The organism is Peribacillus sp. FSL E2-0218 (assembly GCF_037992945.1).
In the GTDB taxonomy this organism is placed as follows: Bacteria; Bacillota; Bacilli; order Bacillales; family DSM-1321; genus Peribacillus; species Peribacillus simplex_B.
The window spans coordinates 2,627,784-2,685,454 of record NZ_CP150304.1 but is presented as its reverse complement, the minus strand read 5'-3'; the positions used below and the strand labels follow the sequence as shown (position 1 = coordinate 2,685,454).

At 41.9% G+C, this 57,671-nt stretch carries 51 protein-coding genes and 3 pseudogenes (1 of these 54 only partly in view); 41 read left to right on the top strand and 13 right to left on the bottom strand.

What is annotated here, in order from left to right; all coding sequences use genetic code 11:
• Window positions 1–518 precede the first annotated feature (518 nt).
• Both MHI53_RS12915 and MHI53_RS12910 read right to left on the bottom strand, forming a co-directional pair.
• Window positions 519–1,118 carry an exonuclease domain-containing protein gene (locus MHI53_RS12915; RefSeq protein ID WP_340371457.1) on the bottom strand — a complete coding sequence of 200 codons (600 nt, stop codon included), beginning with the start codon at window positions 1,116–1,118 and terminating at the stop codon, window positions 519–521.
• 394 nt (window positions 1,119–1,512) lie between these two features.
• The gene (locus MHI53_RS12910) at window positions 1,513–2,139 is read right to left on the bottom strand and encodes a CAP domain-containing protein (RefSeq protein WP_340371456.1); all 627 of its coding nucleotides are present in this window, start codon (window positions 2,137–2,139) and stop codon (window positions 1,513–1,515) included.
• A 331-nt stretch (window positions 2,140–2,470) separates the two neighbouring features.
• Between MHI53_RS12910 and MHI53_RS12905 the strand changes: the two genes are divergently transcribed.
• The 11 genes and pseudogenes from MHI53_RS12905 (at window position 2,471) to MHI53_RS12855 (ending at window position 13,705) form a co-directional block, all read left to right on the top strand.
• Window positions 2,471–3,703, top strand: a complete 1,233-nt coding sequence (locus tag MHI53_RS12905) for an FAD-dependent oxidoreductase (protein ID WP_340371455.1) — start codon at window positions 2,471–2,473, stop codon at window positions 3,701–3,703.
• Between the two features lie 64 nt (window positions 3,704–3,767).
• Window positions 3,768–4,328 (top strand): GNAT family N-acetyltransferase, encoded by a 561-nt coding sequence (locus tag MHI53_RS12900; RefSeq protein ID WP_340371454.1) that lies wholly within the window; start codon window positions 3,768–3,770, stop codon window positions 4,326–4,328.
• Between the two features lie 860 nt (window positions 4,329–5,188).
• A pseudogene (locus MHI53_RS12895) lies at window positions 5,189–5,413 on the top strand (DMT family transporter).
• 701 nt (window positions 5,414–6,114) lie between these two features.
• Window positions 6,115–7,749 carry a peptide ABC transporter substrate-binding protein gene (locus MHI53_RS12890; RefSeq protein WP_260320063.1) on the top strand — a complete coding sequence of 545 codons (1,635 nt, stop codon included), beginning with the start codon at window positions 6,115–6,117 and terminating at the stop codon, window positions 7,747–7,749.
• Between the two features lie 132 nt (window positions 7,750–7,881).
• A complete protein-coding gene (locus MHI53_RS12885; RefSeq protein ID WP_061140252.1) occupies window positions 7,882–8,811 on the top strand; it encodes an ABC transporter permease in 930 nt (309 codons plus the stop codon).
• Window positions 8,811–9,740 carry an ABC transporter permease gene (locus MHI53_RS12880; protein ID WP_061140251.1) on the top strand — a complete coding sequence of 310 codons (930 nt, stop codon included), beginning with the start codon at window positions 8,811–8,813 and terminating at the stop codon, window positions 9,738–9,740. Before MHI53_RS12885 ends, MHI53_RS12880 begins: the two co-directional genes overlap by 1 nt.
• Before the next feature lie 49 nt (window positions 9,741–9,789).
• Complete coding sequence (locus tag MHI53_RS12875; protein WP_061140250.1) at window positions 9,790–10,797, top strand: ABC transporter ATP-binding protein; 1,008 nt, start codon at window positions 9,790–9,792, stop codon at window positions 10,795–10,797.
• A gap of 13 nt (window positions 10,798–10,810) precedes the next feature.
• On the top strand, window positions 10,811–11,803 hold the full coding sequence (locus MHI53_RS12870; protein ID WP_061140249.1) for a dipeptide ABC transporter ATP-binding protein: 993 nt from the start codon (window positions 10,811–10,813) through the stop codon (window positions 11,801–11,803).
• A gap of 174 nt (window positions 11,804–11,977) precedes the next feature.
• Window positions 11,978–12,199 carry a DUF695 domain-containing protein gene (locus MHI53_RS12865; RefSeq protein ID WP_340373683.1) on the top strand — a complete coding sequence of 74 codons (222 nt, stop codon included), beginning with the start codon at window positions 11,978–11,980 and terminating at the stop codon, window positions 12,197–12,199.
• 60 nt (window positions 12,200–12,259) lie between these two features.
• Window positions 12,260–12,640, top strand: a complete 381-nt coding sequence (locus tag MHI53_RS12860; RefSeq protein ID WP_340371453.1) for a ribonuclease E inhibitor RraB — start codon at window positions 12,260–12,262, stop codon at window positions 12,638–12,640.
• Window positions 12,641–12,844: 204 nt separating this feature from the next.
• On the top strand, window positions 12,845–13,705 hold the full coding sequence (locus MHI53_RS12855; RefSeq protein WP_340371452.1) for a crotonase/enoyl-CoA hydratase family protein: 861 nt from the start codon (window positions 12,845–12,847) through the stop codon (window positions 13,703–13,705).
• 203 nt (window positions 13,706–13,908) lie between these two features.
• On the opposite strand, the gene MHI53_RS12850 is transcribed toward MHI53_RS12855, so the two are convergent.
• Both MHI53_RS12850 and MHI53_RS12845 read right to left on the bottom strand, forming a co-directional pair.
• On the bottom strand, window positions 13,909–14,109 hold the full coding sequence (locus MHI53_RS12850) for a cold-shock protein (RefSeq protein ID WP_029714163.1): 201 nt from the start codon (window positions 14,107–14,109) through the stop codon (window positions 13,909–13,911).
• Between the two features lie 185 nt (window positions 14,110–14,294).
• Entirely contained in the window at window positions 14,295–15,251 is a 957-nt protein-coding gene (locus tag MHI53_RS12845; RefSeq protein WP_340371451.1) for a D-2-hydroxyacid dehydrogenase, read from the bottom strand.
• A 113-nt stretch (window positions 15,252–15,364) separates the two neighbouring features.
• On the opposite strand from MHI53_RS12845, the gene MHI53_RS12840 reads away from it, so the two are divergent.
• From MHI53_RS12840 to MHI53_RS12820, 5 genes are all read left to right on the top strand, one after another.
• Complete coding sequence (locus tag MHI53_RS12840) at window positions 15,365–15,913, top strand: GNAT family protein (protein WP_061140246.1); 549 nt, start codon at window positions 15,365–15,367, stop codon at window positions 15,911–15,913.
• 174 nt (window positions 15,914–16,087) lie between these two features.
• A complete protein-coding gene (locus MHI53_RS12835; RefSeq protein WP_061140245.1) occupies window positions 16,088–17,545 on the top strand; it encodes a CoA-acylating methylmalonate-semialdehyde dehydrogenase in 1,458 nt (485 codons plus the stop codon).
• Window positions 17,546–17,615: 70 nt separating this feature from the next.
• Entirely contained in the window at window positions 17,616–18,956 is a 1,341-nt protein-coding gene (locus MHI53_RS12830) for an aspartate aminotransferase family protein (RefSeq protein ID WP_340371450.1), read from the top strand.
• A gap of 284 nt (window positions 18,957–19,240) precedes the next feature.
• Window positions 19,241–19,855 (top strand): CoA pyrophosphatase, encoded by a 615-nt coding sequence (locus MHI53_RS12825; RefSeq protein WP_340371449.1) that lies wholly within the window; start codon window positions 19,241–19,243, stop codon window positions 19,853–19,855.
• Between the two features lie 93 nt (window positions 19,856–19,948).
• A complete protein-coding gene (locus MHI53_RS12820) occupies window positions 19,949–20,740 on the top strand; it encodes an endonuclease (protein WP_061140242.1) in 792 nt (263 codons plus the stop codon).
• 63 nt (window positions 20,741–20,803) lie between these two features.
• Here MHI53_RS12820 and MHI53_RS12815 read toward each other — a convergent pair whose 3' ends face one another.
• A complete protein-coding gene (locus MHI53_RS12815; protein WP_340371448.1) occupies window positions 20,804–21,859 on the bottom strand; it encodes a lactonase family protein in 1,056 nt (351 codons plus the stop codon).
• A gap of 429 nt (window positions 21,860–22,288) precedes the next feature.
• Window positions 22,289–22,756: a nucleoside deaminase gene (locus MHI53_RS12810; protein ID WP_061140240.1), complete on the bottom strand. Its 468-nt coding sequence runs from the start codon at window positions 22,754–22,756 to the stop codon at window positions 22,289–22,291.
• A 242-nt stretch (window positions 22,757–22,998) separates the two neighbouring features.
• On the opposite strand from MHI53_RS12810, the gene MHI53_RS12805 reads away from it, so the two are divergent.
• Entirely contained in the window at window positions 22,999–23,901 is a 903-nt protein-coding gene (locus MHI53_RS12805; RefSeq protein WP_061140239.1) for an AEC family transporter, read from the top strand.
• A 190-nt stretch (window positions 23,902–24,091) separates the two neighbouring features.
• Window positions 24,092–24,502 (top strand): hypothetical protein, encoded by a 411-nt coding sequence (locus tag MHI53_RS12800; protein ID WP_061140238.1) that lies wholly within the window; start codon window positions 24,092–24,094, stop codon window positions 24,500–24,502.
• A 133-nt stretch (window positions 24,503–24,635) separates the two neighbouring features.
• On the opposite strand, the pseudogene MHI53_RS12795 reads toward MHI53_RS12800, so the two are convergent.
• Window positions 24,636–25,949: pseudogene (locus MHI53_RS12795) on the bottom strand (IS1182 family transposase).
• A 679-nt stretch (window positions 25,950–26,628) separates the two neighbouring features.
• On the opposite strand from MHI53_RS12795, the gene MHI53_RS12790 reads away from it, so the two are divergent.
• The 9 genes from MHI53_RS12790 (at window position 26,629) to MHI53_RS12750 (ending at window position 33,588) form a co-directional block, all read left to right on the top strand.
• Complete coding sequence (locus MHI53_RS12790; protein WP_061140237.1) at window positions 26,629–27,357, top strand: amino acid ABC transporter ATP-binding protein; 729 nt, start codon at window positions 26,629–26,631, stop codon at window positions 27,355–27,357.
• A gap of 23 nt (window positions 27,358–27,380) precedes the next feature.
• The gene (locus tag MHI53_RS12785; RefSeq protein ID WP_061140236.1) at window positions 27,381–28,202 is read left to right on the top strand and encodes a transporter substrate-binding domain-containing protein; all 822 of its coding nucleotides are present in this window, start codon (window positions 27,381–27,383) and stop codon (window positions 28,200–28,202) included.
• A 110-nt stretch (window positions 28,203–28,312) separates the two neighbouring features.
• Window positions 28,313–28,951 (top strand): amino acid ABC transporter permease, encoded by a 639-nt coding sequence (locus MHI53_RS12780; protein ID WP_061140235.1) that lies wholly within the window; start codon window positions 28,313–28,315, stop codon window positions 28,949–28,951.
• 14 nt (window positions 28,952–28,965) lie between these two features.
• Complete coding sequence (locus tag MHI53_RS12775; protein ID WP_100531769.1) at window positions 28,966–29,616, top strand: amino acid ABC transporter permease; 651 nt, start codon at window positions 28,966–28,968, stop codon at window positions 29,614–29,616.
• Between the two features lie 304 nt (window positions 29,617–29,920).
• Window positions 29,921–31,279, top strand: a complete 1,359-nt coding sequence (locus MHI53_RS12770; RefSeq protein WP_340371447.1) for an IS1182 family transposase — start codon at window positions 29,921–29,923, stop codon at window positions 31,277–31,279.
• Window positions 31,280–31,888: 609 nt separating this feature from the next.
• On the top strand, window positions 31,889–32,170 hold the full coding sequence (locus tag MHI53_RS12765; protein ID WP_061142948.1) for a DUF4190 domain-containing protein: 282 nt from the start codon (window positions 31,889–31,891) through the stop codon (window positions 32,168–32,170).
• A 110-nt stretch (window positions 32,171–32,280) separates the two neighbouring features.
• Window positions 32,281–32,601, top strand: coding sequence for a hypothetical protein (locus MHI53_RS12760; RefSeq protein ID WP_061142947.1), 321 nt, complete (start codon window positions 32,281–32,283; stop codon window positions 32,599–32,601).
• A 320-nt stretch (window positions 32,602–32,921) separates the two neighbouring features.
• The gene (locus MHI53_RS12755) at window positions 32,922–33,347 is read left to right on the top strand and encodes a nucleoside 2-deoxyribosyltransferase (protein ID WP_061142946.1); all 426 of its coding nucleotides are present in this window, start codon (window positions 32,922–32,924) and stop codon (window positions 33,345–33,347) included.
• Between the two features lie 112 nt (window positions 33,348–33,459).
• Window positions 33,460–33,588 carry a hypothetical protein gene (locus MHI53_RS12750; RefSeq protein WP_260320224.1) on the top strand — a complete coding sequence of 43 codons (129 nt, stop codon included), beginning with the start codon at window positions 33,460–33,462 and terminating at the stop codon, window positions 33,586–33,588.
• A 364-nt stretch (window positions 33,589–33,952) separates the two neighbouring features.
• On the opposite strand, the gene MHI53_RS12745 is transcribed toward MHI53_RS12750, so the two are convergent.
• Window positions 33,953–34,696, bottom strand: a complete 744-nt coding sequence (locus tag MHI53_RS12745) for a L,D-transpeptidase family protein (protein WP_340371446.1) — start codon at window positions 34,694–34,696, stop codon at window positions 33,953–33,955.
• 226 nt (window positions 34,697–34,922) lie between these two features.
• Between MHI53_RS12745 and MHI53_RS12740 the strand changes: the two genes are divergently transcribed.
• Complete coding sequence (locus MHI53_RS12740) at window positions 34,923–35,378, top strand: YueI family protein (protein WP_061142945.1); 456 nt, start codon at window positions 34,923–34,925, stop codon at window positions 35,376–35,378.
• Window positions 35,379–35,460: 82 nt separating this feature from the next.
• Here the strand turns inward: MHI53_RS12740 and MHI53_RS12735 are convergent, their stop codons facing one another.
• Entirely contained in the window at window positions 35,461–36,528 is a 1,068-nt protein-coding gene (locus tag MHI53_RS12735) for an AI-2E family transporter (RefSeq protein ID WP_340371445.1), read from the bottom strand.
• A 795-nt stretch (window positions 36,529–37,323) separates the two neighbouring features.
• Between MHI53_RS12735 and MHI53_RS12730 the strand changes: the two genes are divergently transcribed.
• Both MHI53_RS12730 and MHI53_RS12725 read left to right on the top strand, forming a co-directional pair.
• Window positions 37,324–38,412: a branched-chain amino acid aminotransferase gene (locus MHI53_RS12730; protein WP_061142942.1), complete on the top strand. Its 1,089-nt coding sequence runs from the start codon at window positions 37,324–37,326 to the stop codon at window positions 38,410–38,412.
• Window positions 38,413–38,533: 121 nt separating this feature from the next.
• Complete coding sequence (locus MHI53_RS12725) at window positions 38,534–39,325, top strand: phosphotransferase (protein WP_061142941.1); 792 nt, start codon at window positions 38,534–38,536, stop codon at window positions 39,323–39,325.
• Window positions 39,326–39,459: 134 nt separating this feature from the next.
• Here MHI53_RS12725 and MHI53_RS12720 read toward each other — a convergent pair whose 3' ends face one another.
• Window positions 39,460–40,146 carry a LuxR C-terminal-related transcriptional regulator gene (locus MHI53_RS12720; protein WP_340371444.1) on the bottom strand — a complete coding sequence of 229 codons (687 nt, stop codon included), beginning with the start codon at window positions 40,144–40,146 and terminating at the stop codon, window positions 39,460–39,462.
• 113 nt (window positions 40,147–40,259) lie between these two features.
• On the opposite strand from MHI53_RS12720, the gene MHI53_RS12715 reads away from it, so the two are divergent.
• Together MHI53_RS12715 and MHI53_RS12710 are read left to right on the top strand one after the other, a co-directional pair.
• A complete protein-coding gene (locus MHI53_RS12715; protein ID WP_340371443.1) occupies window positions 40,260–41,147 on the top strand; it encodes a R2-like ligand-binding oxidase in 888 nt (295 codons plus the stop codon).
• Window positions 41,148–41,219: 72 nt separating this feature from the next.
• On the top strand, window positions 41,220–42,431 hold the full coding sequence (locus MHI53_RS12710) for an iron-containing alcohol dehydrogenase (RefSeq protein ID WP_061142938.1): 1,212 nt from the start codon (window positions 41,220–41,222) through the stop codon (window positions 42,429–42,431).
• A 124-nt stretch (window positions 42,432–42,555) separates the two neighbouring features.
• Here the strand turns inward: MHI53_RS12710 and MHI53_RS12705 are convergent, their stop codons facing one another.
• Entirely contained in the window at window positions 42,556–42,807 is a 252-nt protein-coding gene (locus tag MHI53_RS12705) for a small, acid-soluble spore protein, alpha/beta type (protein WP_061142937.1), read from the bottom strand.
• Window positions 42,808–43,025: 218 nt separating this feature from the next.
• On the opposite strand from MHI53_RS12705, the gene MHI53_RS12700 reads away from it, so the two are divergent.
• From MHI53_RS12700 to MHI53_RS12665, 8 genes are all read left to right on the top strand, one after another.
• Window positions 43,026–43,763, top strand: coding sequence for a YqcI/YcgG family protein (locus tag MHI53_RS12700; RefSeq protein ID WP_061143015.1), 738 nt, complete (start codon window positions 43,026–43,028; stop codon window positions 43,761–43,763).
• A 170-nt stretch (window positions 43,764–43,933) separates the two neighbouring features.
• Complete coding sequence (locus MHI53_RS12695; protein WP_081092463.1) at window positions 43,934–44,560, top strand: FMN-dependent NADH-azoreductase; 627 nt, start codon at window positions 43,934–43,936, stop codon at window positions 44,558–44,560.
• Between the two features lie 114 nt (window positions 44,561–44,674).
• Window positions 44,675–46,471 carry an oligoendopeptidase F gene (gene pepF, locus MHI53_RS12690; RefSeq protein ID WP_061142935.1) on the top strand — a complete coding sequence of 599 codons (1,797 nt, stop codon included), beginning with the start codon at window positions 44,675–44,677 and terminating at the stop codon, window positions 46,469–46,471.
• 231 nt (window positions 46,472–46,702) lie between these two features.
• Window positions 46,703–48,949, top strand: coding sequence for an AAA domain-containing protein (locus MHI53_RS12685; protein ID WP_340371442.1), 2,247 nt, complete (start codon window positions 46,703–46,705; stop codon window positions 48,947–48,949).
• Between the two features lie 327 nt (window positions 48,950–49,276).
• Complete coding sequence (locus tag MHI53_RS12680; RefSeq protein ID WP_340371441.1) at window positions 49,277–50,266, top strand: LLM class flavin-dependent oxidoreductase; 990 nt, start codon at window positions 49,277–49,279, stop codon at window positions 50,264–50,266.
• A gap of 91 nt (window positions 50,267–50,357) precedes the next feature.
• On the top strand, window positions 50,358–51,380 hold the full coding sequence (locus MHI53_RS12675) for an LLM class flavin-dependent oxidoreductase (RefSeq protein ID WP_061142933.1): 1,023 nt from the start codon (window positions 50,358–50,360) through the stop codon (window positions 51,378–51,380).
• 96 nt (window positions 51,381–51,476) lie between these two features.
• Complete coding sequence (pabB, locus tag MHI53_RS12670; protein ID WP_340371440.1) at window positions 51,477–53,222, top strand: aminodeoxychorismate synthase component I; 1,746 nt, start codon at window positions 51,477–51,479, stop codon at window positions 53,220–53,222.
• 43 nt (window positions 53,223–53,265) lie between these two features.
• Entirely contained in the window at window positions 53,266–54,603 is a 1,338-nt protein-coding gene (locus MHI53_RS12665) for a D-serine ammonia-lyase (RefSeq protein ID WP_340371439.1), read from the top strand.
• 1 nt (window position 54,604) lies between these two features.
• Here the strand turns inward: MHI53_RS12665 and MHI53_RS12660 are convergent.
• Window positions 54,605–55,180, bottom strand: a pseudogene (locus MHI53_RS12660) (transposase); the annotation flags it as partial.
• Window positions 55,181–55,487: 307 nt separating this feature from the next.
• The gene (locus MHI53_RS12655) at window positions 55,488–56,885 is read right to left on the bottom strand and encodes a PLP-dependent aminotransferase family protein (protein ID WP_340371438.1); all 1,398 of its coding nucleotides are present in this window, start codon (window positions 56,883–56,885) and stop codon (window positions 55,488–55,490) included.
• Between the two features lie 131 nt (window positions 56,886–57,016).
• Here MHI53_RS12655 and pdxS point away from each other — a divergent pair, with 131 nt between their 5' ends.
• A protein-coding gene (gene pdxS, locus MHI53_RS12650) for a pyridoxal 5'-phosphate synthase lyase subunit PdxS (RefSeq protein WP_061142929.1) crosses the window boundary here: on the top strand, window positions 57,017–57,671 show its 5' portion. It continues 233 nt past the right edge of the window; the window shows 655 of its 888 coding nt (coding positions 1–655); its start codon is at window positions 57,017–57,019; its stop codon lies off the right edge, out of view.

Below are 57,671 nucleotides of genomic sequence, written 5' to 3'. Positions count from 1 at the left end.
TTTTTTTGTTTTAAAACTTGTACTTGAACTGTTTCATTGCACTGCAGGCGCTCGCTTTCCGCGGGCGGTCGGGGAGCCGCCTCGGCGCTTGCGCCAGCGGTGTCTCTCCTAGACCGCATTTCCCGCAGGAGTCTCGCCGCCTTCCGTTCCATTCCACTCTGGGTGAAAACGAAAGATTCGTTTAGATTGCCCACCGTGTTGGAGGATTTGTACATGAACTGTTTCATTGAGCCTGCGGAGTCTTCCCCTGGACCGTATTTCCCAGTATCGACCCTTACTTCCCATCCACATGCCCTTGGGAATATTGGAGATTGAAACACGAGAAATAAAATCATGCTTGTGAATACAGGGGGAAAAAGGCTGTTCCTCTGATCCTGTGTAAAGCTGAACGAACAATGGAAAATGCGGCGTCCGGGATGGGACGCCGCATTTTGTCAGTACCAATCTGCCCAGATGTCTGTGAACCTTTGTATGTAAGTTCTTGCTGACTTCATCAAGTGTGTGTAACGGATTAAACACTATACCCGTGATTTTAGGGAAGCAGGTGTGTATTTCTTCATCGGATTTTTAGCAATCACGTCTTTCAAATAGGGTTGACCGGCAGGGCCATGTTTTCTCAAAAGCTCCATTAGGTAGATAATGTCATCCAAAGCTCGATGGGTTTGAAAATTGGTAATTCTATGTGCCTGGAGTAAGGTTAGCAGTTTACTATTATCGAAGCCGTATTGCTTCCAAGGCACATTTCGCATTGTGCAAAACCATTTTTGATCATTGACTTCAGGGTACAGTTGGTAAAGGAAACTTCTATCGAATGAAGCATTATGTGCGAAAATATCATCGGCACGAGCGATGAAGGACTTAATTTTTTCATCGTGAAAGCTTTTTCCTTCAACTGAGCTGAAAGGGATGCCATGGATCCGGAATGCTTGATCATAATTCATTCGGGCTTGAAGGCCAATTGGTTCCCTTAAAAAGGATTCTTGATCAATGTGGTTAATGATTTCCCCGGTTTCGCTATTATAGGTAAACAATATAAGGGCAAGCTCAATCATTTCATCGGAAGAGGGACGCAAGCCAGTTGTTTCAACGTCGAGCACTAAACCTAATCTATTAGACAATTTCTTTTCCTCCAATTGCATTTCTTGAATCTATTATATCGGACATGTATTAACTTTTGAAAGTATGGGGCATTAAAAATAATGGGGGCTGCCTGAACCGGACATTACGTATCCATTTATAATTACCCATTGTTTAATGGTTTCTACATAATTATGAATAGGTCCATTTCTGGTCGTGAAGAAATATGGCAGGTCGTCTTTAAGTCTATCTGCAAAAAGTGCCAGATCATCAAACTTCGGAGAAGCTTAATCTAACTTTACATAATTTTCATTTGACCAGTAACATTTATTCGGAAAGATAAGAAGGTATTTATGCAGCATTTAAATGAACGTGGGCAGGGAGCAGTTATTCAAGCAATCAAAAGAAGCGGCCATTTGCCGCTTCTTTGGGAGGTTATTTACCTATGAATTGTTGTGTCCAGTAGTGGCTGTATTTTCCTCCTGTCACATGCCCGATTCCGATATGGGTATAGTTTTTATTTAGAATATTGGCCTTATGTCCGGGACTGTTCATCCAAGATTTCATTACTGATTCGGCACTTGGCTGACCGGCTGCAATATTTTCACCTGCGTACTTGTAGTCTATGCCGAACGATTTCATCATTTCGAAAGGCGAGCCGTATGTAGGGCTTGTATGATTGAAATAATCATGATCCCGCATATCTTCGGATTTCAAGGTTGCGGTATGGGAAAGGGAGGTATCCATTTCAACGTTCGAAAGTCCGGCTTTGGAACGTTCTTCATTCACTAAACGAAGAATCTGCTGTTCTACCGTTTGTTCTTTTTCTTGCTTTGCAGTTTGCTGGACACTGGGAAGAGAGATCGTTTGACCCACTAGAATGCGATTCGAATCGGAAATGGCTGGGTTCGATTTAAGAAGATCGGTAAGGCTCACTTCATATTCAGCGGCGATTTTTGATAAAGTATCTCCCTGTACGACTTCATGAGTATTGGCGCCTAAAGCTGCCGTCGGAGAAAGTAGGGAGAGGGAGAGTGCCGTCAAAAGAATCGTTTTCTTCATTTTGTTTCCTCCTAGGATAATATCTGGATTGAAAATCTAGTATCCTACAAAACTTCTTCTCTGTAAAATGGGGCCATTCTTTTTCTATTGAGGAATGGGAGAAAGGTAACATGTAAAATAGGGCCCATATAACCCGAAAGGAACATGATGAATGTTGTTCATGGGGCTTTTTTTTTAGAAAAGGAGATTAATTCCATGTAGAAAAAGAATCATTTTTATGTTTGCCAGCCACATCATTCAGGGTAAATAAGAAGCATATGAAAAACGGGAAGTAGCTATATGGAACTAAGACGATCATAATTGAAATAACTGTTGCAAAGGTGGAAATCATATGGATTTGAAGGCAGGAAAAGTATTTTGGAAGGATACATTTAAAGGAAGGGAATATCCAGTCTTGGAAGAAGATATCTCATGTGATGTATGTATCGTGGGAAGCGGTTCATCGGGGGCGCACTGTGCCCATTTTTTAGCGGAGACGGGTCTGAATGTGGTCTTGATCGATAAGCGTGATATAAGTGAAGGAAGTACGATTGCAAATACCGGACTTCTACAGTATTCAAATGATAAAACATTGACCTCGCTCATCCATAGCTTTGGTGAAGAAGCTGGTACGCGTCATGTTCAGCTTTGTTTGGATGCGATCCGAACGCTTGAGAAAAAGGTTGTACCTACTCTAGAAGAAAATCCGGATTTTAAAATCAGGAAAAGCCTGTATTACGCATCAAGCCCGGACGATGTTTCACTGCTGAAAGAAGAATACGAAAATCTGAAATCACGTAATTTCCCTGTGGAATATTATACGGAAAAAGAGATTGGGGAGAAGTTTTCGTTTTCAAAATCTGCTGCGCTCGTTACGGGTAATGATGCGGAAATCAACCCTTATAAACATGCCCACTTTTTGATTGAAAATGCTTTTAACAAAGGCGTGCGTGTCTTTTCCCATACAAAAATCAACGGAAAGGTTTTAAAGGAAGATCAAACCATGTTATTTACCGAAAGAGGACATACGATCCGTGCACAAAAGGTCATCTTCGCTACAGGGTATGAAGCCCAAGAAGAGGTAAGGGATAAAAATGCAGTGATTCTAAGTTCGTATGCCATCGCCACCAATCCAATTGCCGACCATGCAAAATGGCATGATGATATGATGATTTGGGAAACGGCAAGACCTTATTTATATGCGAGAAAAACGGCTGACAATCGAATCATCATCGGTGGACTGGACGAGTCAACTGGATTTATCGAGAAACGCAATTCCATGATCATAAACAAAAGAGATGAATTATTGAAAGAACTCGTCAACTTATTTCCTGAATTACGTAATGAAATCAAGGCTGATTATGCTTGGGGTGCTTTTTTTGGTGAGACCCATGATGGCTTGCCGACAATCGGGCTGTATCCAGATCACCCGAATTGCTATTTCTTATTGGGGTACGGCGGAAATGGGACGGTATACAGTGTCATCCTTTCGCAAATCATCAGGGATTTGATTACGAAAGGAGCACATCCAGACTCGGATTTATACCTTAAGGAAAGGAATGCACCGAAAAGGATCTCCCATTAAAACAGGAATTTCCCCCGCATGAGTAGAATTAAGTAGACAGCTGAAATTACGGAGGGATCCTTCGATGTGGTTTAGGGAATTGGAAACGAAAAGGCTGAGATTAATCGAAATTGGTCACCAACATAAGGAAAGCCTGTTTGACATCCTCTCAAGAGATGAGGTGACCAGGAATGGCGGGATAGAAAACTTGACTCACGTTGAAGATGCCCGCCGCCTGATCGATGCATTCAAAAGTGCCTTCATCAACAAACGGGGAATTCGCTGGGGAGTGGTCTTGAAGGATTCGGGCACATTCATCGGCACCGTCGGAATCAATCAATTGAGCCTGACCAATAAGCGCGCCGAAATAGGATATGAAATCCATCCTGATTACTGGAGGAACCTTTATACGTCCGAAGCTGTCAATGAAGTATTGCGCTACTCATTCGAAGAACTGAAACTGGTCCGGATCGCCGCTTTAACCTTCAAAGATAATCATGCTTCGGCAAACCTCTTGAAGAAGTTTGGTTTTAAAGAGGAAGGCAGCCTGCGAAGCTATGTATTTCTTCATCGCCAATCACACGATGCGGTGGTATTTTCCCTGTTATGCAGTGAATATCGGCACTTATATCAACAAATGGTTTAAGAATTTTATCATAAATATGAAGGATCGGCTGGCCACTAGGGCCAGTTTTTTATGTTGAGTCATTATCGCAACCCGGTAGAGCTACATCTCCTTCTTGGAAAGCTGCAAACGAAATAAAAAAATTAGCAGCAGGAGAAGCTTTGCAAAGAATGAGACGGAGAGATCGGACCGGAATTTACAACCAACCATTATCTACGCCCATCATTCCAAGGGTGAATTGGCTAATGGGGGCTCATTAATGGGATATCAACTGTTTGAAACGAAGATAGTGACTGGAATTCCCATCAGGTTGAATGGAAGTTTAAACTGGATTTAAAAACCGAAAAAGCTGAAGTGTTGTGATTTTTTTCACGAAGATGTTTCATGTTTTGGCGGGTCTTTGCTGAAGTTTTTACGGTGTTAAAGGATTACAGCAAAAAACTTGATGCCATATTTACCTTATATCAATCATGCTTTCGAAATATCCTCAAGAACTATGCATTGTGCAATCAACTTATTAATGGATTATTGAGTCTGGTGTTTTCGCCGCAGTTAAGAAAGATGAAAGCATGTAATGGGAGTTTACCATGTTACTTGAAACAGAAGAATCAGAAGGAATATAGCTCCCGTTCACAGACTTCGAAATACGCCTTTTCGACTTTTCGTATATCGAGAAAGGGGCAGGGAGATGAAAAATATTCCTATGGAATCGTATAAGAAGAAATTCGTAATCAGTGGAAGTGAAAGGGAGTAACCTGCATTTCCTTTTTTAAAAATTCCTTATTAGACAGCAATAACGGTGCCATTGATAGAGTTGATGCTTCATCAGTCAGGTGGGACGGTAATAAGGGTAAGATGCATGTTGAAAATTTTCATTTCCGCTGCTAGCGGTACTGGGGGGCATTACGATTGCCATCCAAGCACAGTGCAATGGTGGTTTAGGCAAAAAAGTCGGGATCATTGAAGCGTGATTCATTTCGTTTGGAATCGCGGCAATCATTGATCATTTCGGAATATTGGGAGGTGTTCGCATTCCAATGGATGTAAAAAAGCTGGCGGGTGCAGGGGGGTATTTCCTATCGCTATATGGAATGAATCCAAAATAGGAGAGTGATTTACGGAGGAACAAAACCTATAGGGGATAAAAGCCCTATTCTTCCAAGTTGTTATTCCTTATTGAGCGATGCAAATTTCAGAAAATGGAGATTTTTATTGATTAACACGTTATTGTACTAAAATATATCAACTGAAAGTAAATAATTTTGCAAGAGATGTTTGCTGCTTATCATTCGATGTTTAATTATCGGAATATTTAGAATGATCTAACTCAAAATGAGTGGGGTGAGCATACACGAATGCTGCTATTTCAATGTTTTAAAAAGCTTATGACGGGAATTATCTTCCTGTTTCAACATCCTGAACCATGTGGTTTTTTCTGAAATAGATCGAATTGTTCAGCAAAAAATTATTATCTTATGAAAAAGTACTCATTGGTTTATTGATTTTTTAATTTATTCGTAATATACTTAAAATTCAACATCTTTAATTCGAAGTATAGTACTTTTAGCGAGGTTAGAAAGTGGGTGGTTTTTTAACTGGTAAACTACCGTTTTGGAATTTTTCCTGCAAGAAACGTAGTTTTATGCAAACGATTCGCTAGTTGCTTTAAGTGGATTTCTGCTTAATGGTTTTAAATGCCTTCGCTGACATTTAGCTGGTACTGTACCAACAATTAATAGGTGGTAGTCGGATAATCTCTTAATATGGGAATATCCAAAGATAGAGTAAAGATGAGGGGGAATATTTTTTGAAAAAGTCTAAATTTTCAGTGCTTGCTCTACTAATGGCCATCATGCTTATACTAGCGGCATGCAATGGCGGTTCGAAGGAAACTTCGAAAGAAAATGAGGGCGGGTCGGGTGACTCATCCAAAGCAAAAGTGCTAAACGTGAACAACTCGAGTGAACCTGGTTCGCTACATCCGGCAAACGCACAAGGAACTCATGAATCATGGATCCTTGAACACACGTTTGAAGGTCTGACAAAGAAAACAGAAGAAGGTAAAATCGTTCCAGGAAATGCAGAATCATGGAAAATCAGTGAAGATGGATTAAAATGGACGTTCAAATTAAAAGAAGGCTTGAAATGGTCGAATGGCGATCCGCTTACAGCGCATGATTTCGAATATGCTTGGAAGTATGCTTTGAAACCGGAAACAGCTGCTGACTATGCATACCAGCTTTACTACCTTAAAGGCGGGGAAGCTTACAACAGCAAAAAAGGCAAGGAAGAGGATGTAGGCGTTAAAGCGACAGACGACTTGACTCTTGAGGTTACTTTGGAAAAACCGACACCTTATTTCCTTGATTTGACTTCCTTCTATACTTTCTATCCAATCGATAAAAAGGTACAGGAAGAAAACCCTAAATGGGCATTGGATGCAAAAACACACGTATCGAATGGTCCATTCAAGTTAACGGAGTGGAAACATAAAGAAAGTCTGAAAATTGAAAAGAATGAAAACTACTACGATAAAGACAAAATCAAATTGGATGCGGTCAACTTTGCTCTAATTGAAGATGAAAATACGGCATGGCAAATGTATCAGAGCGGCGAATTGGACCTCGCTTATCCACTTCCTGTAGATATTCAAGGTCAAATGGTCAATTCTGATGACAAAGAATTCAAAATGGGCAAAGAACTTGCTGTATACTACTACAATTTCAATACAAAAGTGAAACCTTTCAATAATGCTAAAGTAAGGAAAGCATTATCGATGGCAATCGAGCGTCAAAAAATCACGGATAATGTTGCTCAAGGCGGACAAAAGCCTGCATTCGGCGTAGTCCCTCCGGGTATTCCTGATGCATCTGGAGATTTCCAGGAGAATACAGGTGACTTGTTCAAGGAAGATGTTGCCGAAGCTAAGAAATTGTTAAAAGAAGGACTAGCTGAAGAAGGCATGAAAAAATTACCTGACTTCTCAATCTTGTACAATACTTTAGATTCACACAAGAAAATTGCTGAAGCGGTTCAAGGAATGTGGCGTGATAACCTGGGTGTCGAAGTTACCCTTGAAAATGCAGAATTCCAAGTTAAGCTTGACCGTGAAAAAGCTGGTGACTTTGAAATTTCCCGTGCAGGATGGGTTGGTGACTATGTTGACCCAATGACATTCATGCTTTGGGAAACGGACGGCGCCTATAATGATGCAGGTTGGTCAAACAAAGAATATGATAAGTTATTAAATGAGGCAAAATCTACAATGGAACCAAAAGAACGCATGGATGCTTTGCATAAAGCAGAGAAAGTTATGATTGATGAAATGCCGATCCTTCCGGTTTACTTCTACACAAAACCATATATGGTTAAATCTAATGTTACTGGTGTTTATGCACCGATTAACGCTTATCCGAACTTTGTTTACGCGGATAAAAAATAAGAGAAGGATTAAAGTGAGATGGGAGGTATGTCCGATTAAGGACATACCCCATTTTCAATTACGAATTTGAATATTTCATGAATTCATTTCCGTTTTCAACTCCTTAGAAAATCGATGATTGGGGTGATTACCATGTTGAGATATACATTAAATCGTTTTAAATGGGCGATTATTACTTTGTGGGCGGTTATTACATTAACGTTCATCATAATGCATACGATTCCGGGAAATCCATTTGCCAAAGAAGGAGCAATGCCTCCGGCCGTTTATGAAAATCTTCAAACACACTATGGATTGGACAAGCCTTTGTTAACCCAATATGGGAATTATTTATTGGAAGTCGTTCAGTTTGATTTTGGTCCTTCACTTAAATCCTCATCCATTTCAGTGAATGATTACATCTTGAAGGGATTTCCAGTGTCCTTGCATTTAGGCGCACAAGCATTGGTGATTGCCATTTTCTTTGGGCTCATCCTTGGTGTAGTGGCCTCCCTGAAACGAAATAAATGGCCGGACTATCTTTCAATGGTCATTGCCATCGTAGGGATCTCAGTACCGAACTTTATTTTAGCAACCATTTTGATCAATTATTTCGCGATCAAGTGGCACATATTCCCTGTTGCTACATGGGCAACATGGCAGCATACTATTTTGCCGTCCATAGCGCTGTCCATGATGCCGCTTGCTTTCATTGCCAGATTGATGCGGACAAGCATGCTTGAGGTAATGGGGCAGGACTACATCTTGACAGCAAAAGCAAAAGGTTTGAAACGAAGCGGAGTCATCATCAAGCATGCGATACGGAATGCGTTATTGCCGATCATCACGATTCTTGGTATCCTAACGGCTAATATCGTGACTGGAAGCTTCATCATTGAACGTATTTTTGGTATCCCGGGCATGGGGGATATGTTCGTAAAGGGAATTTCCAACCGAGACTACCCGGTCATTCTTGGTTCAACCATTGTGTACAGTGCAGTGCTTATCATATTGATATTCATCGTTGATGTTGCCTATACGCTGATCGATCCAAGAATTAAAGTGACGGGGGAGAAAAAATAATGGCAGATAAAGTGCATTTTACAGAGGATATGTTCCAACCCGCTGAAGGAAACTTTAAGGAAGCCGAAAAAATTGCGAGACCGACAGTTTCATACTGGTCTGACGTCTGGCGTCGTTTCAAGGAAAACAAGCTGGCGATGACTGGATTCGTCCTGATAATCCTCCTGGTCCTGCTGGCGATATTTGGTCCATATATTAACGGCTACACATATTATGGACAAGATTTCGAGAAAAAGAATTTAAGCCCGAATAGCGAGCATTGGTTCGGGACGGATTCTTCAGGAAGGGATTTATTTACGCGAGCATGGTATGGTGCGAGGATTTCGTTGTTCATCGGATTGATGGCAGCACTGATAGACTTTTTGATTGGTGTGCTTTATGGTGGGATTTCAGCCATCCGCGGCGGACGCACGGATAACATGATGATGCGTTTTGCAGAAGTGATCTATGCAATTCCTTATCTTTTGATGGTCATCTTGATGATGGTTGTTTTGAAGCCAGGCATATTGCCGATCATCATCGCGATGTCGATTACAGGATGGATCCCGATGGCAAGACTGGTAAGGGGACAAGTATTACAGTTAAAAGAGAATGAATACATTCATGCTGCAACGATTTCCGGGGCCAACACGAGCTGGACGTTAAGAAAACATATGATACCCAATACGATGGGCCCGATTCTTGTCAATTTGACATTAACGGTACCAACCGCGATTTTTGCAGAAGCAACGTTAAGCTTTTTGGGGCTGGGAGTGCCAGCGCCGCAGGCAAGTTGGGGAACATTGACAAGTGATGCACTGGGAAGCATCCTGGTGGGGAATTTCTATCAACTTCTCATCCCGGCTATCTTGATTTCCTTGACGATGTTCGCGTTCAATGTGGCTGGTGACGGTCTTCAGGATGCCTTGGATCCAAAACTACGAAAATAAATAAGTCCTAACATAAAGATTTGATAGTACTAGAATAGGAGGGACGATGATGGAGAACCTATTAGAAGTTAAAGATTTACAAATCAACTTCCATACGTATGCAGGAAAAGTACAGGCTGTCCGCGGCGTGAACTTTGAAGTGAAAAAAGGGGAAGCCGTTGCCATCGTTGGGGAATCCGGGTGCGGCAAAAGTGTCACTGCAAAATCTATCATGAGATTATTGGAGACACCTCCAGCAGAGTATGGAACTGGTTCAATTAATTTTGGCGGGAAAGACCTTATTAAAATAAGCGAAAAGGAAATGCAGAAGATTCGCGGAAATGATATTAGCATGATTTTCCAGGACCCGATGACTTCCCTTAATCCTACGACCAAAATCGGCAGCCAAATCATGGAAGGTATTCTGAAGCATAATAGAGATATCTCCCGAAAAGATGCATACGACCGAGCGTTAGAAACACTTACACTGGTAGGGATTCCGCAGCCGGAAAAAAGGATGCAGCAATATCCGCATGAGTTTTCAGGCGGCATGCGCCAGCGGGCGATGATAGCGATGGCGCTAGCTTGTGAACCGAAGCTATTGATTGCCGATGAGCCCACGACGGCTTTGGATGTGACGATACAAGCACAAATACTAGAATTGATGAAGGATATTCAACGCAGAATGGAAACTTCCATCATCCTTATCACGCACGATCTTGGAGTGGTTGCGGAAACTTGCGAACGGGTTGTCGTTATGTATGCAGGTAAGGTTGTGGAAACGGGGACAGTTGAAGCGATATTTTCCAATCCACAGCACCCGTACACAAGAGGGCTGCTCAAGACGGTGCCAAGGCTCGATATGGAAAAAACGGCTCCGCTGGTACCTATCATCGGATCGCCGCCGGATTTGCTGGATCCGCCGAAAGGATGTCCATTTTATCCAAGATGTGAATCTGCCATGAAGGTATGCAAAGACCATGATCCGGAACTAGAAGTAGTGGAAGAGGGACAGACAGCTGCGTGCTGGCTTCACCATCCAATGGCAAAAGCAGCACAGCTGCAAGCTAATGTTTGAAGGAGGAGAACCAATGGTTTCACTAAAAAATAAGTCGGTAAAAGAAAAAACAGTCAACGAAAATTCTCCTCTTGTTGAAATAAAGAATCTGAAAAAGCATTTTTCAGTCGGTTCTCAGACGCTGAAAGCGGTGGATGGTTTGGATCTCAAGATTTATCCTGGGGAAACTGTCGGACTTGTAGGCGAAAGCGGGTGCGGGAAATCGACGGCTGGTCGGACGATTACTCGTCTTTATGAACCTACAGATGGAGAAGTCCTTTTTCAGGGGAAAAATATCTTCGATTATAAACAGGGGGAAATGTCACATATCCGCCGTGAAATCCAAATGATCTTCCAAGATCCATACGCTTCCTTGAATCCAAGGATGAAGGTAGAAGAACTAATTGGCGAACCGCTTGCCATCCATGGGATATCCAAGGGCAAAGAGAGAAGAAAACGCGTGGAAGATCTGTTAAAGCTGGTTGGCCTAAGCCCGGAGCACATCACTCGTTTTCCGCATGAATTCAGTGGCGGGCAGCGGCAGCGGATTGGGATTGCAAGGGCATTGGCTTTAAATCCTAAATTCATCGTTTGTGATGAACCGATTTCGGCCCTTGACGTTTCCATTCAAGCTCAAGTCGTCAATTTATTGAAAGAACTGCAAAAAGAAATGGGTTTGACTTATTTATTCATCGCGCATGATTTATCGATGGTCAAGTATATTTCAGATCGCATCTTGGTCATGTATCTCGGCCGAATGATGGAACTGGCGGATAGTGAATCGTTAACGAAGGATCCACTGCATCCATACACACAAGCACTGCTTTCAGCGGTGCCGATCCCAGATCCGACCATTAAGCGGGAACGAATCGTCCTTAAAGGCGATGTACCAAGTCCGATCAATCCGCCAAGCGGCTGTGTATTCCGGACTCGCTGCCCTAAAGCGATGGAGATATGTTCCAGTGCCGTTCCTGAATGGAAAGAACAAAAGCCAGGGCATTTCGTTGCGTGTCATTTATATTGGTAAACCTAAAAACCAGTTGCCCTTTGCAACTGGTCTTTTTTTAGCGGGCAAATGATATTGTATGGATAGGAAAAGAGTGATTTGAAAATTATGTCATATATTTAAGCGCAAAGATTCCCTTGGAAACCAGCTTCACAATGAAGTATCCACCACTAGATCACTCGCGGGGAAAGGTAAATTGATAGAGAGGTATACCAACATGCCATTGCTGTCCGAGTCGAAATCAAGAATCCTAATGAAGAAGGATTTCCGCTAGGGGGAGAGGCAGATCTATTGTATGAAATGGAGGAGGATTTTGATCAATTCGTGGATTCTGAACATGCCGTTAAAGTTGGCAGGGTTACGTCAGACGGGTTAAGGGATACAAGAAGAAATAAGAGAATTAATGGAGGCTGCTGATCGTTGTATTAAATCCAAGGGTTATGAATTCGAAATCTTCCATATAGAAGAGGAGGGGGATTGGGAATTCTATCATGCCTTTTATACCCTGATATTTACCAGTGCAACCATATGGGGAATTTTGCCGTTTTTGAAAATTTGATGAAATCTGGTGATGAACTGGAGCCACCTCGGGAAGTTAAGCATTGGCTATATTTTAAAAATATGAAAATGCTGAAGCAGTTTGTCCAAGCGATTAAAAAACATGATTTTTCCCTGGCTGACCAATCGGTTGAAGTGGAAGAAGACGGGAGGTATTTGCTTTCGATTTCGAGAATTGATTCTGTTAACATTGCTTCGATAAATGAAGTAACCGATATGTTGGTAGAGCTTTCGGAAACATACGATGGAGATTATGATGGGTGGGAGACGGTTGTTATTCATCGCTCAGACGGGATTTAAAGGGAATAGTAAATGGGTTTCGGGATGTTTTTCCGAAACCCTTTTAGTTTAGTATCGGTAGCAAATGGTGCATAAAGGAATATTTATCCGTTTATAAAAATAAATAACTGGGAATATGAATATAAAACATATAATATGTAATTATATGTAAATATAAAGAAATATCTGTTGAATGCTTCAATGTGTGAGAGAGGAAGGGAATGAATGATGGTGTATTCTACGATTACCAGTGAAATCATCGATCATGTCATGATCGTCACCTTAAATCGTCCTGAGAGAATGAATGCTTTCAATGAAAAGATGTGTGCGGAAATGATTCTCGCTTTTGATGAAGCAGACGCTAATGATGACGTACGTGCCGTCATTGTAACGGGTTCTGGTGCTTCCTACTGTGCTGGAATGGATTTGGAGAAGGGGGCTGAAACCTTCATGGACCACACCCCTTTGGTTGAATACCGTGACGCAGGAGGGGTTTTGGCATTGCGGATTTTTGAACTGAAGAAACCGATCATCGCGGCCATTAATGGCGCGGCGGTTGGGGTAGGGATAACCATGACATTGCCGATGGATATCAGGATAGCTTCAACGGAGGCGAAAATGGGCTTTGTATTCGCTCGCAGAGGGATTACGATGGAGGCATGCAGCGGATGGTTTCTACCTAGACTTGTCGGCATGGGGAAAGCTTCGGAATGGATTTATACCGGCAGGATGATATCAGCCAACGAAGCGTATGAGGGCAGGCTGGTGAATAAAATTGTCGGACCAGACGAATTGATGGCTGCGGCAATGGAAATCGCATCAGACATTGCCCAGAACACATCTTCCGTTTCCGTGACTCTATCCCGGCAGCTGATGTGGACGATGCTCGGAGCGAACCATCCTGTCGAATCACATAAAATAGAATCGAAGATGCTTCATTGGACAGGAAAACAAGCGGATGCCCAAGAAGGGATTGAAGCATTTTTGGAGAAAAGAAGTGCAGATTTCAAAATGAAAAGCAGCACAGATATGCCTCCTTTTTATCCTTGGAGCACGGATCGAACGTATGAATCGGACAAGAAATGAGAAATGGTGAAGTGCGTGATAATTTTTACTTTTCGGATAAATTAGGGTTTCCATTCTTAGTGTGGTATACTGTGTTTACCATTTACCAAACTTGTTTCATGTTTCCCTATTCCAAGTGAATAGGGATTTTTTATGTTTGCCTTTTTTGGAAATAAAAAAAAACAGACCCTACAAGTAGAGTCTGTTATATATTGTATTAAAAATTACGCTTTTTGAACGTTAGTAGCTTGAGGTCCACGTTGACCTTGCTCAACTTCAAAAGTAACTTCTTGACCTTCGTCTAATGATTTGAATCCTTCGCTTTGGATAGCTGAGAAATGTACGAATACATCGTCTCCATTTTCGCGTTCGATGAAGCCAAATCCTTTTTCTGCGTTAAACCATTTTACTTTACCTTGTTCCATTGTTGTTGCCTCCTAGTGTGAATCCACACATTGTGTTACTACCCTTGCTCAATCATTAGACGAAAAGTTTTTCACTTATCAATCTTCCCGAACAAAAATAATTCTTCTTAAATATAACAGATTATGTCGGAATCTGCAAGTGAACAAAGCAAGATTATTTATGGTGCCCAAATGCCGAAAGATTATCAATAGCCTTTTTTGTAATCAAGTAAATTGGTCGAAGGTGCTCTGCCGGTAAGATATTCCTTTAAATTAGGAATGAAGATATCCTGGATCAGCCGTTGGTCGTACAGCTCAGTGTCCCCCGATGTATGCGGAGTGATGATGACATTATCCATATCCCACAAAGGATTGGTTTCTGGAAGCGGTTCTGTTTCGAATACGTCAAGGCCTGCTCCTGCAATTTGCTTCTCCAAAAGAGCTTGAATCAATTCTTGCTGGATAACGAGCTTTCCTCTGCCTATATTAATGAAAAAAGCGGAAGGCTTCATAAGCTGGAATTCTTTATGGCCGAACATATTCTCTGTCTCTGCCGTCAAAGGGAGAGTCACGACAATATAATCGCATCTAGGAAGTAAATCAGGCAATTGTTCCTGGGTAAACATCTCATCGACATCGTGCTCGGATTTCCCGGAGTGGCGCAATCCCAATACGGTCATGCCAAAAGCCTTGGCAATTTTGGCGGTTTCCTTGCCGATTTTACCAACACCGATGATTCCGATGGTCTTTTCGTGGATTTCCAGATGCATTTTGGCGGGTTGCCAAGACTTTTCTAGCTGTTGCTTCTTATATGTATCTAATTTTCTTGTCAAGGTAAGCATGAACCCAAAGATGGTTTCAGATATAGGATAGGCATGGACACCGTTTGCCGTCGTTATTTGGACATTTTTTTGTTCCAACCTTTCCAGGGGCAGGCTGTTCACTCCGGCACTCCACGTCTGTATCCATTTCATATCACTTCCTTCGATGCTTGAAGACATGGAAGATTTCCAGCCGGCGATCACTTCGGTATCCGTTAGATGATCCTTCCATATGGCAGGTGATCGACCAGTGATCACCTGCCAATCGGGGACAAGTTCTTTAACTTTTTCCAATAAAGGCTCATTCAAGTTTCGACTGATAATGAGTTTTCTTTTGGACATATCCATTCTCCTTTGCCATTTTTCTGAATTATACGTAAGTTTTGTTTATATTTCAATTAGGAAACGTGTTAGGATGGCTTTATTCATACAAAATAATGAAAGTGGGGATGAACATGAATGTAAAGGATATATACGGAAACCTGCCTGTCATCGAATCAAAACGTCTAATCATGAGGAAGGTAACCATGAAGGATGCCGAAGACATGTTCGCTTATGCATCCAATCGGGAGGTTTCCCGTTTCGTCACTTGGGACGCACACGGCTCCTTAAGTGCTACAAAGGATTACATCCAGCTTATCCTGCAAAATTATGAGGACAGCCACATTGCTCCGTGGGGAATCCAGTACAAGGAAAGTGGTAAGTTGATCGGTACCATCGACTATGTTTCCTGGCAGGTCAATCATCATCATGCAGAAATAGGATATGTGCTGGCGCCGGAATATTGGGGGAAGGGCCTGATGACGGAGGCTGTCGAAAAAATCGTGGCCTTTGGCTTCGAAAATATGAATCTGGTACGGATTCAAGCACGCTGCTTTGTTGAAAATACGGGTTCGGAACGAGTCATGCAAAAGGCAGGCATGTCATTTGAAGGAATCATAAGAAAAGGGATGTTTGTGAAAGGGGAGCATGTCGACCTTAAGTTGTATGCCATCATTAAATGATCTTCTTGCGAAAAAAAAGACGGTTAGTTGAAAAATTGGTATTAAGTTGGAATGACACAAACGAACACTATGTGCAAATATCGAAGGCGAAAATATACAAAACGTCTAATGTAAAAGAGCGGATTGAAAAATATAATTAAACTATCAAATCGATTTGAATTGGAGGGTATCTCAATGGAAGTGATCAAAAAAGTTGAAACGTTGAAGAATTATATCGGTGGCAAATGGGTGGAATCCACTACATCGAAGCATGAAGAAGTGCCCAATCCAGCGACAGGGGAAGCTTTGGCAATCGTACCGCTTTCCACTAAGGACGATCTCCATGTAGCGGTGCAAGCTGCAAATGAGGCGTACAAAGAATGGAAAAGGGTTGCAGTGCCAAAAAGGGCACGCTACTTGTTCCGTTACCAGCAATTGTTGATCGAACACTGGGATGAGCTTGCCAAACTCGTCACGATTGAAAATGGAAAAAGCTATACGGAAGCCTATGGGGAGGTTCAACGCGGAATAGAATGCGTGGAATTCGCAGCAGGTGCGCCAACCTTGATGATGGGGAGCCAGCTGCCTGATATTTCCCCTGGAATTGAATCCGGCATGTACCGCTACCCAATCGGAGTCGTTGCCGGAATCACTCCCTTTAATTTCCCGATGATGGTTCCGTGCTGGATGTTCCCGCTTGCGATTGCTTGTGGAAATACGTTCATTTTAAAACCTTCAGAACGGACTCCGCTCTTGGCGAACCGCCTTGTCGAATTATTGACGGAAGCAGGCGTTCCTGATGGAGTGGTCAATATTGTCCACGGTGCCCACGACGTCGTGAATGGAATTTTGGAGCATGATGATATAAAAGCGGTATCTTTCGTTGGATCCCAGCCTGTTGCTGAATACGTTTACAAAACGGCAGCTGCCAATAAAAAACGTGTCCAGGCTTTATCGGGAGCGAAAAACCATTCGATCGTCATGCCTGATGCGAACCTGGATAATGCGGTGGCGAACATCACCAATGCAGCTTTCGGGTCAGCTGGTGAACGCTGCATGGCAGCTTCGGTCGTCGTTGCCATAGGAGAGGTGGGAGACGAGCTCGTCGAGAGATTAAAGGCTGCGGCGGATGATATCAAAATTGGAAATGGGATGGATAAGGACGTATTCCTAGGTCCGGTGATTCGTGATACGCATAAAAAGAGAACAGAACAATATATCGAGAGCGGGGAAAAAGAAGGGGCGACTCTCCTTCGTGATGGCAGGAATGAAGGTGATCAGGAGAATGGCTATTATGTTGGCCCGACATTATTCGATCATGTGAAAACGGACATGAAGATATGGAAGGATGAAATTTTTGCGCCTGTCTTATCCATCGTACGGGTCAATTCCCTGGAAGAAGCGATTGAGTTGACCAATCAATCTGAGTTTGCCAATGGAGCCTGCATTTATACGGATAGCGCCAGCGCCATCCGGGAATTCCGCGAAGAGATTGATGCAGGGATGCTTGGTGTGAACCTAGGGGTGCCAGCCCCGATGGCATTCTTTCCTTTCTCTGGATATAAAAGTTCTTTTTACGGAGACCTTCATGCCAATGGAAGGGATGGTGTGGAATTTTACACAAGGAAGAAAATGTTGACGGCGAGATACTGATACGGTTCATGGGGTCGACACAATTTGTGTTCGACCCTGCTTTATACATCATTCTGGAGGGGTGTATCTTATGCAGGTTGAAAAACAAGGTCAGGATTATAAGACGAAGGATGGAAAATACGTTTGGCATCATATGAAAGGGGCCGAACCGAACCCAGGGACAATGGTGATTCAAAAGGGGCAAGGAGCCTGGATCACGGATGTGGATGGAAATCGTTATCTGGATGGGATGTCCGGATTATGGTGTGTCAATGTTGGTTATGGACGAACGGAGCTGGCTGAAGCAGCTTATGAGCAGCTGAAGGAACTTCCTTATGCCCCTTTAACGAATAGTCACATCCCGGCCATCAAGCTAGCTGAGAAATTGAATGATTGGCTTGGCGGGGATTATGTCATTTTCTTTTCCAACAGTGGTTCGGAAGCGAATGAAATCGCCTTTAAAATAGCGCGGCAGTACCACCAGCAAAAAGGTGATCATGGCCGTTATAAATTCATCTCCCGTTACCGCGGATATCACGGCAATACAATGGGAGCCTTGGCCGCAACGGGGCAGGCACAGCGGAAGTATAAGTATGAACCGCTTGCATCCGGCTTCCTTCATGTGTCGCCGCCTGATTCCTATCGAAATTCAGAGGACGAGAGCGGCGAAAAAAGTGCGGCGGAAATTGAGCGTACGATTACATGGGAGTTAAGCGAGACTGTGGCAGCGGTGATCATGGAGCCGATCATCACCGGTGGCGGAATTCTCATGCCGCCTGAAGGATATATGAAGCGTGTCGCGGAAATCTGTGAGAAAAATGGCGTACTGCTTATTTCCGATGAGGTCATTTGCGGGTTTGGCCGAACGGGAAAGAAATTCGGATTCATGAACTATGATGTAAAACCGGACATCGTAACGATGGCAAAGGGGATTACCAGCGCTTACCTGCCTTTATCGGCTACAGCCGTAAAACGGGAAATTTATGAAGGGTATGTCGGTTCGGATGATTATGATCGCTTGCGCCATGTGAATACCTTTGGCGGCAATCCAGCATCCTGTGCGCTTGCCCTGAAGAATATGGAAATATATGAAGATGAGAAACTAATAGAACGTTCAAAAGAGTTGGGGCTTCGCTTCCTGCAAGAGTTTGAAGAAATCAAATCACATCCGAATGTTGGGGATGTACGTGGTAAAGGATTGTTGGTAGGCATCGAGCTTGTCGAAGATAAACAGACAAAAAAACCAATTGAGCTTTCCAAAATCAATAAAGCGATAGCGTCCTGTAAGGAAAAGGGACTGATCATCGGCAAAAATGGCGATACGGTCGCGGGCTTCAATAATATCCTCACACTTGCTCCGCCACTTAGTATTACAGATGAAGATTTCTCCTTCATCGTGACGACAGTAAAGAGCACTTTAGCTGAATTATAAAACAAGAGAATCTGTTTTGGCACCGTAAAACATGTGACGGTGCTTTTTTCTTTGCCCATATCGAGAACCTTTACTCGGAATCATATGAGCGGAAGCCTATTTTTCTCTGCCCTTTAAAACCTTCCATCACACTTGAAGCTTTTCCTTGTACAAAATGATACTTGGAATTGGAATCGTTTTCCTTGCTTAGTTTTCACGGATGTTTGAAAATGGAGGGATAAGGATCGTTTGCATATGCATCGATTTTATATCATTCATATTATCTATAAATAGAGGTGTGGGAGATGAAAAGTGAAGACATAACAAAAAAACTGATGGGACATAGCCCTGAAATTTTGGGGAGCGGAAATTTTTCAAAGTATGCGGTATTGGTGCCGTTAATAGAAAACGAAGATGGAATGCACGTTCTCTTTGAAGAGCGTTCGCACAAATTAAGGAGGCAGCCGGGGGATATCTGCTTTCCGGGCGGAAAAATAGACAAGTCTGACTGTAATGAGCTGGCGGCAGCCCTTAGGGAAACGAATGAGGAGCTTGGATTGGGTAAGGATGATATCTCGCATGTGTTTCCGATCGATTATTTGGTATCCCCCTTTGGAATGATCGTTTATCCGTTTGCAGGCTTTGTCCGTAACCTTCAGCAGATCACGCCTAATCCAGCTGAGGTTGAAACCATTTTCACTGTCCCGCTTTCGTTTTTTATGGAAAAGCCGCCGGAGATTTATCATGTCCAATACAAAATTGAACCGCATGAAAACTTCCCCCATGATTTAATTGTGGGCGGGGAAAATTATCAATGGCAGCCAAAACAGATGGAAGAGTATTTTTACTTATATAAGGATCGCGTCATCTGGGGATTGACAGCGAAAATCCTTACCCATTTCATTGAAATCCTGCGTTAGACCCTTCTAAAGCACCTTTTTTTATCCAATTAAATCAATTAAACTTAATTTACGGAAAATATGGTTTTTAATAGAATTGGGAGGGATGAGTGGATGAAGAATAGTTTTGAAGTACTAGAGCAGGAACGAGAAATGGCTATGGCTACCCTTGTGGAATTCAGTGAAAATCGAGAATACTACGACGAAAACAAAGATCAGGAACTGAAGAAAGCGTACTATCAAGAAGATTCCTTAAGCAGGGATGGACTGAAGAATCTACTGGCAGTTACCCATAAAGACCAGCTGAACTACTCACCGCATCGACATGTTTACCCTTGGGTGGATTTACAGGAAAATGGAAAGTTGAAGAGTCTGTATTCCGGAAAAGGCATGGATCCCATTAAAGCCATCGAGGAAGATATCCGTATACTGGAAGTGTTGTCTAGCCAATCCGAAAAACTTGAGAACATGCTCGTCAATTGTGAACATGTTGTACCCCAATCGTGGTTCAATAAAAAAGAACCGATGCGGGGGGATTTGCATCATCTGTTTGCTTGTGAACCAGGCTGTAACAGCAGCCGAGGCAACTTTCCCTACCATGATTTTGAGGATTATGTCCCGGAAGTGGGAGCTGCTGGTATTAAAGCGGGTTGCGGCAAATCGGAAGAAGGGAAGTTCGAACCTGAATACGGCAAAGGAATTGTAGCAAGGGCAACCATGTATTTTTCTATCAGATATGAGGGAATCATCAATAGCAGCAACGTGAACATGGCTCTTCTGCTGGAATGGCATCGGCTATTTCCGGTCAGTACGTATGAAAAACATAGAAACCAAGCTATTCAGGAAATCCAGGGTAATCGAAACCCATTCATAGATTTTCCCGAAATGGCGGAGAAGTGGTTGTAAAGACAGGTAATAAAAAGGAAGGAAGCTGGCACAGCAGCTTCCTTCCTTTTTTAGTTGATAGAATTAAAGGAATTTTACGCAAACCGGAAAGGGAACTTCGATATCTTTTTGCAACAGTGTTAATGTTCCGGTATTTTCATTCCTGGAAAATAGGGTCAGGTTTCCAGATTGTTCATTGGAGGCAATCAAAAATCTTCCGCTAGGGTCCAATGAAAAATCACGAGGCCAATGCCCTTCCGTAGAAACGAGTTCGACAAAGGATAGCTGACCGGTTTCTTGAGCGATTTCATAAACGGCTATGCTATCATGTCCGCGGTTTGCGGCATATACGAACCGTCCGTCATCAGAAATATGAATTGCGCTTCCTTGGTTATTTTCCTTGAAATCGTCTGGCGTGCTCCGAACCGTTTGTATTTCAGAAAAACGCCCGGTTTGCTCATCGAAGCTTAAAACGATGACTTCGGGTACAAGCTCTGCCATCACATACGCGAACTTTCCATTAGGGTGGAACGTCAAGTGCCTAGGTCCGCTGCCGGGAGAGACTGATAGGCTGCTTACTTCTTCCGGAATACCATTATGTATTTCATACGTTATCACTTTATCGATACCAAGATCGACTACCGCAACGAAACGTTCATCCGGCGTGAAACCAGCGAAGTGAGTATGTGCCTTTTCCTGGCGCTCTTCATTCGGTCCGCGGCCTTCATGACGAATGGTGGAAGATACAGGTTTTGGAGTCGCATCGGTCTGGAGCTGATAGCTTTCAATCAGGCCGTCTCCATAATTGGAAGTGATCAAAACCTCTTTTTTGCTGTCGACACTAATATGACAGGAAGAACCATTAGGTGTCAGCTGTTTGCCAAGGTACGTCAATTCTCCTGATTCTTCATTTATGGAATAGGCAGAGACCCCGCCGCTTCCCGCTTCTTTTAAGATGGCGTATAAATTCTTTTTGTCCTCGCTGATCGTAACATAAGTCGGATCGGTTAGTTCGGCTGCAAGAACAGGTGTGCTGAGTTTCCCTTCTGCTGTATCTAATGTAAAGCGGTAAATGCCTTTGCTGTCGCCCTTTGTGTACGTGCCGATATACCCGATAATCTTTTGATCATGTTTCACCATCTAGATCCCTCCAAGAGTTTTATAGTTTTACTTTTTATTTTACCATAGATGCAACCCAATATCCTTTACAGGGTTCGTGTAATGGTGCAACCTTTTTTATTCGCCCCCCTCTCAATCAGGGGGGGGGCATTCCAGCTTATCCAAGTGGCATTGTGGCTTCAACGGGGAAATGACTGAACCGGGAAATGGAAAACAAGTCCTAATCCCGTTAAAGGTCAGAAGGGCGGACCAATCAGGATTGTGCAAGTGACCATAAAAGAAAGAGGAATGGACCATTTGCCCGGCTCGACTGATTGTGGATATCCTTCATATCACCCGATGCCGCGCGAAGAACCCATTTACGATTTTCCCGTTTTTAATGATGCAGTCTGCAGGAGTTGGACCTATAGCGAGATCGCTGAAGGATTTTTCAATCCCCTATCTTGCCGATTAATAGTTCACTCTTTCACTGTTGATGTCCCAAGCCCGGAATGGCAAATCATGGCCGTTATAAGACAATCGTTCCATCTTAATGGCACGGTTTTCGATTGGAATGGAGAGTTCTTGGTAAATGAAGTGGTCATCAAAACCGATATGTGCAGCATCTTCCTTGGTACTAGCAAAATAGATCGCTCTTGGCCGTGCCCAATAAATGGCACCGATGCACATCGGACAAGGTTCACAGCTTGTGTATATGTCACAATCGGTCAGCTGGAAGGAATTGAGGTTTCTGCATGCATCACGGATTGCCTGCACTTCGGCGTGAGCGGTTGGATCGTTTGCTGTTGTCACATTATTGCAGCCTCTTCCGATAACGATCCCATTTTTTACGATAATGGCGCCAAAAGGTCCGCCATTCTTAGCCAATACATTTTCATGCGCAAGTCGCACAGCCATCTCCATGAATTTTACATCCATTTAAAACACCCCTTAATCAGTAATAAACTAATAAGTTTTGATGGTATATTTTATTACGTGAATATAATAAGTAATATACCATATTTAGATATAAATGGAATTTAATTTCTAAAAACAATTAAAAAACCCACATATGTTAAGATATGTGACATTGAATTTAAATCCGCTGAATGAATTTTTACAAATAAATATAAAACTGATATGGTTAGATTAAAATTAATAATATGATGAAGGTGAAATGTATGGGGTTTTTAGGCGTTTTATTACCGATTTTTGGAATTTTTGTTTTAGGGTTCATAGGTCAGAAAAAGTTTAATCTCGATACAAAATCGATTTCCACGATGGCATTATATTTAATGTCACCATTCCTGATATTTCGAACATTTTATACTGCAAAATTTACGATTGATTATATTTATCTGTTCTTATTCACGATTGTACTTTGCCTTTCGCTCATATTGGTGGTCTATATCATTGCTTTTTTTCGGAATTATACGGTAACTGAAACGAGCGGCATGATTTTGGCGTCTGCCTTCATGAATAATGGGAATTACGGAACTCCAGTGATTTTCCTTTTATTCGGGGCAATAGGGCTCGATTATGCCATCATCCTTATGGTGGGTCAGCAATTAGTCATGTGCACGATCGGGATTTATTTCGCGGCGAAGGGAAGCCCTGAGGGAAATGGGGTCCAAACCGCGCTTAAAGCGGTGTGCAAGATGCCGATCGTATATGGGGCAATGGCAGGTGCCGCTTTTCAAGTGGCGAATATCCCATTAAGCAATTCGGTTATGGAAGCGGTAAACCTAGTTGCCGATGCGGCCATCCCGACCATCATGGTTACACTTGGAATGCAGCTTGCCAACATATCATTGAAAAAAATGGCATACCGGAAGCTATCTGTTTCGCTTCTTCTTAAACTTGCCGTTTCACCAGTAATCGCTTTCCTGATTTCACTTGCACTGCCGGTTGATGATATGGTCAGGCATATCATGATCATCGTGGCTGCGATGCCGACGGCGGCCAATACGACAATGTATGCACTCCAATTCAATACTGAGCCTGAATTCGTATCGAGCGCTACGTTCATAAGTACGTCATTAAGCTTGATCACGCTTCCGATCATCTTTTTCTTTGTATTATAATAGCTTCGCATTTTATCAGATTAGGAGAGCTGCGTTTCCCGCTTATCATGAAGCGATATTTTCTTCACGAGAAGTGGATGGAATGTGAGATTGTCATAGAATTGTTGTACCTCAGAGATATTGCTTTTTAAATGTTCCGGGCTGGTATATACTTTTCAAATGCTTTGTATTTAAATGGGGAGGGGTTTCTTTGCTTCAAACAAAAATTAAACTATCTAATCCGGCAAAGATTGAAGCTATTTTAATGGGAATCGTCAGAAAATCCTTTGAAGAGGCTCAAAAGGATAAACTTCTTTTATGTATGGAATGTGGAGATGTGGATCTTTATATCGCTTCTTCCAACCATGATGAACTTCAAGATGCAATTAATGAAAACTTTGAATTTGATGAATACGGTGAATGCATAAAGCCGGAAGAATATCAAGAATTGATGGATGATTTATACGAGTATTTCCTGATCCTGCATAAGGAAAGTGCTCTGTTTGATTTTTTTCCTGCAGGTCCATATACGGTAGCAGGGGGAAGTCGTGAATCGGAAACGGATATGCTGGCTCCAAGAGGCCTTTTTTCAGCTCCTTTCGAAGATGCCATCAAGAAATGAAAAAGACAGCCAAGGCTGTCTTTCAGTTTGTAGACAAAAGGGGTTCGGAATTAAAAAATTCCGAGCCCCTTTTGAAATTGCCTTGGAATTTCCTCCTATAGTTAAAAGATTGGGGCTCTACGAGCCCACTGTGTTAGGCCATTTTTGGAACTTGCCATGTCCAATTGACCATCTTCTTTACATTCATGGCAGCGAAAGTAAGCATCGCCTGCATCGACAATTTTTTAAGTCCCCTTAAAGTAGTCCAACGCATCCCATGCTTTTCTTTTGCGTCTGCGTATACACGCTCAATCGTTTCTTTACGCTTCGCATATATAGGCTTTACAACTTGATGATGACGCAGATGATCTGCTTCTTCCACATGTGTTTGCCGGATATGCCGTGGCACCACTTTTTGACAGTCTTTGCTTTCTGTACACCGAGATAAAAATGAGCATGATGCACAAATGTGTTTTGGGGATTTGTACTCTCGATAGCCCTCTTGATTTGTTGTTGAGTACGTTAATAGCGTGCTCATTGGGCAAAGGTAACCATCAAAATGTTCATCGTATACATAGTCCTGTTTGCCGAAGAATCCTTTTTTTGTGCGAGGACGTGTATAGGGTAAAGCCGGGATGATTTCTTTGTTAAATAGGTAGCTTGTAATCGCAGGTGTTTTATAAGCGGCATCTGCGGCAACGGCTTCCGGTTTTCCAACTTTCTCAATCACTTGTTAAACTAGTGGCTCTAAGATCTGACTGTCATGTGTATTTCCAGGTGTTACAATCGTTCCCAATACAAAACCGTTGCGGTCTGCGGCCACGTGGGATGAATAGGCAAACTGTTTTGTTCGTTCATCTTTTACATAGTAGCCACTCTCAGAATCCGTTGTACTTTCTTTAATCTCTATGGTCTCTTCTTTATCAAATTTATCTGGCGGAAAAGGCTTTTTTCATGGTTTTCACGATTTTGATTGATTTCTTCTTGAAGGCGTCCTTGATACGCTCGTGTTTCTTTACGAACGATTTTCTTTTCAAATTTCCGTTTATTCGCACTGGCTTTCACATGTGTGGAATCCACGAAAACCTGTTCAGCATGTATTAGCTTTTTATTAGCAGCTGTCATTAAAATGCGATAGAAAATCTGTTCAAACAGGTCTGTATCTTTAAAGCGTCGCTCATAATTTTTCCCGAACGTAGAGAAATGGGGCTTTTATCATGGAAGCCATAGCCTAAAAACCAACGATAAGCCATATTGTTTTCAACTTCTACAATCGTTTTACGCATGGAACGAATGCCGAAGGTATATTGAATGAAAGTCAGTTTCAAGAATATAACGGGATCAATACTTGAGCGTCCTACCTCTGAATACATATCTTTCACCAAGTCATTAATGAAAGTGAAGTCCACGGCAGCCTCTATTTTACGACCAAATGGTTAGGTGGCACCAGTTGATCTAACGTAATCATTTCAAGTTGATCTCGCTGAATAGAATATGTTTAGAAAGCATCCTCATCACCTCAAGTTTTAATATTTCTATTTTAAAACAAAAATGACTCTAGGCAAACGTGTTCTAACAAAAGGTAAAACAAAGTTGGTTGGAACGGAAAGTACGAGACTCCTGCGGGAAGTGCGAGTCACGGGAGACACCGGAGGCTGTAAGCCGAGGAGGCTCCCGGACCGCCCGCGGAAAGCGAGTGCCTGGAGAGGAAACCAACGGCCACATTTGTCTACAGTCTGAAAGACAGTTAAGGCTGTCTTCTTTTTGTTCTTTAAAGCTCTTATAGGCTTACGGGAAATAAATCCCCTGAAAATGCTGTTACATATGCATGTTTTATGGAATATGGCAATAGTATCATGAAATATAATATCATTTTTAACAAATTAAAGTTTATATGGTAATTTTAAGCAATATTAGATATAATAAAATTGTGAATATTGAATATATTATTATAATTACTAGATTAAAATAACAATAAATTAGCTAGGTTTAAGTATTGCTAGAGTTGTGATGGGAAATAATAGGGAAGGGTTTTTTCCGGGCAGGAAATGCTGATGATTGCAGGAATGATATAAGCGAGGATGCTAGCGGATACATAAACGATTCTGATTATTATAAATATTACATTCGTCGCAGGGAGGCTTATTATGATTGTTTTTGATGATGTGAATAAGTATTTTGGTGATTTTCAGGTGCTGAAGGAGATTAATCTAACAATCAATAAAGGGGAAGTGGTCGTGGTCATCGGTCCGTCCGGCTCAGGTAAAAGCACATTGCTGCGCTGCATCAATCGCCTGGAAACGATTTCTGGCGGTTCACTTTCCATAAATGGGTTAAATGTAGCGGACAGAAAAACGGACATAAACAAACTGCGCCGGAATATCGGTATGGTTTTCCAGCATTTTCACTTGTATCCACATAAAACGGTGCTTGAAAATATCATGCTTGCCCCCAGGAAGGTTTTGGGACAATCCGAATCGGAGGCGAAAAAGATTGCACTTAAATATTTGGAGAAAGTGGGGATAGGAGATAAAGCGAATTCATTTCCTTCCCAGCTTTCAGGCGGACAGCAGCAACGGGTCGCCATTGCCAGAGGATTGGCGATGGGGCCTGAAATCATGCTGTTTGATGAACCAACCTCAGCTTTGGATCCGGAAATGATCGGCGAGGTTTTGGATGTTATGAAAGCCCTTGCCCATGAAGGGATGACGATGGTGGTGGTCACCCACGAAATGGGATTTGCCCGTGAAGTGGCGGATCGAATCGTATTCATGGACGAAGGCAAGATTCTGGAAGAGGCAACACCGGCTGAGTTTTACGCCAATCCTCGTGAAGAGAGGGCTCGTTTATTCCTTAGCCGTATATTAAATCATTAAATTAGAAAACAGGGGTGATTTACATGTTGAAGAAAAAGAAATGGATGAAATTATCTTTGCTGTCGTTAATGGCTGTCATTTTATTGGCTGGATGCAGTTCCGGCAAGGATTCTGACAAAGGCAAAGAAGGCGGGAACAAGGACAAAGATGTACTGGCACAGGTGAAGGATAAAGATGAAATTGTGTTTGGGGTCAAAAATGATACAAGATTATTCGGGCTGAAAAATCCTAGTACTGGCGATGTAGAAGGCTTTGATATTGATATCGCCAAAGCGCTTGCTGCTGAAATTCTTGGTGATGAGAACAAAGTGAAATTTAAAGAGGTGACTTCCAAAACACGGATGGCTTTATTGAATAATGGCGATATCGATGCAATTGTAGCCACCATGACGATTACGGAAGATCGTAAAAAAGAAGTGGACTTCACGGATGTCTATTTTGATGCCGGACAATCTTTGCTAGTTAAGAAAGGAAGCGACATCAAGGGCATCGATAGTTTAAAAGGCAAAAAGGTATTGGCAGTAAAAGGATCAACTTCTTCCATAAATATCCGTGAAAAAGCACCTGACGCTCAAGTGCTTGAATTCGAAAACTACTCCGAAGCGTTTGCGGCGCTGAAATCCGGGCAAGGTGATGCGTTGACCACGGATGATTCCATCCTTTATGGTATGGCGGATGAAGATCCGAATTATGAGCTTGTTGGCGGTACATTTACAGACGAGCCTTATGGAATTGCTGTCAAAAAAGGAAATGCGGATTTTGTTGCCGAATTGAATAAAGCACTTAAAGCGCTTAAAGATTCAGGCAAGTACGACGAAATTCATGATAAATGGATTAAACACTAATACAATTTTAAAAATAATGTAAAAGGTAAAGGTCTTGACCAACATTTGAACATTTTTTTCTGTGGGGATGAGCTAATTGCTCATCCTTACTAGTTAAAGGAGTGAATGCCGTGCTTGATTTCTCCATTTTAACAGAGAATCTGGATATGTATTTATTAGGCTTTAAAAATACGATACTTTCAAGTTTGATTGCATTAGTTGCGAGTTTGATTCTTGGAGTACTTGTTGCCATCATGCGGATTGCCCCGATTAAGCCCCTGAATTGGCTTGGAACCGCCTATGTCGAGTTCATTCGGAACATACCGTTATTGATCATTACATTTTTCTTTTTTCTCGGCCTTAAACTTAGCGGTCTATATGCAGGAACGTTAGCCTTAACCATTTATACTTCATCCTTCATAGCCGAGGCCATCCGGGCAGGAATACTTTCCGTGCCAAAAGGACAAATGGAAGCTGCCCGCTCATCAGGATTGACCTATGGACAAGCAATGAGGCTCGTCATTTTGCCGCAGGCTGTCAAAATAGTCATCCCGCCTCTGGGGAATCAATTTATCAATCTCGTGAAAAATTCTTCCATTTTAGCCGTAGTTGCCGGACTTGACCTCATGTACCATGGAGATTTGATTTCTTCGCGGACTTTTGTCGTGTTCGATGTCTACATTTTTGTTGCCGCGTTTTATTTGATTCTTACCATTCCTTTAAGTCTGGGCGTTGGTTATTTAGAAAAACGTCTAGCTAAGAGTAATTGAGGGAGGTATAAGGTATGGATTTTGCAGGTGCCTATTCACCGGATAATCTAGCATTTTTATTAGAGGGATTTTGGGTAACGCTTAAGGTAGCTTTTATATCAATCATTCTAAGCTTCATCATTGGCGGTATTGTGGGAATAATCCGTTACGCGAAAGTGCCGGTCTTATCGCAAATATTAGCTCTAATCGTCGAAACGGTCCGTAATTTACCGTTATTATTGATCATCTTCTTTACTTATTTTGCACTGCCAGAGATACGCATTAAACTGGAAATCATTCCTGCAGCCATCGTGGCCTTGACGATTTTTGAGTCGGCCATGCTTTCCGAAGTAATCAGAAGCGGATTGAAATCCATTGATAAAGGTCAGATGGAGGCGGCTCGATCATCAGGCTTAAGCTATACACAGGCATTGATACATATCATTTTGCCCCAGGCGCTGCGTCGCATGGTTCCTCCTATAGTCAGTCAATTCATTTCTCTGTTGAAAGACACCTCATTAGCGGTCGTCATTTCATTGCCAGAGCTGACCCATCATGGGCAGATCATCTACGGACAAAGTCAAAAATATTTAATACCGATTTTGATCCTGGTTGCACTTATGTATTTCGTCGTTAACTATAGTCTGTCTTTGGTGGCGCAAAGACTTGAAGTGAAACGAACTTAAACATATGACATTTTTTATGAATATAGGTGGTTTCATACTGAAGACAGACTCGATAGAAATCGAGTTTGTCTATTTTTATGGCCTGTACAATTTAGACGTTGATTTCCACTCCAGGCACTCGCTTTCCGCGGGCGGTCGGGGAGCCTCCTCGGCTTTGCCTGCGGGGTCTCCCCTAGACGCGCTTTTCCCGCAGGAGTCTCGAACACCCGTTCCAATCAACTTTGTCTTACCTTTTAGATAGAACACTTTTGACTGGAGTCATTTTTGTTTTAAAATTGAAGGATTAAAACTTGAGGTGATGAGGATGCTTTCTAAACATGATTCTATTCAGCGAGATCAACTTGAAATGATTACTTTAGATCAACTGGTGCCACCGAACCATTTGGTTCGTAAAATGGAGGCTGCCATTGACTTCACTTTCATTTATGACTTGGTGAAAGATATGTACTCAGAGGTAGGACGCCCAAGTATTGATCCAGTTATTTTAGTTAAACTGACTTTCATTCAATATACCTTCGGTATTCGTTCCATGCGTAAAACGATTGAAGAAGTTGAAACCAATATGGCTTATCGTTGGTTCTTAGGCTATGGTTTCCATGATAAAGTGCCTCATTTCTCTACGTTCGGAAAAAATTATGAGCGACGCTTTAAAGATACAGACCTGTTTGAACAGATTTTCTGTCGCATTTTAATGACAGCTGCTAATAAAAAGTTAATAAGTGTAGAACACGTTTTCGTGGATTCCACACATGTGAAAGCCAGTGCGAATAAACGGAAATTTGAAAAGAAAATCGTTCGTAAAGAAACACGAGCGTATCAAGGACGTCTTCAAGAAGAAATCAATCAAGATCGTGAAAACCACGGAAAGAAGCCTTTTCCACCAGATAAATTTGATAAGGAAGAAACCAAAGCAATTAAAGAAAGTACTACGGATCCTGAGAGTGGCTACTATGTGAAAGATGAACGAACAAAACAGTTTGCCTATTCATTCCATGCGGCCGCAGACGGCAACGGTTTTGTATTGGGAACGATTGTAACACCTGGTAATACACATGACAGTCATATTTTGGAGCCACTTGTTGAGCAAGTGATTGAGAAAGTTGGAAAACCAGAAGCAGTTGCCGCAGATGCAGCTTATAAAACACCAGCGATTACAAGCTACCTATTTAACAAAGAAATCACACCTGCTTTACCCTATACACGTCCTCGTACAAAAGAAGGATTCTTTCGCAAACATGACTATGTTTACGATGAACACTTTGATTGTTACCTTTGCCCTTCGGGAGAAACTTTAAAGTACTCAACAACAAATAAAGAGGGCTATCGCGAGTACAAATCGCCCAAACAAATTTGTGCAACATGCTCATTTTTATCACGGTGTACGGAAAGCAAAGACCATCAAAAAGTAGTGACACGGCATATCTGGCAAGCATATGTGGAAGAAGCAGATCATCTGCGTCATCATCAAGAGGTAAAACCTATATATGCGAAACGCAAAGAAACGATTGAGCGTGTATTCGCAGATGCAAAAGAAAAGCATGGTATGCGTTGGACTACTTTAAGGGGACTTAAAAAATTGTCGATGCAGGCGATGCTTACTTTCGCTGCCATGAATGTAAAGAAGATGGCCACTTGGACATGGCAAGGTCCTAAAACGGCTTAACATAGCGGCTCGAAGAGCCCAAATCTCGTAACCTTTGGTTAAAATTTCAAAGGAATTTCAAAAGAGGTTCGGAATTTTTTAATTCCGAACCCCTTTTGTCTACAAACTGAGACTCGATAGAAATCGAGTTTGTCTTCAGTATTTTGTTTGAAAAACCGTCAATTGGATGTTGAAGCTCCTCGCTCTGCCAGCAGGAGCTCTCCATCCATTCCAGTCCACTGCAGGCACGGGTGTTCCGGGATCCTCCTCGGCGAGGGGGGTACTTCAACAGCCTTCCTGCAGGAGTTTCGAATGCACCGATCTAATCCACTAAAATAAAACAGTCGGATAAAGCCATTTTAGCCTTCAGTCTTTATTGGTCTGATTCAGGGGAGGCAATGGTTGTGTGAATGGTTACATTCGGGAACTTTTTGGGAATATTATGGGGATTAATAACTGATAGTTAAATGGAAGGCGCTGGGAAAGGGCTATTATTCCATTTCCCAGGGGTTACTATTTTCCAAAGATAAGAACTGCGGATGGATTTTATATAACCAATCGAAAGCATAAAAATTGAATCTTTTCCTTTCAGTGGCCGTATATATAAAATAAGAAAGCAGGTGGGTAAATATGGATGAAATGAAACGGAGCAATAGTAAAGCGATTGTCACGCTGATTATGGGGGTACTGTCCTTGCTGATTCCTTTCATCGGAATCATATTGGGTGTACTAGGACTAATATTTGCGTCAAAGAGCAAAGCAGAAATGAAACTTACTGGGGAATCGGGGAATGGTTTAGTGACAGCAGGAAAAGTATGCAGCATAGTAGGAATCATTTTGAATGTTGTCGCGATATTAATATTCTTCGTGTTTTTTTATTTTGCCGTAAATACGGACATTACGACCTATTAATAACAAAAAATAACTTGACAAACATAGAAAAGCTAAGATAAACCTCATTTTACATGAATTTCATGTTATAATTAACTTATATTTCTAAATATTCAAGAAGGGATGATAATTTGACCATTCAAATCTTTGAGTATCCAGCCGTATTCTATTATGAAAAACATCCGTTGATTCTTGATTCTTTCTCTGTTCAAGTTTGTTTTCCGGATTTCAGGCAAGAGGGATTTGTATCTTCAGTTAGCGGCAGGAATCGGATAGATGCCTTAGCTTGTGCTCAAGAACTATTGGAAACGATGGTCGAACATTTCATTCACGATAAAAAAACGATACCGGATGCAAGTGAAATGGAAAAGGTGAACCTTGATAGGGGAATTAATATATGTGAGTCAGCCCCCTTTCGAATCGAAATCGAAAATATCACATACGAAAAATGAAAACCTTGCCTGGTAAAGGACAGGGTTTTTATTTTGGTTTCTGGATGATGAAAAGGGGATCAATGTAAAAAAACGAAGCAATAGTGGGATCTCACCATATTGGAATCTATAGAGGAAGGATCGGGAGGTAGGATACACATGCATGACTATCTTCAATCGATATGACCATCATTACTAAACACGATGATGGTATTTATTTTGGGTAATAAATTATTTTTTTATTTTTGGGGAAAGGATATTGCGTTCTTTATAACGAATATGTATAGTATAGGTAACATAGGTAAAAAGTATCAATAGTCTTAGATTTTGGAGGTGTATCCGTGAAATATTATATGGCATCAGACGAAAAAAACATGAAGCAAGTTAGGTCATTGATTAAAAAATTGACGTCAAAAGGGTTTGCATGTGTAAATGATTGGAATTTACAAATCATTGAAGAAGAAAACCAACTTGCGGATGGCATTGGCGAATACGAAAAAAAGGGAATTGAGGAAGCGGACTTTATGCTAATCTTCCTAACAGCAGGAAAGGGGAACCTTTCCGAACTTGGATATGCATTATCATTGAACAAGAAAATTGTTGTGTATTCACCGGAGAAAGACAACTATCATATTAATAAAAAATCGATTTTTCATAATTTGCCAGGTGTAACCATTTGCAGCGGTACATTTTATAAGCTGGTTAAATTGATACATACACTTTCACCGGAAGAATCCGAAAAAGAGAATTCCGTTCACATGGATTAATTGTCGAATATAGAAAAATTAAACGGCTACCCTCTAATAAAATATCTTTTGAACGTACTGTTTAATGTATTTTAAATGAGGGTAAAGACGATTAAAAAAGGAGAGGACTGTTTTGGCCGTTATTGATATCGACCAGTTATTGCTAGCTACTGAAGAAATTGCAGAAGAATCAGTTCCATTCCATCTTGATACATTTGACATTGATCAGCTTTTAGATAAAACGGATAACTGGAATTGGTAAGGCTTTCTTTACATGAAAAAACCTGATTACCCAATAGGACATAGGAAGGTAATCAGGATTGAGGCTGTTTGGGATTGAAATTAGAACTGACGTCCCTTTACCAATCCTAAAATCACAAACATTAAGATGGAACCGATAACGAAGGTTGATTTTATGATCGTTATGAGAAGTTCATCGTACATTTGATTTTCCTCCTTATATGTAATGAAAGGCAGTGCGATTATGATTCGCTGTTCATGAATAAATTATAACATAAAGCCGGATGTGTATGTGGGAAATTTATGTTGTTCTGGGTAATGTTGTGTGACTGAATAGGGGACGGCAAAAAAAAGATATCCTCTCCTGCGGATATCAGAATGACCGATTATTTTAATCCAAGCGCTTTTTTTGTTTTGGGCCCAACGACCCCATCTGCTGTAAGTTTTTTTGCTTTTTGAAATTTTTTTACGGCAAGTTCGGTGTTGCTTCCAAATTCCCCGTCTATCCCTTTTGTATTATATCCAAGTTTAGTTAGCCTTTTTTGCAATTCGACTACTTTAGGACCATTGCTTCCTTTTTTTAGCGTCGAATAGCTTGTAACAGGGACACTATTTGGACCGGTCACTTTATACCCATTTTGAGCAGCGATGCTAGAGAATGGTTTATTAGAACTGGCAATCAAGACGACTGTGTTCATCCTCACTTCATCATACAGCCATTGTACATCTTCGTTATACATTCGAATACAACCCGCACTTATATATTTCCCAATGGAGTTTGAGTCATTATTGCCATGTATGGCATACGTATTCCCCGGTGTATTGCGTGCATTGATCCCCAACCATCGTTTTCCCAGCGGATTCTTTGGATCTCCTCCCCTTATGTTGCCCTTGTAATAGGGACGATTCACGATCTTCGTCACGATCTTGAACTTTCCTTCAGGGGTATAGGAAGCTTTCTTTCCCGTTGCTACTGGAAACACCTTCACTAATTTGTCATTTTCATAATACGCCAGCTGATTATTGGCTTTATTGATAATAATCAGTTGTCTGGTTGCTGCACTTGCTGAGTGCTCGAACCCCAATAAACTAAAGACGAATATTAATGCAAATACAATCACTTTTTTCATGTTTTCCCCGTCCTCAATAAAAGAAATCTTATCTTTACGCATATACCATCTTATGCGTGAAGCTTGGCAAAAGTGACATTTTTTAAAAGGGAGGGTACACTTATGGGGGAGCGTCATTCCAGCCTATACTACCCTTTAATTGACACATAAGGAATGGTGGGCACTGTTTTTGGCCATATTACATACATTATTGAATGATTAAAGTGAAAGCGGAGGTGGGAAGCAATTGTCACGCCCAAAAGTCGAGGACTATTTAGAACAAGGGATTTATGGTCCTAAAGAGATTAAGCCAGGTGAACGAAAAGAATTTCTTGGCACTTTAAGGGAGCGCGTCGTCATTGTCTTGAAAAAAAGCCAAGTTTTTGAAGCGAATGTGTATCCGGAGATAGAGCAAATGATGAAACGGCATTCCGGTGCAAACTTGTTATTGAATGGTCAGATGGATTATCAATACCTTGGCAAATATATTAAATTGGCTGCGGTTCATAACATTCCTTATAAAATTGTCCTGAACCAAGACCATGACTCTGAATTGGGTCTGGTGCTAGCTGAAAAAGATGCGATAAACAAAGAAGAGATTTTTATAGAGAAGCAAAAACAGGTCATTCCGGTAAAGAAAGAGAAGAGCATGAAATCGGATGTAAAACGGTGGGTCAAAAGAATATTTAATAAACACGGATGATTCTATCTATATAAAAACAAGGAGACAGTTCTGACTGGGGCAGGTCTCCTTTTAAACGCGGCTAAAGGTCGGACATTTACATCTATATCGACTTCTTTCTTAATCGATGAAACTTCCTGAAGTTGCCGATGATCGTTTTTACCACGGAATACGTGGGAATCGCGATTAAAATGCCGATGAAACCGTAGATTGAACCTGCAGCAAGTAACAATAAGATGATCGTTAAAGGATGGATATTGAGGCGTTTACCCATAATATTCGGGGTAACTAGATGGCCCTCTACTTGTTGAACGACAGTGAGGACGATGATCACTTTAACGGCCATCCCGACGTCTTGCTGCAAAGCAATGAAAAGGGCAGGAATGATGCTTATTAATGGTCCTAGAAATGGAACGACCGTAAAGATCATAGCGAGTAGGGCCAAGACAAGCGCATAATCCAGATCGATGATCAGGTAGCCTATATACATTAACGTTCCAATTACCAGTGATACGATGAATTGACCGATTATGTACGTTGAAAGTGTTTTATCCACGTCTTTTAAAATCGTGTTTCCCTCTGATTCCACGTCACTTGGAATATATTTTAGCAGGAAGGGTCTGAGCTTCTCTCCATCCTTCAAGAAATAAAATAAAATGAATGGTGTAATCACAAGTACTGTTAAGACGCTTGTTATCGTGGTAAACACGGTACTGACATTCACTAAAAGTTTTTCAGAATAATCCTTCAAGTGTTTCCCTGCATTTTCTTTTAAAGCTTCCGTATTGATCATTCCAAAGTCATTTTTTTTGATCATATCTTCAGATTCTTTAGAGATTTCCTTGACTTTGTTCGGTAAATCTTCCGATAGCTTTTGAAATTGATCGACCACTATGGGACTTCCAAAGTAGCTTGCTGACCCAATCAAACTAAAGATAATTAAAAAGACAGTGAAAATGCTGATGGTTCTAGGGATGAATCCAGTTAATAAGTTAACGACGGGCCGTAATACATAATATAATAGCCCCGCCAATATAATCGGGAAGAACATGGCTGCAATGATGCTTTGCAGCGGCTGTATAAGATATTCAATCTTACCTAGTAAAAAAATGATTAAAATGATCAATATAATCGCACAGGCATATTTAAAAAATGGTTTATTGATCCACAAAAAAATCCCCCCCCTAATTCCATCTCTTCCTTGATTCCCTTAAATGGCTGAAAGTTAAACTATGTATCATCAACGGTATGAAAGAAGTTTTTAAATCAGGAAAAGAAGTGTGAAGAAACGAAAAAAGACCTTCGTTATTCAAATAATGTAAGGTCGAAAAGTATGCCGATCCAGGAAGTCGGGGCTTAAACCGAATTCGAAAGTAACATGCGTTTTTTTTAGGCAGGTCCTTTTCGTAATGGTGGTCGTTTTTAAAACGAATGGAGAGAAGGTGGAGACTCGTGCGTGAGCAACGGGACAGGTTTTCACGCCGAGAAGGCTTATCGCTTCCATTTGTAAAGCTGAGCATTGGAGGGGAAATCAACCAAACTTCATTTGGTGAATGCAACAAAGGATGCGAAAACAAAAAAAGGAGGCAATTCAAAGATGTAAGGGCACCATATAATAATTATTATGAAATAATTTATTGAGTAAGCACAAGGTCTTTCGTTATGATATAATGTACGAACATATTGGCTTTATTACAGGGGATTTGTTTCAAGAAGCTTGAATTTTCCCTTGAAAAGAGAAGCTGATACAGACGAAACGAATATTGTTTTTGGTAAGATTAGGATACTCAGTCTTTTGTTCAGGATTCATACATAAGTAAAACGGACAAATTCAAAATATTTTAAAAAAATTCCGAAAATTTCGTCTTAAGGACTTGAACTATGATTCCTGATAGGAGTAAACTAATGAAAGATAGATTTTATGGAAGTGAAATCTTGTAAATTTATTCAGCAAGGGGTTTTGGTAATGAAGGAACATGACATGCAAATCACGCTTAGCACAACAAAGAAGGAAAAACCACAGGCGGACCAGCTTGAGTTCGGTAAGCATTTTACCGATCATATGTTTATTATGGATTATACCCAAGGACAAGGGTGGCATGATCCAAGAATTGTTCCTTATCAACCGCTCTCATTAGAGCCGTCAGCGATGATATTTCACTATGGACAATCCGTTTTTGAAGGATTGAAGGCCTATTCCACACCGGAAGATGAAGTTATTTTATTCCGTCCCGAAAAGAATTTTCAGCGCTTGAACAGTTCAAATGGCCGGTTATGCATACCGGATGTCGATGTGGATTTTGCATTGAAGGCATTAAAAACCTTAATAAGCGTCGATAAAGAATGGATACCTCAGGAGGAGGGGACATCGCTATATATCAGGCCGTTCATCATAGCGACCGAGCCATACCTTGGTGTTTCCCCGTCACACAAATATCAGTTCATCATCATCATGTCACCTGTCGGATCATACTATAAAGAAGGGATTCATCCCGTAAAAATTGCGGTGGAGTCAGCCTTCACCCGTGCAGTGAACGGTGGTACGGGAGAAGCCAAAACTGGTGGCAATTATGCTTCGAGCCTCAAGGCACAAGAAGTATCCGAAAAGATGGGCTATGCTCAAGTTCTCTGGCTGGATGGAGTAGAGAAAAAATATATTGAAGAAGTAGGAAGCATGAACGTATTCTTCAAGATTAACGGTGAAATCATCACTCCGGCTTTAAACGGCAGCATACTTTCGGGGATCACCCGTAATTCCATTATAGAATTGCTAAAACACTGGAATCTTCCCGTTACGGAAAGGCGGATTTCCATGGAGGAAGTTCATGAAGCCCATAAATCAGGTCTCTTGGAAGAGGCCTTCGGAACAGGAACAGCCGCTGTCATATCGCCAATTGGTGAGTTTTTATGGAACGGTGAGGAAATGGTCGTTCAAAGCGGCGAAACTGGTGAATTATCCAAAAAACTTTATGATACACTTACTGGTATTCAAAGAGGTAAAATTGCCGATGAATTAAACTGGACGACGAAAGTTGAAGAAAAAGTCACTCATTGATACTTATTCAAAAAAGGGTTTCGGGATGGAGTTTTTTCCGAAACCCTTTTGATTTTGTCCTATTCTCTATGTAGCGGTGATAAAAGGACAGGATGGCAGAAGAAGATAAGGAGGATGATATATGCCTAATCATTCAAAAGAGGAATTACTAGCTGGTGGTAATGTTTCAAAAGTTTCCAGGTCAGGTGATACAGTTAGACGGGATATTAAGCCCAATAGCAAAAGGATTCATGCATTATTAACCCATCTTGATCATAAAGGATACGAATATGCTCCTAAATATCTTGGCATGGATGAAAAAGGAAGGGAAATTCTATCGTACATCGCAGGAGAAGCTGGGCATTATCCATTAAAAAAATATATGTGGTCAGATGATGTCTTACGAAAAATTGCCCAAATGCTTCGTCTCTATCATGATTCTGTAAGCGATTTTTCATTTGATGATGGTTGGCAATCAACCGACAACACCCCACAGCCTGCTGAGGTGCTTTGCCATAACGACTTTGCCATATACAACATTATTTTTCACGATGAAACGCCGATGGGAATCATCGATTTTGATGTAGCGGCACCTGGACCACGACTTTGGGACATAGCATATACTCTATACACTTGTGTTCCATTAAGCAGATTTCATCTTAATGAAACAGGAGAAGAAGTTCATTATCATTCAAGTCAAGATGCTGCCCGAATAAGAAACAGAGTTCAATTGTTTTTTGATTCTTATGGTGAAGGAGTTGCAGTGAATTATCTGGAAATGGTGCTGCTGCGATTAGAAGGATTATGTAAAACCATAGCAAGAAAAGCGGGTGAAGGTGACCCTGCTTTTCAAAAGATGATAGAGGAGGGCCATATTCGGCATTATCAAAATGACATGACATTCATTTCCGAACATCGGAATGACTGGACATGACGCACTCTTCGGTCAAGGAGCTTCAATAAGGAAGTTTCCTTGATGTTTTTCTCTTGGCCCAAGGCTTAGAAAAACTCGCTAAGATCAGGTTTGTACATGGTCTGGGGCCTTTTTTCTCCGAATATTCTATCCCTTTACATGATCATCTTACTTCTTATAGCGACTGCTACAGCCTCCGTTCGGTGTGTAGCCCCCAATTTCCTGATTGCAGAGGAGATATGATCGCGGACGGTATATTCGCTTACTTGCATTTTTGGGGCCATTTGCTTTAATCCCAAACCATTGGCTAAATGTTGTAAGGCTTCCACTTCACGTTTACTTAGACGGTATTGGGGGGGAACGGCAGCGAAGGTCGAGCTGACCGCAAGACTCAAATAATGGGAAAGCATCATTAACTCATTCTTCGTAACCGGTTCATTTGAATTTTCGGGATCGGCCAAAACGAAACCTATTGCCGTGCCCTTTAAGATGATCGGGATGATCGCCAATGAAGTAATGTCAAACCTTTTTATGTATTTAGCGGGGATCGCGGATTTTGCATGCTGAATCGTTAAGTATATCGGTTGTTTATGGACGACTGCTTGGTGAATGGGATAGATATCGTGAATATTCTCTTTAACTTGTTGTAAAGAATAGGTATCTTCACTTGTACAGGCGCATATTCCTTCACCCATACCCGTCAAACTTGAGTAATTGAATAGTGATGCTCGCTGAAGCGAAAAAAAGTCCACACATCCCCTTACAATCATTTGTGATTTATGAGCACCATTTTTTTGATCGGAAATCTTTTGAACATGGTTCATTACAGTTTCCTCAAGCATTCGACTTTATTCCTCCCTATATTTTCAGTGCTATCCTTGATCCTACTAATATCTTACAATAAAATGAAAGCCCTTACAATCATTATGATACATAAATTCAAGGAGGCTGTAATATGAAAAGAAGTGCGTTAACCACAACGAGCCGGAGCTTTAGAGAAGATACCCTCCCATTTAAGCTTTATCAAAAGGCTAAGAAATTCGGTGTATGGAATCCTCGTGACATAGATTTCAGTCAGGACCAAGAAGATTGGAAAGCATTCACGGATGTCGAAAGGGAGGTGTTACTACGGTTCATATCCCTTTTTCAGGGGGGAGAAGAGGCGGTGACATTGGATTTACTGCCGCTCATAATGACGATTGCCAAAGAGGGCAGGATCGAAGAGGAAATGTATTTGACGACATTCTTGTTCGAAGAAGCGAAACATATGGAGTTTTTTCGATATACATTAGATCAAATCGGTGAAAAAGGGGATTTGACGGTTTTTCACTCAGACACGTATAAAGCGATTTTTTACGAGATATTGCCTGAAGCCATGGGAAAACTTTTAACCGACCAGTCACCTGAAGCATTGGCGGAAGCCGCCACCGTTTATAACATGTTTACAGAGGGGGTACTTGCAGAAACCGGATATTTCGGATTTTATCAGACACTGGAAGCGAGTAAAATGATGCCTGGTTTGTTACAGGGTGTAGGTCTTTTGAAGAAGGACGAATCACGCCACATTGCCTATGGGACATTCTTGCTGCAACGTATCATCAGTGAACATCCACATATATTCAGTCAAGTGGAGAAGAGGATGGAAGAGCTTTCACCATTGGCCATCGCGTTGAATACAGAAGGATATGAACAGTTAGGCAATCCATTTGGCAACGACAAACAGGCGGTGTTGAATTTCACCATGAAACAGTTGGCTGTGAGGATGGAGATTTTGGCAAGGGCAAAAGGCAAGAAGATCGAGGAAATCTATCATAGCCATGAAAAGGACTATGGGGTCTTGTGATTGCTGAAATATCATCCATTCGGTCCATCCGCATCTTCCTAACAAAAAAATTAATGTTTGAGGTGAAAGAATATGGGTGTCAATAATCATTCGAATTTTTGGTTAAGATCTTCGGTTTATAGCGGTTCTGATTCACGCTCACTCATACCGGAGCTATTCAAAGGTCTTGGGGCAAAAAGGATTCTGCTCGTAAGTGATTCTGGCTTGGAACATGCAGGTGTCGTTAAGAAGGTTACCGAGGTCTTTGAGGTAACGAATTTAACTGATGGACCAGAAATAGTAGGGAAATTCCTTAACGTAACACAGGATGCAGGGAGCAGCTGTGTGAATGATGCATTGGATTATGCTCGTGAAGTCCAAGCGGATGGCATACTTGCGGTTGGCGGAGGAAGCGTCATCGATACGGCCAAAGCACTGAAATTCGGGCTGTCTAAAGGAATCGCCGAAATAAACGATGCCATACCAAGAGGCTTTCTCTATGAGGGGTTTCCAAAGGCACAGCCAATGAATATCGCTCATATATCCGTTGCGACAACAGCAGGGACAGGGTCGGAGGTTTCTCCAATCGCAGTCATATATAATGAAGATATAAAAGTTAAAATGAATATTTACAATGTTTATTTAAGTTCGGATATAGCCATTCTCGATCCAGATCTAACCGTTGGTTTGCCGCCTTATATCACTGCTTTTACTGGAGCAGATGCATTGACGCATGCGATAGAAGCGATCGCTTCACCCCAGGCGACATCCATAACGGATGCTTATGCCTTTCAGGCCATCCGAGTCATCGAAGAAAATTTACCCATTGCTGTAAAGGATGGGACGAATATTAAGGCCCGGATGGAAATGCTGCATGGTAGCTTGATGGGTATCACTGCATTTTCCAGTGCCCTGAACGCCATCCCGATCCATAATCTTGCCCATGCATATGGAGCATTATTCCGCATTCCCCATGGATTGGCCAATGCTGTTTTCCTGCCAGTCGTCATGGAGTCCATCCCTGATTTATACTTACCGAAGATCCATTTGATAGCTGAAGCTTTTCAAGTGAGATTCGATGAGGGGGATGCACAAGGCCTTTTGGCAAAGGTGATTGAAAAGCTTCGTTTCTTTTTGAATGATCTTGGTCTCCCATCTGAATTCAGTGATTCCCAGATTAGTCAAATGGATATTGAAAGTATTGTAAAAGCGGTCACCACAGATCCAGCTTCCGCAAACTTTCCGATGTCAGCCGAATTGATAAAGTCGGTGGCTTCACGTGTTGCGCCGGTTGAAATCAATTAATCGCGGACAAAAAAAGCCTGCTACATGCGGCTTTTTTTTGTTGCCTCGGGCGATTCTCGCTGTGTGGATAAACATTTGCGATGAATCAATCCCAAACATCCTGGCAAACCGGACGGAGGTCTCATCATTTTTTCGTTAAATTCGCCTTCGCCATCTTGACAAGCTCCTTGACCATTCCTCCTCCCAATCTGCCGCCAATTTTCCCATTTTCCTTCGAGGTCAGCAAGCCGTTATAATCTTTTTTCAACGGCACGCCCATTTCTTTTGCCACTTCAAACTTTGCTTCCTCAGGATCATTCGTACTGGCTACTTTGGCCTTCAAGTCATCAAGCCCTTTTCTGGCTCCAGCAATCAAGATCTTATTTCTTCTTGCCATCATCCATCCCTCCTTTTTCTTAGGCTAACCTATAGGCCGGGAAATGATGATCGAATATCGTAATATTCGTAATTTGGCAGTCATGTTAAGACTGAGAAAGCAATAAGAATATGGGAGGGGAGTTTTTAGATGATGCTGGAATGAAAAGAAAGGGCAGGAAGTTTCAGTTCATTTTAGATGGGGTACAGGGAGAAAAACAAAAAGTAAGGAGAAATGTGATGCTGCCTGCGACGAATACTTGTTTATTGACGAAAGAAGATATGACAAATCCAGATCGAGTTCCACAATGGTTATTGAAAGAATATCAAACATTCCATCAAACGGTGACTGATAAGACATTTCCTTGTTATTTCGGCATGAAGGCCGAGAATAAAGGAGAACTTCGGTATGCTTTCATTACACAAGAAGATTGGTCGAACCTCCCAAAAGCGGTGGAAAGCTTTTTGGATTTATTTCAGGAACCGCCATATATCAGGCATGGCCTGTTTGTCTTCATGGAGCCTGAAAAGGAAGAAGGCGATATCGAACGATACCGTAAGCGTTTTTGGGATATTCTGCAATACCTGCATAAAGAGGATAAAAAACCTTGGCCAATCGAGAAACCAAAAGATCCGGATCATTATTTATGGGATTATCATTTTGCCGGGGAGCCAATATTCGTCTTTGGCAATGCACCCGCTTATAAACAGCGTAAAACCCGTGATTTAGGGAATAGCCTTGTTCTTGGTTTTCAGCCGAGAATGATCTTTGAGGGGTTAGAAGGAACGGAAAAAGGCGGGATCATGTCACGTGAAAAGGTTCGTGAAAGAGTGGAGATGTGGGATAAACTCCCTAAACACCCTGATATCAGCCACTTTGGCGATGTCAACCATAATGAGTGGAAGCAATTCTTCATCGGTGATGATGTTGAACCGATAAAGGGGAAATGTCCTTTCCATCACAAGGAAATGTCTTGATCGAGAGCAAACGGCTCTCGATTTTTTTTATAACTAAAAGTGTTCGAAACATATTTCTTGCCTTATTATCATTCCGGTTCTATAATGTGAAAGTAGTAGTTGCAGTTAATTCGAGATATATGAATTAACAGTATTTTACCAACATAGAACAAATATTGGGGGAACTGAGAATGTCTAAAGTATTATTTGTTAAATCGAACGACCGTCCAGCTGAACAAGCGATAAGCGTGAAAATGTATGAAACGTTTTTGAACACATACAAGGAAGCGAACAGTAACGATGAAATAACTGAACTGGATTTATTTAAACTAAACTTGCCATATTACGGAAACACAGCAATCACTGCACTCTATAAACGCAGTCAAGGTATGGAGTTGACTGAAGAAGAAGTGAAGATTGCCGATACCGTTCAACAATACTTAAATCAATTCCTTGCTGCTGACAAAGTGGTATTTGCCTTCCCATTATGGAACGCAACCGTTCCTGCTCCGCTGATCACGTATATTTCTTATCTGGCTCAAGCAGGTACGACATTCAAATATACAGCTGAAGGTCCAGTTGGTCTTGCAGGAGGTAAAAAAGTGGCATTGCTGAATGCCCGCGGATCGGATTATGCCTTGCCGGAAATGAATGCTGGTGAAATGGCTGAGAAATACGTAACGATGAACTTAAATTTATGGGGCATTACGGACCTGGAAACGGTTATCATCCAGGGACATAATCAATACCCAGACCAAACTCAGGATATTGTTGCGAATGGATTGGCGAAAGTGGCTGACACTGCAGCGAAATTTTAATGGAATGAATGAAAAGCCGGTATGTTTTTTAGCATACTGGTTTTTCTATGCAGATTTTTCGGAAAGTCGATTATAATAAAAGGTAAGCCTATAAGCTTGAAAGGAAGTGCCGATATGGAGTCATATAAAACACGTGATGATATCAAAGAAGAAGAAAAATGGAATCTGAAAGATATTTATGACGATCAAGCAACATGGGAAAAAGATTATCAAGAAGTTCTTAAGATGACAGAAAAATTAAAAACCTATGATGGGCAAATCCGCTCCGCTCAAGATCTGTTTGAGTATTTACGCTTAAGTGAGGAGCTTGGTTACATCTATAACAAGCTCTATGTATATGCCATGCTTCATACGGATCTGGATACACGGGTTACATCCTCACAAGCATTACTCGATCGTGCAGGACAGCTAGGGCAAAAAATCAGTAACGCCACCGCTTTTTTCATGCCGTTTCTTTTAAGCCTCGAGGAGCAAACCTTGAAAGGGTACATAAAAGAGGTCGAGGGTTTAACCTATTTTGAAGAAGATTTACTTGATTCATATCGTTATAAAGAACATGTGTTAGCGAAGGAGCAAGAGGAGGTCCTCTCCCAAATCGGTGAAGCCTTTTCAGCACCCCAAAAAACCTTTGGCATGATCAATAATGCCGATATCAAATTTGGAGAGGTCACAAATGAAGATGGAGAAAAAGTGGAGCTCACCCGGGGGATGTATGCCAAATTAATCGAAGACGACGATCGGAAAAAAAGGAAGGAAGCGTATATCGCACATTATCAACCATATTTGCAGCTGAAAAATACGATAGCCTCCACTCTTTCCACAGCAATCAAAAACAATGTGAACCTATCCAAACTAAGGAATTATCCGTCTGCCTTGGAAAAATCCTTGTTTGGCGACCAAGTGCCCAAAGAAGTATATGATAATTTAATTATGTCCACTAAACAAAATATCGGCCCGATGCACAAATACATTCATTTAAGAAAGACACTGCTAGGCGTCGACGAATTGCGTGCCTATGATCTAAGCGTGCCATTGGTCGAAGGTGCCAAAGAGGTGATCACATACGAGGAAGGGTTCGCATTGATGGTGGAGGCATTGAAACCTCTTGGCGAAGAGTATATTTCCATCCTGAAAACTTTTAAGGAAAAAAGGTATATAGACGTCAGGGAAACGCCCGGTAAACGTTCGGGAGCCTATAATTTAGGCCTTTATGGCGTTCATCCATTCATTTTATTGAATCACCGTGATGATTTAGACAGCGTATTCACCTTAGCGCACGAATCTGGACATGGGATGCATTCCTACTATAGCTCGAAATATCAGCCGCAAATAACGGCAGGGTACTCCATTTTTGTAGCAGAGGTCGCTTCGACCGTAAATGAAATCCTGTTGATTCGTCATTTAATTAAGACTACAAAGGACGTGCAAAAGAAAAAGCATTTATTGAACCACTTCATCGATAGTTTCAAGGGAACATTTTTCACCCAAGTTATGTTCGCGGAATTTGAAAAAATCGTCCATGAAAAAGCTGAAAATGATGAACCGCTGAATGCTGAGGTGTTCAATTCGGCTTATGAAACGATTTTCCGCACCTATAATGGTGAAGAAATAATTTTTGATGAAGAAGTGAAATATGGATGGTCACGCATCCCCCATTTTTATCGTCCTTTTTATGTGTACAAATATGCGACTGGCTATGTTTCCGCTATCACGATTGCGGATAGGATCCTTTCTGGCGATCAACAAACACTTGAAACGTACTTGACCTTCTTGAAAAGCGGAAGTTCTGATTTTCCGCTCGAGCTTCTTAAAAAAACAGGCGTCGATTTAACCAAGCCCGAACCAATTGAAAATGCGATGAGGATTTTCAGTGAATTGGTCGATCAATTCACCGAGCTGACAGAAGGCTAATCTAAACCATTTCTTCCAAAAGGGCCCATGGTATGTATTAAAAAAAGATGCTATAGTAAAGCTATTGGCAAACGAAGGCCCAATCTATTGATTGGGCCTTATTTTATATGAAAGAAACATGAACCTGTGCGGAATAATGTCAAGGCAGAATCAGGGTATCATTTACATCAGCGCCGAGCCAATTGGCCAGTTTCTTTAATCAACGGCATATTTTGTGAGGAAAGTGAAAAAATGAATTCGACAGTTAATTATATAAAAGAATGGCAGCAGGCAATACAACTGGAAATCCAGCACTTGAAAAAATTCGGCAGCACCAAATACCTCGTTTTAAATGGCCATCTGCTCAATAGTGATGGTTCTTTTAGTTATTATTTTGAAACAGGGGCTTCGATAATCATCCCTGTCGGTTCCATCGTCCGGCTTGAATGGGGGGGAATCAAGCAGGATGGAAGAATTCTTTCTTCGGAAGGGAAAAGTATCATCGTCGTCTTTGAACGCTCGTTAGGCGATATGATCGGTGAAGCATTTTTATACCATGACCCGTGGGAATTGCTTGAGCAATTGGTTAACCGCTTGGATGAAATCAAGAGAAGCAAAAAGAAAAGGCTCCGGATCAAACGGTTGATGGATCCATCGATGGAGCCCAAACATCCTATAAGCGAAAAACAAAGCAGCGTCAAAGAATTATATGCACGTTCGAAGTTCAATCCTGTCACGTTTGTCTGGGGGCCGCCTGGTACTGGAAAGACCTATACATTGGCACGAACCGTTGCCAATCATTATCTCCAAGAAAAAAAAGTACTCGTCTTGTCACATAGCAACCAAGCTGTCGATGTTATGATGGCCGAGATTTCTTCCTTCATCAAAAAGAAAGAGCGTTTCAAGGAAGGCGATGTTCTTAGGTATGGTTCTCAAATCGGGGAAACGCTGGCTAGTCATGGGGATATCGTTACGGGACAATTGTTAGGTAAGCATGAGCCGTTATTAGTGCAAGAAAAAGAGCAGCTATCGGAAGAGAAGCGGTTACTGAAATACGACTTGGCCGATTCATTCAGCAGAAGGGATACAGATCAATTACTCGAGTTGGAGAAGAAATTGGCAAGAGTCTTGGAAAAAATCCGGCAAAAGGAAGTCCAATTCGTTAAAGAGGCAAAAATAATTGGAACGACTTTGGCCAAGGCCGCAAATGATGAAACGATTTATCAAAAGGAATATGACCTGGTCATTTTGGATGAAGCAAGCATGGCTTATGTACCGCAAGTGGCTTTTGCGGCAGCACTATCCAAGCATATAATCATTTGCGGTGATTTCAAACAATTGCCGCCCATTGCTTCAGCACGTGATTCCCTAGTAAAGCTTTGGCTAAAGGAAGATATCTTTCATCGTTCGGGTGTCGCCCAATCAGTGGAGGATGGGGAACTTCACCCTCATTTGTTCTTATTGAAAGAGCAGCGAAGGATGCATCCGGACATTTCGGCATTCACGAATCGGGTCGTCTATAACGACTTCGTTGGTAATCATGAAAGCGTTGCGACCAGCAGAAATAGCATCATGGTGGCAGAACCGTTCGCCAATAAAGCCTCAGCCCTTGTCGATACTAGCCTGTCAGGGGAATACTGCATGAGCGAACGTACTTCCCACTCCAGGATGAATCTTTGGCAATTGCTTTTATCGTTTCAACTGATTCATGAAGCTTTTGTCGGCGGGGCAAGATCCATCGGATATGTTGCACCTTATCGCGCCCAAGCGGATTTGATGGGTAAATTATTGGATGATTTGTATGCGGAAGAGAGGCAAACGGCAGATATCATCGCTGCTACTGTACATCGCTTCCAGGGCAGTGAGCGTGATATGATGATTTTTGATACAGTTGACAGTTATCCGCAAAACAGGGCTGGGATGTTGCTGACGGGCAGGGAAAGTGAAAGGCTCATTAACGTTGCGATAACAAGAACGAAAGGGAAGTTCGTCCATGTATGTGATACGTCATTCATCAGCAAGCATGTTTATCGCAGCAAAACACTTCGTCAGCTTGTCGACCATCAAATCCAAAATGATCAGTTAATAACAAAGAAAGAAATTGGAACATGGATTACTCATCAGCACCCAAAATTACAATGGATGCATGCTCGGAAAATGGGGAGTTTTCTGGATGATATTCAATCGGCCAAACGAGAGGTGATCTTGGCCGTACCGGATTTGAGTAGATTGCCTTCGGAATGGCAACAGCTTTTGATGAAAAGAAGTCCTGAAGTCAAATTGACGATCATATCAGCCAAAAGGAATGCTGATATCGTTTCAGATCATTTCATTTGTCTGCCCGTTTCCTTTGCTTTCTTTATCCTCGATAAACGAGTTGTCTGGCTTGGGGTCCCTGTGGAGTCCAATAATCGGATTCAGCCGCCTTTTGTTTCTGCTCGTTTGGAATCAGAAATGATGGCTGAAGAATTGCTATTCCAATTTAAAAAAAGTGAATAAAGATTTGCCACCACATTTGGGGGGCTTTGTAGCAAAAGGGGTTCGGTAATTTTCATTTCCGATCCCTTTTTTAATGTGTCATTCATGCATGCATCTTCCATAAATAACCTCGCCAGAATACCTGATTAAATGGAACTTCGAAGTGAGTATTCAAGCAAAAACCTCGCCAGAATATATAATCTCCCATAACTCCAAAGTTTTCTTGAAGCTCTTAAATATTTTTGGTTAAGGGCTGCAAACTAAAATAATGAAGCAAGCTTTTTAGGCGACTTCCGACTAGTTTTGTCTTACCATGAATAGAAGAAAGTCAAGAAGTGAGGGAGAAAAATGAAACTGAGCATTTTAGATCAATCACCGATTGCATCGGGTCAGAACGCTCAAGAAGCATTACAGGCTTCATTACTACTTGCACAAGAAGCAGACAGGCTTGGTTATCATCGCATCTGGTTTACTGAACATCATGACCTGCCTGGTCTGGCCTGCTCTGTTCCAGAGGTCCTGATAAGCTACATCGGTGCTCAAACCAAGGATATCCGAATCGGATCGGGGGCATTGCTGCTTCCGCATTATAAGCCGTACCGGGTAGCGGAAACCTATAATATGCTAGCCGCCCTTTTTCCAGGGAGAATTGATTTAGGCATAGGCCGTGCTCCTGGTGGATCAGCGGAGGCAACGATGGCATTAAATGATGATTTCCTTCAGAATGTCTACAAAATGCCGGAATCAGTAAAGGAATTGTTGAATTTCATTAGAGAAGATTTTCCCGAGGATCATCTTTTTTCAAAGGTTTCGGCTGCTCCGGTTCCATGTATCCAACCGGAACCATGGATATTGGGAACAAGCGAAAAAAGCGCAATACTTGCTGCGGAGAACGGTACTGCATACGCATTTGGTGAATTCATGAGTGAAAATGATGGAATGGAGAGCTTTCGGCAATACCGGGAACGGTTCCGGATTAAAGGGGAACTCAAAGAACCAAAAACGATCGTTACGGTTGCTGCCATTTGTGCAGAAACCGAGGAGTATGCAAAGGAAATCGCTCTTAGCAACACGTTATGGCAAATTCAAATGGGTCTTGGTGAAAAGATAAAGGTTCCGAGTATGGAAGACGTAAGAAAATACGAAAAAGAAAATGGATCGTTGGAGATGAAGCATAAAAAAATGATCATGGGCACACCTTCACAAGTGAAGCAGCGTCTCCTGGAAATTCTGGAAAAATATCAAGCAGATGAAATCATGCTCATGACCATTACCCACAAGTTGGAGGACAAGTTGAATTCGTACCGCTTGATTGCCAGGGAGCTTCTGGATGGTTGAACTCCGAGCATTTTGTGTGCATTTTATCTGCATTTTCTATATGATGACTTTGCGTCCAATTAATCATAATTGATAGAAAGAAGTTGAGGATATGAATGCTGATCGTCATGCAACAAAACTTAGCGACATTTCTTATTCCGTTCTGGACCTAGCTTCGATAGTTGAAGGTGGTACAGTTTCCGGAGCATTTAAAAATACAGTCGAATTGGCTAAGCATGTTGAGCAATGGAATTACAACCGTTTCTGGGTTGCCGAACACCATAGCATGCCTGGTATCGCAAGCTCGGCAACATCCGTCCTTATCGGCCATGTTGCCGGAAAGACAGAAAGGATCCGGGTCGGTTCCGGCGGAATCATGCTGCCGAATCATGCCCCACTCGTTATCGCGGAACAATTCGGTACATTGGAAGCAATGTACCCCGGCAGGATAGATTTAGGGTTGGGACGAGCTCCGGGAAGCGATCAATTCACTGCGATGGCCTTACGGGGAGCGGATCGAAATAATGGGCAGGATTTTCCTGAACAATTGGCACAACTCCGCAGCTATTTAGATGCCGATTCGAAACACAATCGAGTTCGGGCCATTCCTGGTGAAGGACAGGACATTCCGATTTGGCTGCTTGGTTCAAGTGGTTTCAGTGCAGCTTTATCCGCACAGTTGGGGCTGCCATTTTCCTTTGCAAGCCATTTTTCCCCAGAAAATACACAACCGGCTTTGGCCCGTTACCGCAATAATTTTCAACCATCGGATGTTCTCGAAAAGCCATATGTGATGGTAGGGATCAATGTGTTTGCCGCTGATACCACGGAGGAAGCAAAAAGGATCGCTACGTCTTATCAACAGCAGTTTTTGAATTTGATCCGGAATACTCCTGGACAACTGGCTCCTCCAGTTGATACGATGGAAGGCAAGTGGACTGAATATGAAAAAGCAATTGTCATGAAACAGCTAAATGCCTCCATCATAGGGAATCCGGAAGAAGTGAAAGAACAGCTGCAAAACTTTTTAGATGAAACACAGGCGGATGAAATGATCATTAACTCCGCCATTTATGATCAGGCTGCACGTCTTCGTTCCTATGAAATCATTGCAGAAGTTACTGGAATGAAATAAGTGCGATTGTGTAATGAGCTTGCAGATTATCTTTCTGCAAGCTTTTTTATCAAGTACATAACGAGTGAACCCATAAACATAAGGCAGGAGAGAAGAATGAACCGCGACTTATCCCTTATATTTCATTTTACCGATAAACAAGGAGACAGCAGGCCGTTATCTTTTACGAATCCGCTAAAAGTCTATATCGCCCATACCCTCGAGGAGGTCCTTCCTCAGTTTCAAAAAGTCCAGGAAGCGATCGAGCAGGGTCATTATGCAGCAGGATATGTTTCCTATGAAGCAGCGCCAGCTTTCGAAAGCTCCTTACAAGTAAAAGATGGCGGCACCATGCCGCTGCTTTGGTTCGGGATTTTTGAGAAACCGGGGAGATTACCGGAAGTATCATCCGGAGCTTTCCAGTTGGCTGATTGGAAATCAGAAACGGATGCCCATTCCTATCATACCGGCTTTGAAAAGATAAAATCCGAAATTGAACGCGGCAATACGTATCAGGTGAATTATACAATGCGACTACAATCCCTATTCGAAGGCGACGACCTCGCTTTCTTCGATCGCTTAAAGAGAGCACAACAATCGAATTATAGTGCATATTTGAACGTAGGGACGCATCGGATCCTATCTGCCTCCCCAGAGTTATTTTTTCGATGGCAGGATGGACAACTCGTTACCCGTCCAATGAAAGGGACGGTAAAGCGGGGAATGACACTGAAAATGGATCAGGATAACGCCGCCTGGTTAGCAGCTTCAGAAAAGAATCAAGCAGAGAACTATATGATTGTTGACCTGCTCAGGAATGATCTTGGAATGATTGCGGAGCAAGGAAGCGTAAAGGTCCCACAGCTTAAGGAAATTGAAAAATATCCAACGGTTTGGCAGATGACCTCCACCATCACTGCCAATACGAAACCAGGCACCACCATCATTGATATATTCAAGGCGCTCTTCCCATGCGGATCGATAACAGGGGCACCTAAAATCAAGACGATGGAAATCATCTCTGAAATCGAGAACTCACCGCGCGGGGTATATTGTGGTGCGATTGGGTACATCACACCTGATTCAGAAGCCGTATTCAATGTGCCGATCCGAACGGTCGTCATTGACGCGGAAACAAATCAAGCCGAATATGGAGTGGGTGGGGGAATCACTTGGGATTCCGAATTAACCGAAGAATATGACGAAGCTTTTTTAAAGGCTAAATTATTATCGGTGGAACGGCCCGCCTATAAGGTATTGGAATCGATGAAGCTCGATGATGCCGGGTACCATCTGTTGGAAGAGCATATCGAGCGGATGAAACGGTCTGCGGTTTATTTTGGCTTTCCGTTTCCCGAATGGAAGCTAAGGAATGAGCTCGACAAGCATGCCAGGTCGAATATGGGCCGGTTGCAAAAAGTAAGAATCCTCCTTGATGAAAAAGGGATTCTTGAAGTTTCCGGTCAAGCAATCAACCCTTTTGATGAAAATATCCCCTTAAAAGTCATCTTGGCGGAAAGCCCGATATCAAGCGGAAATCCATTTCTTTTCCATAAAACGACCAATCGGGGAGTATATGAAAAATTTCAAGCTAATCACCCTGACTTCTTTGATGTCCTGCTATGGAATGAAGAAGGCTTCATTACGGAATTCACGAACGGAAACGTAGTGGTGAAGATGGAGGGTGACCTCTTTACCCCTCCAATCGAAGCTGGGCTCCTTGCAGGTACGTTTCGTCAGGATTTAATCAAGGGAAACGTAATCAAGGAAAGGCAGATTTCAAAGGATGATCTGACCTTGGCTGAAGAAATATGGTTTACGAATAGCGTGAGAGGGATGGTAAAAGTCCACTTAACCTTTTGAAAAGAAATGGATGTGTAGCAGAATTATACTGGGAGGGACTGCTTTGGAGAAGAAAACAATCGCAGGTTTATCGATTTTTGAGTGGCAGGAAAAGCATCGATTACTAAATAAATTGGTAAATATGGATGAGATGTTCTGGTTGAATCCGGATTACGGGACTGAATTGGATGATACGATCGTCCTGGCCGACCAGGTTAAATCGGCAGAAGACAGATTGGAGAGGTTCGCTGATTATATTGTCGAGGCATTTCCTGAAACAGGGCCGATGCATGGAATAATAGAATCGCCACTAGTCGAGGTTCCGTCCATGCAAGAAAACATGGAAAAGTCCTATAAGGTTGTAATTCCAGGGAAGATTTTGCTTAAATGCGATAGTCATTTGCCGATATCCGGATCTATCAAGGCGCGTGGAGGCATCTATGAAGTTTTGAAGCGTGCTGAGGAGATTGCCATGAAGCATGGCGGGTTAAAGCAAACGGATGATTATGGAATCCTTGCAAGCGAAGCATACAAGGAGTTATTTTCAAATTACTCGATTGCAGTCGGTTCTACTGGGAATTTAGGCATGAGCATAGGCATTATTAGCGCCAAGCTGGGCTTTCGGGTAACCGTACATATGTCAGGAGATGCGAAGCAGTGGAAAAAGGATAAATTAACAAGTCTTGGTGTCATTGTAAAGGAATACGATGATGACTATAGTAAGGCTGTTGAAGAAGGAAGGCTGGAAGCCTCACTTGATCCCCATTGCCATTTTATTGATGATGAAGATTCGATTGACTTGTTTCTCGGTTACGCCACGGCTGCAGGGCGCCTGAAAAACCAATTGGAGGATCGCTCCATCCTTGTTGATGCAGACCACCCCTTGTTTGTATACCTGCCATGCGGAGTCGGTGGCGGTCCAGGGGGAATCACATATGGCCTGAAACTTGCTTTTGGTGAGCATGTCCATTGTTTTTTTGCAGAGCCGACACATTCGCCATGCATGACACTGGGATTGATGACAGGGCTTCATGACAAGGTATCGGTACAGGAATTTGGAATCGATAATAAAACGGAAGCGGACGGACTCGCAGTCGGAAGGCCATCTGGTTTAGTTTCCAGGTTGATGACTTCCATCCTAAGCGGCAGTTATACCATAGAGGATCAGCGATTATTTGAGTTACTGCGAATGATGGCTGAGGCCGAAGGGCATTATTTGGAACCATCCGCCCTTGCAGGGGCCTATGGACCGATACACCTTCTGTCGCATCAAACAGGCCGGGAATATCTAGAAAATCACAAACTTTTGGAGAAAATGAACAAAGCAACACATATCATCTGGGCGACTGGCGGAAGCATGGTGCCGAAAGAAATGATGGAACAATATTTAGCTAAAAGTTAAGCGGAAAAGGCTTCTTTCCATGGTTTTCACGATCTTGATTGATTTCTTCTTGAAGACGTCCTTGAAACGCTCGTGTTTCTTTACGAACGATTTTCTTTTCAAATTTCCGTTTATTCGCACTGGCTTTCACATGTGTGGAATCCACGAAAACGTGTTCTACACTTATTAACTTTTTATTAGCAGCTGTCATTAAAATGCGACAGAAAATCTGTTCAAACAGGTCTGTATCTTTAAAGCGTCGCTCATAATTTTTTCCGAACGTAGAGAAATGAGGTACTTTATCATGGAAACCATAGCCTAAGAACCAACGGTAAGCCATATTGGTTTCAACTTCTTCAATCGTTTTACGCATGGAACGAATACCGAAGGTATATTGAATGAAAGTCAGTTTAACTAAAATAACTGGATCAATACTTGGGCGTCCTACCTCTGAGTACATATCTTTCACCAAGTCATAAATGAAAGTGAAGTCAATGGCAGCCTCCATTTTACGAACCAAATGGTTCGGTGGCACCAGTTGATCTAAAGTAATCATTTCAAGTTGATCTCGCTGAATAGAATCATGTTTAGAAAGCATCCTCATCACCTCAAGTTTTAATCCTTCAATTTTAAAACAAAAATGACTCCAGTCAAAAGTGTTCTATCTAAAAGGTAAGACAAAGTTGATTGGAGCGGGTGTTCGAGACTCCTGCGGGAAAAGCGCGTCTAGGGGAGACCCCGCAGGCAAAGCCGAGGAGGCTCCCCGACCGCCCGCGGAAAGCGAGTGCCTGGAGTGGAAATCAACGTCTAAATTGTACAGCCCATAAAAATAGACAAACTCGATTTTCATCGAGTTTGTCTACAGTCTGAGAAGTTCACATCGTGAACTTCTTTTCTTTTGTTAATTATAAACCCCAAGATTTCAATAGAAGGTGAATCGACTGTTCCAATTCAGCTTCAGGGATGCCTGCAAAGCCCAATATGATTGTCGGGGTATGGTGTTCATCCTTCTTTTCTATCGAATAGGCGGAAAGTCCATAAATTTTAATTTGCTTTTGAGCTGCCTTCTGAATGAGTGTTTGTTCGTCCATGCCGTTTTTCACGAGTAGCACGATATGCAGCCCTGAGCGTTCACCAGTGATGGATAGGTCTTTATGTGGTTTAAGCAATTCAATCACTTTATCCAGCTTGCGGCGGTACACTTTCCTCATCCTGTTTAAATGCTTTTCGAAATCCCCCTCCTTCATGAACTGTGTCAGCACATGCTGGTCAATTCTTGAAACGGTTGAATGATAAAAGGATAATTCCTGCTGGTGCTTTTTTAGCAATGGAATTGGCAGAACCATATAACTGATCCGGATGGAGGGCATCAATGATTTTGAAAAAGAGCCCAAGTAAATCACTTTTTCGCCTGCATCCATACTTTGTAAAGAAGGAATCGTTTTACCACTATAACGAAACTCACTATCATAATCATCCTCGATAATATAGCGGTCTTCTCCTCCTTGCGCCCAATTTAATAAACGAGTACGTCTGTTGACGGAAAGGATCGTCCCATAGGGAAAGTGATGCGAAGGGGTGACATACACAACATCGATGCTGGAATCCTCAATCGGGTTGACCTTTACCCCTTCTTCATCAATCTCTAAGGGATGCACCTCATTTGGATAGCTGCGTAAAATGCGATGGATTAAGTGATAACCTGGATCTTCCACACCGTAAATGGTATTTTTGGCGAAAAGCAGGACGAGCTGCTGCAATAAAATTTCCATGCCGGCACCGATGATGATTTGTTCAGGAACACATTGAACTCCCCGGGCATGATACAAATAATGAGCTATTTCACAACGTAATTCATATTCCCCTTGAGGATCGCCCAGTAGCAAAAGCTCTTGACGTGACACATCTATTTTATTTTTCATGAATTTGCGCCATTTCTCAAAAGGAAAGTTTTCCGTATCAATTTGACTTGGGTGAAAATGATACTGCACTTCCCCTTCTTTGACTGTAAATGGTTCCAGCGCAACATGCTTAGTCTGAGTATACTCTAAATCCTCGAATGTTTGAATATAGTATCCCTTTCTCGGGATGACTTCCACGTATCCCTCAGCAGTCAGCTGCTCATAAGCAGTCTCCACTGTATTTTGACTAATCTGGAGGAATTCTGCTAATTTCCGCTTGGAAGGCAATTTTGCACCAAAAGGTAGCCGTCCCTCGATTATTTCTTTTTTAATATGTGAATATAATTGTTCATACAATGGTACGTCACTAAATCGCTTTAAATCACACGTTAGCATGTTCATTTTGTTCCCGCCTTATATATTTGAAATCGCTGAACCCATTAAAATATTTAAAACTGACACTTTCAATGCGGTCAACTATTTTTTATACTAAATAACAAATCTAAAAAATGCAAATATTAGGAGGAATCAAAATGGAAAAATTATTAGGAACAGAAACAGTTAAAAGAGGAATGGCACAAATGCAAAAGGGTGGCGTAATCATGGACGTCATCAACGCGGAACAAGCAAAAATCGCTGAAGCATCGGGTGCCGTGGCCGTTATGGCATTGGAACGCGTACCTTCCGATATTCGGGCAGCTGGTGGAGTTGCAAGAATGGCGGATCCAAGAATTGTCGAGGAAGTAATGAATGCCGTTTCCATCCCGGTCATGGCCAAGGCTAGGATTGGTCATATTGTCGAATCAAGGGTCTTGGAATCCATGGGAGTGGATTATATCGATGAGAGTGAAGTGCTTACTCCTGCTGATGAAGAATACCACATTTTAAAAAGTGACTTCACAGTACCTTTCGTTTGTGGCTGCCGTGATTTAGGCGAAGCTGCCCGTCGGATCGGCGAAGGAGCATCGATGCTTCGTACAAAAGGAGAGCCAGGTACTGGCAATATCGTGGAAGCCGTGCGCCATATGAGAAAGGTCCAGTCCCAAATCCGTAAGGTGAGCATCATGAGTGACGATGAATTAATGACGGAAGCAAAAAATATAGGTGCCCCGTTTGAAATTTTAAGAGAAATCAAACGGACAGGTAAATTGCCTGTAGTTAATTTTGCAGCTGGAGGAATCGCCACAC

What these genes read in the sequence shown, in the direction of transcription:
- MHI53_RS12885 (WP_061140252.1), top strand. Translation starts at nt 7,882, where the DNA reads ATGTTGAGATATACATTAAATCGTTTTAAATGGGCGATTATTACTTTG.
- MHI53_RS12870 (WP_061140249.1), top strand. Translation starts at nt 10,811, where the DNA reads ATGGTTTCACTAAAAAATAAGTCGGTAAAAGAAAAAACAGTCAACGAA.
- MHI53_RS12685 (WP_340371442.1), top strand. Translation starts at nt 46,703, where the DNA reads ATGAATTCGACAGTTAATTATATAAAAGAATGGCAGCAGGCAATACAA.
- MHI53_RS12700 (WP_061143015.1), top strand. Translation starts at nt 43,026, where the DNA reads ATGCTGCCTGCGACGAATACTTGTTTATTGACGAAAGAAGATATGACA.
- MHI53_RS12655 (WP_340371438.1), bottom strand. Translation starts at nt 56,885, where the DNA reads ATGAACATGCTAACGTGTGATTTAAAGCGATTTAGTGACGTACCATTG.
- MHI53_RS12805 (WP_061140239.1), top strand. Translation starts at nt 22,999, where the DNA reads ATGGGGTTTTTAGGCGTTTTATTACCGATTTTTGGAATTTTTGTTTTA.
- MHI53_RS12715 (WP_340371443.1), top strand. Translation starts at nt 40,260, where the DNA reads ATGAAAAGAAGTGCGTTAACCACAACGAGCCGGAGCTTTAGAGAAGAT.
- MHI53_RS12785 (WP_061140236.1), top strand. Translation starts at nt 27,381, where the DNA reads ATGTTGAAGAAAAAGAAATGGATGAAATTATCTTTGCTGTCGTTAATG.
- MHI53_RS12830 (WP_340371450.1), top strand. Translation starts at nt 17,616, where the DNA reads ATGCAGGTTGAAAAACAAGGTCAGGATTATAAGACGAAGGATGGAAAA.
- MHI53_RS12705 (WP_061142937.1), bottom strand. Translation starts at nt 42,807, where the DNA reads ATGGCAAGAAGAAATAAGATCTTGATTGCTGGAGCCAGAAAAGGGCTT.
- MHI53_RS12745 (WP_340371446.1), bottom strand. Translation starts at nt 34,696, where the DNA reads ATGAAAAAAGTGATTGTATTTGCATTAATATTCGTCTTTAGTTTATTG.
- MHI53_RS12725 (WP_061142941.1), top strand. Translation starts at nt 38,534, where the DNA reads ATGCCTAATCATTCAAAAGAGGAATTACTAGCTGGTGGTAATGTTTCA.
- pabB (WP_340371440.1), top strand. Translation starts at nt 51,477, where the DNA reads ATGAACCGCGACTTATCCCTTATATTTCATTTTACCGATAAACAAGGA.
- MHI53_RS12765 (WP_061142948.1), top strand. Translation starts at nt 31,889, where the DNA reads ATGGATGAAATGAAACGGAGCAATAGTAAAGCGATTGTCACGCTGATT.
- MHI53_RS12810 (WP_061140240.1), bottom strand. Translation starts at nt 22,756, where the DNA reads ATGGATGTAAAATTCATGGAGATGGCTGTGCGACTTGCGCATGAAAAT.
- MHI53_RS12680 (WP_340371441.1), top strand. Translation starts at nt 49,277, where the DNA reads ATGAAACTGAGCATTTTAGATCAATCACCGATTGCATCGGGTCAGAAC.
- MHI53_RS12790 (WP_061140237.1), top strand. Translation starts at nt 26,629, where the DNA reads ATGATTGTTTTTGATGATGTGAATAAGTATTTTGGTGATTTTCAGGTG.
- MHI53_RS12880 (WP_061140251.1), top strand. Translation starts at nt 8,811, where the DNA reads ATGGCAGATAAAGTGCATTTTACAGAGGATATGTTCCAACCCGCTGAA.
- MHI53_RS12845 (WP_340371451.1), bottom strand. Translation starts at nt 15,251, where the DNA reads ATGTCCAAAAGAAAACTCATTATCAGTCGAAACTTGAATGAGCCTTTA.
- MHI53_RS12695 (WP_081092463.1), top strand. Translation starts at nt 43,934, where the DNA reads ATGTCTAAAGTATTATTTGTTAAATCGAACGACCGTCCAGCTGAACAA.
- MHI53_RS12855 (WP_340371452.1), top strand. Translation starts at nt 12,845, where the DNA reads ATGATGGTGTATTCTACGATTACCAGTGAAATCATCGATCATGTCATG.
- MHI53_RS12835 (WP_061140245.1), top strand. Translation starts at nt 16,088, where the DNA reads ATGGAAGTGATCAAAAAAGTTGAAACGTTGAAGAATTATATCGGTGGC.
- MHI53_RS12730 (WP_061142942.1), top strand. Translation starts at nt 37,324, where the DNA reads ATGAAGGAACATGACATGCAAATCACGCTTAGCACAACAAAGAAGGAA.
- MHI53_RS12875 (WP_061140250.1), top strand. Translation starts at nt 9,790, where the DNA reads ATGGAGAACCTATTAGAAGTTAAAGATTTACAAATCAACTTCCATACG.
- MHI53_RS12910 (WP_340371456.1), bottom strand. Translation starts at nt 2,139, where the DNA reads ATGAAGAAAACGATTCTTTTGACGGCACTCTCCCTCTCCCTACTTTCT.
- MHI53_RS12850 (WP_029714163.1), bottom strand. Translation starts at nt 14,109, where the DNA reads ATGGAACAAGGTAAAGTAAAATGGTTTAACGCAGAAAAAGGATTTGGC.
- MHI53_RS12905 (WP_340371455.1), top strand. Translation starts at nt 2,471, where the DNA reads ATGGATTTGAAGGCAGGAAAAGTATTTTGGAAGGATACATTTAAAGGA.
- MHI53_RS12820 (WP_061140242.1), top strand. Translation starts at nt 19,949, where the DNA reads ATGAAGAATAGTTTTGAAGTACTAGAGCAGGAACGAGAAATGGCTATG.
- pepF (WP_061142935.1), top strand. Translation starts at nt 44,675, where the DNA reads ATGGAGTCATATAAAACACGTGATGATATCAAAGAAGAAGAAAAATGG.
- MHI53_RS12775 (WP_100531769.1), top strand. Translation starts at nt 28,966, where the DNA reads ATGGATTTTGCAGGTGCCTATTCACCGGATAATCTAGCATTTTTATTA.
- MHI53_RS12675 (WP_061142933.1), top strand. Translation starts at nt 50,358, where the DNA reads ATGAATGCTGATCGTCATGCAACAAAACTTAGCGACATTTCTTATTCC.
- MHI53_RS12825 (WP_340371449.1), top strand. Translation starts at nt 19,241, where the DNA reads ATGAAAAGTGAAGACATAACAAAAAAACTGATGGGACATAGCCCTGAA.
- MHI53_RS12815 (WP_340371448.1), bottom strand. Translation starts at nt 21,859, where the DNA reads ATGGTGAAACATGATCAAAAGATTATCGGGTATATCGGCACGTACACA.
- MHI53_RS12840 (WP_061140246.1), top strand. Translation starts at nt 15,365, where the DNA reads ATGAATGTAAAGGATATATACGGAAACCTGCCTGTCATCGAATCAAAA.
- MHI53_RS12710 (WP_061142938.1), top strand. Translation starts at nt 41,220, where the DNA reads ATGGGTGTCAATAATCATTCGAATTTTTGGTTAAGATCTTCGGTTTAT.
- MHI53_RS12770 (WP_340371447.1), top strand. Translation starts at nt 29,921, where the DNA reads ATGCTTTCTAAACATGATTCTATTCAGCGAGATCAACTTGAAATGATT.
- MHI53_RS12720 (WP_340371444.1), bottom strand. Translation starts at nt 40,146, where the DNA reads ATGCTTGAGGAAACTGTAATGAACCATGTTCAAAAGATTTCCGATCAA.
- MHI53_RS12900 (WP_340371454.1), top strand. Translation starts at nt 3,768, where the DNA reads ATGTGGTTTAGGGAATTGGAAACGAAAAGGCTGAGATTAATCGAAATT.